General features: G+C 70.0%; 57 protein-coding genes, 1 tRNA gene and 1 pseudogene (1 of these 59 only partly in view). 26 read left to right on the top strand and 33 right to left on the bottom strand.

Annotation, left to right across the window (positions count from 1 at the left end; translation table 11 throughout):
- Together ACFV3R_RS11030 and ACFV3R_RS11025 are read right to left on the bottom strand one after the other, a co-directional pair.
- Positions 1 to 103, bottom strand: the 5' portion of a protein-coding gene (locus tag ACFV3R_RS11030; protein WP_385579071.1) for a hypothetical protein. It extends 347 nt beyond the left edge of the window; the window shows 103 of its 450 coding nt (coding positions 1-103); the start codon lies at positions 101 to 103; its stop codon lies off the left edge, out of view.
- Between the two features lie 230 nt (positions 104 to 333).
- A complete protein-coding gene (locus ACFV3R_RS11025; protein ID WP_385579068.1) occupies positions 334 to 1,140 on the bottom strand; it encodes a hypothetical protein in 807 nt (268 codons plus the stop codon).
- 469 nt (positions 1,141 to 1,609) lie between these two features.
- Between ACFV3R_RS11025 and ACFV3R_RS11020 the strand changes: the two genes are divergently transcribed.
- Positions 1,610 to 2,254, top strand: coding sequence for a hypothetical protein (locus ACFV3R_RS11020; RefSeq protein ID WP_385579065.1), 645 nt, complete (start codon positions 1,610 to 1,612; stop codon positions 2,252 to 2,254).
- Positions 2,255 to 2,342: 88 nt separating this feature from the next.
- Here the strand turns inward: ACFV3R_RS11020 and ACFV3R_RS11015 are convergent, their stop codons facing one another.
- Genes ACFV3R_RS11015 through ACFV3R_RS11000 form a run of 4 tightly spaced genes read right to left on the bottom strand, consistent with a single transcriptional unit; the run spans position 2,343 to position 7,872 of the window.
- Positions 2,343 to 2,510: a hypothetical protein gene (locus ACFV3R_RS11015; RefSeq protein ID WP_385579062.1), complete on the bottom strand. Its 168-nt coding sequence runs from the start codon at positions 2,508 to 2,510 to the stop codon at positions 2,343 to 2,345.
- A gap of 38 nt (positions 2,511 to 2,548) precedes the next feature.
- Complete coding sequence (locus ACFV3R_RS11010; protein ID WP_385579060.1) at positions 2,549 to 2,851, bottom strand: hypothetical protein; 303 nt, start codon at positions 2,849 to 2,851, stop codon at positions 2,549 to 2,551.
- A 48-nt stretch (positions 2,852 to 2,899) separates the two neighbouring features.
- Positions 2,900 to 4,090: a hypothetical protein gene (locus tag ACFV3R_RS11005; RefSeq protein WP_385579058.1), complete on the bottom strand. Its 1,191-nt coding sequence runs from the start codon at positions 4,088 to 4,090 to the stop codon at positions 2,900 to 2,902.
- 23 nt (positions 4,091 to 4,113) lie between these two features.
- Positions 4,114 to 7,872, bottom strand: a complete 3,759-nt coding sequence (locus ACFV3R_RS11000) for an SNF2-related protein (protein ID WP_385579056.1) — start codon at positions 7,870 to 7,872, stop codon at positions 4,114 to 4,116.
- A gap of 385 nt (positions 7,873 to 8,257) precedes the next feature.
- Here ACFV3R_RS11000 and ACFV3R_RS10995 point away from each other — a divergent pair, with 385 nt between their 5' ends.
- From ACFV3R_RS10995 to ACFV3R_RS10980, 4 genes are all read left to right on the top strand, one after another.
- The gene (locus ACFV3R_RS10995; RefSeq protein ID WP_385579053.1) at positions 8,258 to 8,647 is read left to right on the top strand and encodes a hypothetical protein; all 390 of its coding nucleotides are present in this window, start codon (positions 8,258 to 8,260) and stop codon (positions 8,645 to 8,647) included.
- 97 nt (positions 8,648 to 8,744) lie between these two features.
- On the top strand, positions 8,745 to 9,377 hold the full coding sequence (locus tag ACFV3R_RS10990) for a GNAT family N-acetyltransferase (RefSeq protein WP_385579050.1): 633 nt from the start codon (positions 8,745 to 8,747) through the stop codon (positions 9,375 to 9,377).
- A gap of 109 nt (positions 9,378 to 9,486) precedes the next feature.
- Complete coding sequence (locus tag ACFV3R_RS10985; RefSeq protein WP_385579047.1) at positions 9,487 to 9,675, top strand: hypothetical protein; 189 nt, start codon at positions 9,487 to 9,489, stop codon at positions 9,673 to 9,675.
- Between the two features lie 93 nt (positions 9,676 to 9,768).
- A complete protein-coding gene (locus ACFV3R_RS10980) occupies positions 9,769 to 10,401 on the top strand; it encodes a hypothetical protein (protein WP_385579044.1) in 633 nt (210 codons plus the stop codon).
- A gap of 190 nt (positions 10,402 to 10,591) precedes the next feature.
- Here the strand turns inward: ACFV3R_RS10980 and ACFV3R_RS10975 are convergent, their stop codons facing one another.
- Positions 10,592 to 12,664, bottom strand: coding sequence for a hypothetical protein (locus ACFV3R_RS10975; RefSeq protein ID WP_385579040.1), 2,073 nt, complete (start codon positions 12,662 to 12,664; stop codon positions 10,592 to 10,594).
- Positions 12,665 to 12,913: 249 nt separating this feature from the next.
- Between ACFV3R_RS10975 and ACFV3R_RS10970 the strand changes: the two genes are divergently transcribed.
- Positions 12,914 to 13,648 (top strand): hypothetical protein, encoded by a 735-nt coding sequence (locus ACFV3R_RS10970; RefSeq protein WP_385579037.1) that lies wholly within the window; start codon positions 12,914 to 12,916, stop codon positions 13,646 to 13,648.
- A gap of 47 nt (positions 13,649 to 13,695) precedes the next feature.
- Here ACFV3R_RS10970 and ACFV3R_RS10965 read toward each other — a convergent pair whose 3' ends face one another.
- From ACFV3R_RS10965 to hemC, 3 genes are all read right to left on the bottom strand, one after another.
- A complete protein-coding gene (locus tag ACFV3R_RS10965) occupies positions 13,696 to 14,130 on the bottom strand; it encodes an NUDIX domain-containing protein (protein WP_385579035.1) in 435 nt (144 codons plus the stop codon).
- 68 nt (positions 14,131 to 14,198) lie between these two features.
- Positions 14,199 to 15,734, bottom strand: coding sequence for a protein kinase (locus ACFV3R_RS10960; RefSeq protein WP_385579031.1), 1,536 nt, complete (start codon positions 15,732 to 15,734; stop codon positions 14,199 to 14,201).
- A 195-nt stretch (positions 15,735 to 15,929) separates the two neighbouring features.
- On the bottom strand, positions 15,930 to 16,856 hold the full coding sequence (hemC, locus tag ACFV3R_RS10955; protein ID WP_385579028.1) for a hydroxymethylbilane synthase: 927 nt from the start codon (positions 16,854 to 16,856) through the stop codon (positions 15,930 to 15,932).
- Between the two features lie 122 nt (positions 16,857 to 16,978).
- Here hemC and ACFV3R_RS10950 point away from each other — a divergent pair, with 122 nt between their 5' ends.
- Entirely contained in the window at positions 16,979 to 17,479 is a 501-nt protein-coding gene (locus tag ACFV3R_RS10950; protein WP_385579025.1) for a hypothetical protein, read from the top strand.
- A gap of 96 nt (positions 17,480 to 17,575) precedes the next feature.
- Positions 17,576 to 17,995, top strand: a complete 420-nt coding sequence (locus ACFV3R_RS10945) for a hypothetical protein (protein WP_385579022.1) — start codon at positions 17,576 to 17,578, stop codon at positions 17,993 to 17,995.
- A 471-nt stretch (positions 17,996 to 18,466) separates the two neighbouring features.
- On the opposite strand, the gene ACFV3R_RS10940 is transcribed toward ACFV3R_RS10945, so the two are convergent.
- From ACFV3R_RS10940 to ACFV3R_RS10930, 3 genes are all read right to left on the bottom strand, one after another.
- A tRNA-Met gene (locus ACFV3R_RS10940) sits at positions 18,467 to 18,540 on the bottom strand.
- A 57-nt stretch (positions 18,541 to 18,597) separates the two neighbouring features.
- Entirely contained in the window at positions 18,598 to 18,801 is a 204-nt protein-coding gene (locus tag ACFV3R_RS10935; RefSeq protein WP_385579019.1) for a cold-shock protein, read from the bottom strand.
- A 148-nt stretch (positions 18,802 to 18,949) separates the two neighbouring features.
- Positions 18,950 to 19,231: an HU family DNA-binding protein gene (locus ACFV3R_RS10930; RefSeq protein ID WP_385579015.1), complete on the bottom strand. Its 282-nt coding sequence runs from the start codon at positions 19,229 to 19,231 to the stop codon at positions 18,950 to 18,952.
- 157 nt (positions 19,232 to 19,388) lie between these two features.
- Between ACFV3R_RS10930 and ACFV3R_RS10925 the strand changes: the two genes are divergently transcribed.
- Positions 19,389 to 19,868, top strand: a complete 480-nt coding sequence (locus ACFV3R_RS10925) for a hypothetical protein (RefSeq protein ID WP_385579012.1) — start codon at positions 19,389 to 19,391, stop codon at positions 19,866 to 19,868.
- Positions 19,869 to 19,930: 62 nt separating this feature from the next.
- Here the strand turns inward: ACFV3R_RS10925 and ACFV3R_RS10920 are convergent, their stop codons facing one another.
- From ACFV3R_RS10920 to tap, 7 genes are all read right to left on the bottom strand, one after another.
- Positions 19,931 to 20,608 carry an HAD family hydrolase gene (locus ACFV3R_RS10920; protein WP_385579009.1) on the bottom strand — a complete coding sequence of 226 codons (678 nt, stop codon included), beginning with the start codon at positions 20,606 to 20,608 and terminating at the stop codon, positions 19,931 to 19,933.
- Positions 20,609 to 20,660: 52 nt separating this feature from the next.
- Positions 20,661 to 21,344 (bottom strand): isochorismatase family protein, encoded by a 684-nt coding sequence (locus ACFV3R_RS10915; RefSeq protein WP_385579006.1) that lies wholly within the window; start codon positions 21,342 to 21,344, stop codon positions 20,661 to 20,663.
- A 13-nt stretch (positions 21,345 to 21,357) separates the two neighbouring features.
- A complete protein-coding gene (locus tag ACFV3R_RS10910) occupies positions 21,358 to 21,936 on the bottom strand; it encodes a restriction endonuclease (protein WP_385579003.1) in 579 nt (192 codons plus the stop codon).
- Between the two features lie 129 nt (positions 21,937 to 22,065).
- Positions 22,066 to 22,428 carry a hypothetical protein gene (locus ACFV3R_RS10905; RefSeq protein ID WP_385579000.1) on the bottom strand — a complete coding sequence of 121 codons (363 nt, stop codon included), beginning with the start codon at positions 22,426 to 22,428 and terminating at the stop codon, positions 22,066 to 22,068.
- An 85-nt stretch (positions 22,429 to 22,513) separates the two neighbouring features.
- Positions 22,514 to 24,928, bottom strand: a complete 2,415-nt coding sequence (locus ACFV3R_RS10900) for a Helicase associated domain protein (RefSeq protein ID WP_385578997.1) — start codon at positions 24,926 to 24,928, stop codon at positions 22,514 to 22,516.
- Positions 24,929 to 24,972: 44 nt separating this feature from the next.
- Positions 24,973 to 25,551 (bottom strand): telomere-protecting terminal protein Tpg, encoded by a 579-nt coding sequence (gene tpg / locus ACFV3R_RS10895; protein ID WP_385578994.1) that lies wholly within the window; start codon positions 25,549 to 25,551, stop codon positions 24,973 to 24,975.
- A gap of 23 nt (positions 25,552 to 25,574) precedes the next feature.
- The gene (gene tap / locus ACFV3R_RS10890) at positions 25,575 to 28,106 is read right to left on the bottom strand and encodes a telomere-associated protein Tap (RefSeq protein WP_385578991.1); all 2,532 of its coding nucleotides are present in this window, start codon (positions 28,104 to 28,106) and stop codon (positions 25,575 to 25,577) included.
- 163 nt (positions 28,107 to 28,269) lie between these two features.
- Between tap and ACFV3R_RS10885 the strand changes: the two genes are divergently transcribed.
- The 4 genes from ACFV3R_RS10885 (at position 28,270) to ACFV3R_RS10870 (ending at position 30,643) form a co-directional block, all read left to right on the top strand.
- The gene (locus ACFV3R_RS10885; RefSeq protein WP_385578989.1) at positions 28,270 to 28,902 is read left to right on the top strand and encodes a hypothetical protein; all 633 of its coding nucleotides are present in this window, start codon (positions 28,270 to 28,272) and stop codon (positions 28,900 to 28,902) included.
- Positions 28,903 to 28,933: 31 nt separating this feature from the next.
- On the top strand, positions 28,934 to 29,392 hold the full coding sequence (locus tag ACFV3R_RS10880; RefSeq protein ID WP_385578986.1) for a hypothetical protein: 459 nt from the start codon (positions 28,934 to 28,936) through the stop codon (positions 29,390 to 29,392).
- A gap of 71 nt (positions 29,393 to 29,463) precedes the next feature.
- A complete protein-coding gene (locus ACFV3R_RS10875) occupies positions 29,464 to 30,105 on the top strand; it encodes a hypothetical protein (protein ID WP_385578983.1) in 642 nt (213 codons plus the stop codon).
- Between the two features lie 181 nt (positions 30,106 to 30,286).
- Complete coding sequence (locus ACFV3R_RS10870; protein WP_385578980.1) at positions 30,287 to 30,643, top strand: hypothetical protein; 357 nt, start codon at positions 30,287 to 30,289, stop codon at positions 30,641 to 30,643.
- A 30-nt stretch (positions 30,644 to 30,673) separates the two neighbouring features.
- Here the strand turns inward: ACFV3R_RS10870 and ACFV3R_RS10865 are convergent, their stop codons facing one another.
- Together ACFV3R_RS10865 and ACFV3R_RS10860 are read right to left on the bottom strand one after the other, a co-directional pair.
- On the bottom strand, positions 30,674 to 31,258 hold the full coding sequence (locus ACFV3R_RS10865) for a hypothetical protein (RefSeq protein ID WP_385578977.1): 585 nt from the start codon (positions 31,256 to 31,258) through the stop codon (positions 30,674 to 30,676).
- A gap of 196 nt (positions 31,259 to 31,454) precedes the next feature.
- Entirely contained in the window at positions 31,455 to 32,159 is a 705-nt protein-coding gene (locus ACFV3R_RS10860) for a hypothetical protein (RefSeq protein ID WP_385578974.1), read from the bottom strand.
- 546 nt (positions 32,160 to 32,705) lie between these two features.
- Between ACFV3R_RS10860 and ACFV3R_RS10855 the strand changes: the two genes are divergently transcribed.
- Entirely contained in the window at positions 32,706 to 35,105 is a 2,400-nt protein-coding gene (locus ACFV3R_RS10855; RefSeq protein WP_385578971.1) for an N-6 DNA methylase, read from the top strand.
- A 97-nt stretch (positions 35,106 to 35,202) separates the two neighbouring features.
- Here ACFV3R_RS10855 and ACFV3R_RS10850 read toward each other — a convergent pair whose 3' ends face one another.
- A complete protein-coding gene (locus ACFV3R_RS10850; protein ID WP_385578968.1) occupies positions 35,203 to 36,006 on the bottom strand; it encodes a hypothetical protein in 804 nt (267 codons plus the stop codon).
- A 478-nt stretch (positions 36,007 to 36,484) separates the two neighbouring features.
- On the opposite strand from ACFV3R_RS10850, the gene ACFV3R_RS10845 reads away from it, so the two are divergent.
- From ACFV3R_RS10845 to ACFV3R_RS10805, 9 genes are all read left to right on the top strand, one after another.
- Positions 36,485 to 36,988, top strand: coding sequence for a hypothetical protein (locus ACFV3R_RS10845; protein WP_385578965.1), 504 nt, complete (start codon positions 36,485 to 36,487; stop codon positions 36,986 to 36,988).
- 46 nt (positions 36,989 to 37,034) lie between these two features.
- A complete protein-coding gene (locus ACFV3R_RS10840; protein WP_385578962.1) occupies positions 37,035 to 37,295 on the top strand; it encodes a hypothetical protein in 261 nt (86 codons plus the stop codon).
- An 86-nt stretch (positions 37,296 to 37,381) separates the two neighbouring features.
- Positions 37,382 to 37,807: a hypothetical protein gene (locus ACFV3R_RS10835; RefSeq protein WP_385578958.1), complete on the top strand. Its 426-nt coding sequence runs from the start codon at positions 37,382 to 37,384 to the stop codon at positions 37,805 to 37,807.
- Between the two features lie 52 nt (positions 37,808 to 37,859).
- A complete protein-coding gene (locus ACFV3R_RS10830) occupies positions 37,860 to 38,336 on the top strand; it encodes a hypothetical protein (RefSeq protein WP_385578955.1) in 477 nt (158 codons plus the stop codon).
- Positions 38,337 to 38,428: 92 nt separating this feature from the next.
- On the top strand, positions 38,429 to 38,872 hold the full coding sequence (locus tag ACFV3R_RS10825) for a hypothetical protein (RefSeq protein ID WP_385578952.1): 444 nt from the start codon (positions 38,429 to 38,431) through the stop codon (positions 38,870 to 38,872).
- A gap of 76 nt (positions 38,873 to 38,948) precedes the next feature.
- Positions 38,949 to 39,608, top strand: coding sequence for a hypothetical protein (locus ACFV3R_RS10820; RefSeq protein ID WP_385578949.1), 660 nt, complete (start codon positions 38,949 to 38,951; stop codon positions 39,606 to 39,608).
- A gap of 53 nt (positions 39,609 to 39,661) precedes the next feature.
- Entirely contained in the window at positions 39,662 to 40,198 is a 537-nt protein-coding gene (locus tag ACFV3R_RS10815; protein WP_385578946.1) for a hypothetical protein, read from the top strand.
- A 49-nt stretch (positions 40,199 to 40,247) separates the two neighbouring features.
- Positions 40,248 to 40,520, top strand: coding sequence for a hypothetical protein (locus ACFV3R_RS10810; RefSeq protein WP_385578943.1), 273 nt, complete (start codon positions 40,248 to 40,250; stop codon positions 40,518 to 40,520).
- Positions 40,517 to 41,251 carry a hypothetical protein gene (locus ACFV3R_RS10805; RefSeq protein WP_385578940.1) on the top strand — a complete coding sequence of 245 codons (735 nt, stop codon included), beginning with the start codon at positions 40,517 to 40,519 and terminating at the stop codon, positions 41,249 to 41,251. Before ACFV3R_RS10810 ends, ACFV3R_RS10805 begins: the two co-directional genes overlap by 4 nt.
- Before the next feature lie 119 nt (positions 41,252 to 41,370).
- Here ACFV3R_RS10805 and ACFV3R_RS10800 read toward each other — a convergent pair whose 3' ends face one another.
- From ACFV3R_RS10800 to ACFV3R_RS10785, 4 genes are all read right to left on the bottom strand, one after another.
- On the bottom strand, positions 41,371 to 42,120 hold the full coding sequence (locus ACFV3R_RS10800; RefSeq protein WP_385578937.1) for a GntR family transcriptional regulator: 750 nt from the start codon (positions 42,118 to 42,120) through the stop codon (positions 41,371 to 41,373).
- A gap of 283 nt (positions 42,121 to 42,403) precedes the next feature.
- Complete coding sequence (locus tag ACFV3R_RS10795; protein WP_385578934.1) at positions 42,404 to 43,300, bottom strand: hypothetical protein; 897 nt, start codon at positions 43,298 to 43,300, stop codon at positions 42,404 to 42,406.
- A 224-nt stretch (positions 43,301 to 43,524) separates the two neighbouring features.
- Entirely contained in the window at positions 43,525 to 44,016 is a 492-nt protein-coding gene (locus ACFV3R_RS10790) for a hypothetical protein (protein WP_385578931.1), read from the bottom strand.
- 141 nt (positions 44,017 to 44,157) lie between these two features.
- Positions 44,158 to 44,988 (bottom strand): SDR family oxidoreductase, encoded by an 831-nt coding sequence (locus ACFV3R_RS10785; RefSeq protein ID WP_385578928.1) that lies wholly within the window; start codon positions 44,986 to 44,988, stop codon positions 44,158 to 44,160.
- A gap of 282 nt (positions 44,989 to 45,270) precedes the next feature.
- Here ACFV3R_RS10785 and ACFV3R_RS10780 point away from each other — a divergent pair, with 282 nt between their 5' ends.
- A complete protein-coding gene (locus ACFV3R_RS10780) occupies positions 45,271 to 46,080 on the top strand; it encodes an SAM-dependent methyltransferase (RefSeq protein WP_385579151.1) in 810 nt (269 codons plus the stop codon).
- Between the two features lie 195 nt (positions 46,081 to 46,275).
- On the opposite strand, the gene ACFV3R_RS10775 is transcribed toward ACFV3R_RS10780, so the two are convergent.
- The 6 genes from ACFV3R_RS10775 to ACFV3R_RS10750 form a co-directional block, all read right to left on the bottom strand.
- Complete coding sequence (locus ACFV3R_RS10775; protein WP_385578924.1) at positions 46,276 to 46,908, bottom strand: hypothetical protein; 633 nt, start codon at positions 46,906 to 46,908, stop codon at positions 46,276 to 46,278.
- 32 nt (positions 46,909 to 46,940) lie between these two features.
- On the bottom strand, positions 46,941 to 47,552 hold the full coding sequence (locus ACFV3R_RS10770; RefSeq protein WP_385578921.1) for a hypothetical protein: 612 nt from the start codon (positions 47,550 to 47,552) through the stop codon (positions 46,941 to 46,943).
- A 147-nt stretch (positions 47,553 to 47,699) separates the two neighbouring features.
- The gene (locus ACFV3R_RS10765; protein WP_385578918.1) at positions 47,700 to 48,257 is read right to left on the bottom strand and encodes a hypothetical protein; all 558 of its coding nucleotides are present in this window, start codon (positions 48,255 to 48,257) and stop codon (positions 47,700 to 47,702) included.
- 295 nt (positions 48,258 to 48,552) lie between these two features.
- On the bottom strand, positions 48,553 to 48,786 hold the full coding sequence (locus tag ACFV3R_RS10760; RefSeq protein ID WP_385578915.1) for a hypothetical protein: 234 nt from the start codon (positions 48,784 to 48,786) through the stop codon (positions 48,553 to 48,555).
- A gap of 700 nt (positions 48,787 to 49,486) precedes the next feature.
- On the bottom strand, positions 49,487 to 50,536 hold the full coding sequence (locus tag ACFV3R_RS10755; protein ID WP_385578912.1) for a hypothetical protein: 1,050 nt from the start codon (positions 50,534 to 50,536) through the stop codon (positions 49,487 to 49,489).
- A 952-nt stretch (positions 50,537 to 51,488) separates the two neighbouring features.
- Positions 51,489 to 51,863 carry a hypothetical protein gene (locus tag ACFV3R_RS10750; RefSeq protein ID WP_385578909.1) on the bottom strand — a complete coding sequence of 125 codons (375 nt, stop codon included), beginning with the start codon at positions 51,861 to 51,863 and terminating at the stop codon, positions 51,489 to 51,491.
- Positions 51,864 to 53,785: 1,922 nt separating this feature from the next.
- Here ACFV3R_RS10750 and ACFV3R_RS10745 point away from each other — a divergent pair.
- Positions 53,786 to 54,856: a ParA family protein gene (locus tag ACFV3R_RS10745; protein WP_385578906.1), complete on the top strand. Its 1,071-nt coding sequence runs from the start codon at positions 53,786 to 53,788 to the stop codon at positions 54,854 to 54,856.
- Positions 54,853 to 55,160: pseudogene (locus tag ACFV3R_RS10740) on the top strand (hypothetical protein); the annotation flags it as partial. The gene ACFV3R_RS10745 and the pseudogene ACFV3R_RS10740, both read left to right, overlap by 4 nt.

Genomic DNA, 55,160 nt, shown 5'->3' with positions numbered 1-55,160 from the left:
CGCCGTCCGTCCACGCCGCGTACAGGCGCACCGAGCCGTCGGGCTGGGGGACGTCGGTCCGCACCAGGACCTCCGGGCCCTCCGCGCTGAGCGCGTCTTCCACAACGGCGCGCTCGACTGGGCGGCGGTCCCCAGTAAGCACAGGCCCGGACGGCACGGTGGCGGGCGGGACCGTGAGAACCGGCACGGACAACTCCACTTCACTGGCAGGCGGGATGACGAAACAGGCGCCGCACATGTTCAACGGCAGCTCAGGCGACAGGTCACGGCCCTCCTGCACGCACAGCACGTCGGCTCGACTGCCTGGGGCGATTCCGGCCGGCGCGCCGCTCTTCAGCGACGATGACGCCAGTACTGATGCGCTCTCAAGACTTCGTACCCCCACGCGGACCGCTGCTGCGTCGGGGTGTGCCCGGTGGACAGGCCGAGTTGCTCAGCGATCGCCGGGAAACGGGGATGCATCTGCCGGTCCCCGACGGTGACGAGGGCTGCGAGCAGCGGCTCGTCATCGCGGCGCTCCTCATCGACCAGCCACAGAACAACACTCTCGTCGTCGCGATGTAGACGGGGCAGGCCCGGAAGGCGCTTTCGAATCGTAGGCCAGGTGGTCGTGGCACCGGCCTGTGCGACCTGCTCCAGATGAGACCGCAGCTGAGTGGCGATCTCCCACAGCGCCCCGGATTCCAGCAGCGCCGGCTCCGGCCCCGGCGCGGACCGCCGGGAGACGACGGGCGCAGGGCCGGTCCGCGTTGCTGGCGGCCGTCGCGGACCAGGACACGACGGCGTTGACTGCTGCGGCACCTTGTCCGAAGACCACACCACTGCCGGGCGCACCGGCGCCGGCTCGGCCACCGGACGCGGTCGGCGCACCGTACGCGGCTCCTGCTCCGACACCGGCTGAGTCGACCGATCCGCGGCCTGCCGGCGCTCTTCTTCCTGCCAGCGACGAGACGAGAGGATCTCCTTGTACTCCGCCAGCCGAGCGCGCTGCTGCCGCGTCTCGCTCGGCGGCGCCTGCGCGGCCTGCTGCCAGGCCAGGGCATAGAGGTCAGCTGCCCGGGCCACGGCGAGCTTGTCGACCGCCCTCCCCAGCTCCGTCAGGGTGTGGTTCAAGTCGCGCCGAATCGTGGCGATTTCCATGGCGGACCGCACCGGACGCCCTGTAGTACGGCGCCGGAAATCGGTCTGCCAAGACGATCCGCCACTGAGCCGTACGCGCCCGCTGGACAACTATCGTTCCCTCCCCCGGTGGACCCCAACAGCCGTTTGACGCAGCGACGTTGCGATGCAATAGATTCCCGCAACCGCACCCGCCCAAGCGCACCATCCGCATGCCTGCCGTTCGATACTGCGCGCTCGTCACACGCGGCTTCAAGCAGGCGCCGCCAGGAGGTCACCACTGGTCGGCGTTGTAGCAGTGCCCGCCGCGCTAAAGTGTGCGCGGCGGTGCCCGCGCGGCGCCGCGCTTCCCCCTTTGCGGGATGGCACGCCCACGGCATCGGTGGGCCGGGCCCGGCACGGCTGCCGGGGTGAGGATCTCAACGCGCTCAAGCCCCCTGCCGACGGCAGCGGGGCTGCAGTTGACGCCTACCCACCGGGGAGCCACGGCATGAACAAGACCTTCACCAAACGGCTCGCGGACGGCCGGACCGCGCATGTCGTCCCCTTCATCACTGCCTTCGGGGACGTCTCCTATGACGCCGTCGACAGTGACGGCCGGAAGATCGTCAGCGGCTGGCTACAGGAGGCCGCGGAGCGCGGCGTCTCACCGGAGCGGCGCCCGGACGGCTGCACCCACCTGATCGGAGGCTGCCCACCACTGTGGTTCACCGGTGAGGAGGCTGCAGCATTGGCCGCCCTCGGCGAAGAGGCGAAAGCGGCCTTCGATGCCTCCGAGCAGGGACGCCAGCTCGCGGCCTGGCGGCACCAGCTCGAGGTCGACCGGAAAACAGCCGCCGCCCGGACGTCGATCCTGCGCTCCAGTGAGGGAGAGGCCTTGGTGCGGCAGCGTGAGGGACTCAAGGCGGCCGTGCAAGCCCGGCTCGACGCCGATGAAGACCAGCGAGCTCGCGCCCACGACGACGAGGGCGGGGACCCTGGGTCGTACTACCGCGTCCAGCAGCCGCAGAACGACGCCGCCTACGAAGAAGCCCTCGCGGCGCTGGAGGCATTCGATGCCGCCCATCCGGAGATCGCTGCGGCGCTGCGCGAGGAGCGGGAAGCCTCCCTGCAGCGCTTCCTGGACACCGATTGACCGCCGCCCGGTTCGGGGGCGGGACGCGTCGGCGGCGGGGTGCACGCCTCGCCTCGCCGCGGGGGCTGGTTAGTTGCCGGGCGGCGGTTCAGGTTTCGGGAGTGTCGTAGGGCCCGGGCTGGTCGGCCGGCGGGGCGAGGCGCTCTACCAGGACGAGCAGTACCAGCACGGCGACGGCCCCGAGGAGGATGGCAGACCATCCGATGGTCCACGACGTGCTGGTGGTACGGATCACGGTGGGTGTGAGCACCGCCATGACGGCGACCGTGCCGCAGGGAAGGATCCACGGCCGCCTCATGGCCGGGCCTCCAGCACCGCGTGGTCGAACTGGTGCCCGTCGTGGGTGTGGTTACCCGGGTGATGAGGATGGTCCCGCCACTGAGCGGCCATGCCCATAAGCTCCTGGAGAAGCCGTTCGGCTGTGCCGCTGTCGTGGGCACGTACGGCTGTGGCGAAGTCCTTTTCCAGTTCGTGGGCGGCGGTCCAATCGTCCACGTATGCATCGCGGCCGTGCGGGTATTGCTCGCGCCTCCGGTCCTCGAGACGGTCCACGATGAACTGGTAGACGCGTACGCCGGTCTGTGCATCCAGGGGCATGCGGTGGGTCTTTCGGAGTCGGGACGACCTGGTTGGCTGTCTGTCGGGCTATCGCCTGAGCGGTCGTGCGGCGCGGGCGCGCCGCGCTGCGCGGTATGCCTCGGCGGGATCGTCGCAGGCTCCGGGTGCGGGACGCCACTCGCCGGTGCGCCAGTGTGTGAAGGGGTACCACCGGCCGTCGGGGCCGGGGCGGATCTGTACTCCGGCGGTCGTGTCGGTGAGTGTGTCGCTGTCGATGTCGATCGTCCCGAGGCCCACAGCTCGGGAGGCGTAGACGGTCTCTCGTGCCCGTTCGAGGTCGTCCGTGGCGACCGGGGCGGCGGCGAGGGTGGCATGAGCGCCGGCCGGGCCGCCGTGACGGTATCCGATCATCATCGTCCGCAGGGCGGCCTCGGTGTGTCCGGTCGTCTCCGCGACATGGGGCAGTCGTCTGACACCGTCGGGGGTGGCCAGGATGCGCACGGTGTCAGCGAGTGCGTCGTGGGGCTGTTCCGCGGTGCCGGTGAGCAGGGCGCGGGCGCGGTCGGCGGCGTCCTTCGTCATCCATTCCAGGTCGTGTGCCGAGGGGCAGGGTGCGGGCGGGTCGTCCAGGCTGGCGGTGAGCGGGTCCACGGCATCCAACTCGGGATCGGGAGCCGGTGGGCGGGGGCGGCGGTGGGCTGCCAGGGCGAAGAGCTGGTCGGCGCGTACGGTTCCGTCCGTGCTTGGGGGGAGGGGGCCGGGTCCGGTGTCGGCCACGCTGTCGCGCACGAGGGCGGCGAGTTCTCGGGCGGTCATGCCGCGGGCGGCCAGCAGCAGCGACGCGGCGGTGGCGAGGCGTTCGGCCACGGCGTGGCCGAGGGCGGCGCTGTGGTCACAGACCCTACCGGTGTGGCCGGTGGGGCAGGAGCAGGAGAAGGTGATCTCCTCGGGGCGCGGGACGATGGCCATGCCGCCGGCGAGTCCGGGGTCGGCGACGGCGGCGGGGACACGATTGGCGATGAGGTCGGCGACGGCCTGGGGGATCTGTGTGAGCCGGCCGACCAGGATCTCCCACTGAGCTGTGGTGAGCTCGGGCAGCAGCAGCGCGGCCTTGTGGGTGGCCTTCTTCGCTGCGACGGCGGCAGCGAGTCGGCCGGGGGCGGCGTAGATCTGGCCGACCGCGCCTTGGCGGTGAAGGTTGAGCCCCTTGTTGTAGGAGCCGGATCCGTCGACGGCCAGGTGGAAGTGCTGCTTCCAGGCGGCGACGAGGGGTGCCATGCTGCGGGAGCTTGCGGAGCCGGTCATCGGGTCCCCAGGGTGACGAGAGCGGCGAGCTCGGTGTCGTCGAGGTCGGCGAGGGCGCCTTCGCCGGCGGTGAGGACGGCGTCGGTCAACGCGCGTTTGCGGGCCAGGAGTTCGGCGATGTGGTCTTCCACCGTGCCTTCGGTGATCAGGTGGTGGACCTGGACGGTGCGGCGCTGGCCGATGCGGTGGGCGCGGTCGGTGGCCTGGTCCTCGACGGCCGGGTTCCAGGGGCGGTCGTAGTGGACCACGTGCTCGGCTCGGGTCAGGTTGAGTCCGGTGCCGGCGGCCTTGACGGACAGGATGAACAGCGGGGCGGGGTCGGGGTCGTTCTGGAAGGCGTCGACGAGGTCCTGGCGCCGGGTGGGTGGGGTGCCGCCGTGGAGGAAGTAGGCGGAGCGCCCGCGGGCGTGCAGGTGGTGCTCGAGGATGCGGCCCATCTGGACGTAGCCGGTGAAGATCAGGGCTGCCTCGCCGCGGTCGGCCAGCGTGGGCAGGAGCTCGTCCAGGGCGGACAGCTTGCCCGAGCGACGGGCGAGGTCGCCCGGATCGGCGCCGTCGAGAGGCTCTTTGAGGTAAAGGGTCGGGGTGTTGCAGATCTGGCGCAGGGCCTGCAGAAGCTGGAGGACCAGTCCGCGGCGCTCGATGCCGGTGCTGGCGGCGATCTTGTCCAGGGTGGCGCGGACGGTTGCCTCGTACAGTCCGGTCTGCTCGTCGGTGAGGGCGACGATGCGGTGGTGGTGCACCTTGCCGGGCAGCTCGGGGACGATGCCCGGGTCGGACTTGCGCCGGCGCAGCATGAACGGCCCGATGAGCCGGGTCAGTCGTGCGGCAGCCGGTGAGGCGGGGTCCTTCTCGACGGCGGCGTAGCGCGCGCGGAAAGCGGTGCGGGTACCGAAGAGGTGGGGGTTGGTCCAGTCGAGGATCGCCCACAGTTCGGTGAGGTTGTTCTCCGCGGGTGTTCCGGTGACCGCCAGCCGGGCGTGGGCGGGCAGTTCGCGCAGGGCCTTGGCGGTGGCGGCGGCGGGGTTCTTGATGTGCTGGGCTTCGTCGGCGACGACCAGGCCCCACTTCACGGCGGCCAGCGCGGAGGTATCGCGGCGGGCTGTGCCGTAGGTGGTGATGACGATGGTGTGATGGTCGAGGCGGTCGGTGGCGAGAGTGCGGTCGGCTCCGTGGTAGCGCACGACGGTCGTGTCGGGGGCGAAGCGGGTGATCTCCCTGTGCCAGTTGGTCACCAGGGACGCCGGGCACACGACGAGGGTCGGTCCGGGTGCGGTGGTCTCAGCGCGGTGCAGGTGCAAGGCGATGGTCGTCAGTGTCTTGCCGAGGCCCATGTCGTCGGCCAGGAGCGCGCCGAAGCCGAGGCCGAGGGTGTGTGTCAGCCAGGACAGGGCGCGTTCCTGGTAGTGGCGCAGCGTCGCCTTCAGGCCGGCAGGAGGAGCGACCGGCTGGGGTGTTTCCGTGGCCTGGCGGAGTGCGTCGACGAGTGCGGCGAGGGCGCCGGCAGGTTGGGCGTCGAGGGTTTCGCCGTTGAGGGTCAGGGTGCCGGACAGGGCGGCCGTGAGGGCGTCGAGGGATGGCAGGGGTGGCAGGGCCCGGGCGCGGGCGCGCCGTTGGGTGTCGGGGTCGATCAGTAGCCAGCGGCCGCGGAGCTGGATCAGTGGCCAGGCGGCCTCGGCGAGGGTGGTCATCTCGTCGTCGGTGAGCGGGTCGCCGTCGAGGTTGATGTGCCAGCGGCAGTCCACCAGCCGCTCAAGGGCGAGAAGGCCGCTGCCGGGTTGCGGCGCCTCCAGATCGTCGTGGGTACCGAGGACGGCCGTGGCGGACAGGGCGCCGGTCAGGTGGGCGGGCCAGGACAGGGTGATGCCGAGTTCTTCGAGCGGGGCCGCGGCGCCGCGGTGGAGTTCGGCCAGGTCCTTCGCGCTCAAGGTGATGCCGTTGGGGAGGTCCTGCGTGGCGAGGGCTTCGAGCGGGGGACAGACGCGGGCGGCGCGGCGCAGTGCGCGGCGTACGCCGGGCAGGAGCGCCGGTGTGAGATCGGGGTGAGGGGACTGGCCGTTCCAGACGCTGATCGCGGAGACGCTGCCGTCCGCGTTGTCGGCATCGGCGGCCAGGTGCAGGGTGGCCGGCGCGAGGGGGGCGCCGGTGGCGGTGTCGGGCTGTTTGATGCGCACGATCAGGCCGGGCGTGGGGTGCGGGTCGACGGAGTCCTCGATCGCGTCCGCCCACTTCCACAGCTGCGGCTGGGGGCCCGAGTCCGGGTGGGCGGGTCCGCTGTAGGGGCCGGGGCCGAGAACGGTGGCGGCGCCGGGAGTGCGCAGCATGGTTTCGGCAACGGCGTCGAGCAGGCTCCACACGGCCGCCTCGGGGGCGCCGACGCGCAGCGGTGTGGTGCCGGCGAGGAGGCAGTGGCCTTCGGGGGCCAGCTGGGCGGCGGCCGCGGTGACGGCGTCGCGCAGCGTTTCGGTGACCGGTCCCACGCGCCAGCAGTCCTCACCGGAGGCGGTCAGGGCGGGGTGGACGCGTTGCTGGGCCACGCAGTGCAGGGCGAGGCGCAGGGCGTGGCGCCAGCTGGTCACCGAGGCGTGCTCGCCCTCGCTTGGGGTGAGCAGGATCGGCAGGGTGAGACCGAGCGGGGCGGCGAGGCCGGTCGTTGTGGCGCGGCGCGGCATGATGCCGCCGGGCTCGGCCAGGACGAGGTCGCGGGTGAGGGCCTGAAGGGGCGGGGCCGGCTTCTCGGCCTCGGCGAGGGGGGCTCCGTCGGGCCGGTAGAAGAGCCAGGCGGTGCGGGCGGGGTGGCGGGAGGGGAGCAGAGTCAGGGCCGTCCCCTCGGCGAGGAGCTGTTGCAGGACGCCTTGGGCGGCAAACAGCTCGCCCGCTGTAGCAGGCGGAGCGGGTGGCGCCTCCTTCGTTCGGGGCAGTCCGGTCGCCGAGACGATCGCCTCTGGCAGGGCTGGAACGACCGAGGGCTCGGGGGCGCAGGACGCGGGGGGTGGAGCGAGGTCGGCGGCGAGGGATTGCTGTAGAAGGTCAAGAAGTCGTTCGGCGGCGGCAGTTCGCGCGCCTTGCTTACTCGTCCCCTCCCCTGTCGCCTCAAGCGGTTGGCCGCGGTGGAGCGCGGTGACCGTTGCGGTGAAGGACGAGTCAGCCCCGGTGACGCGGAACACCGGCTTCGTGCAGTGCCCGGCCTGGGCGAACTCGTTGATGACCGAGATGGGACTACGGCCCAGGGCAGGCTCCACGGCGGCTGCCGGAGCCTGGAACAGCACTTCGGGACCGGAGCCGTCTGGCCACGGCGCGGCGGTCTCCGTGAGCGGGTCGGGCAGATCGGCGAGCGCGGCGATGAGCGTCGTCATGGCCTGCTGCCGCGCGCCCTTGCGGGTGCGGGAGCGCTGGGCGCTGCCGGTGACGGTCTGCTGGTCGATGGTGAGCGTGGCCTGCGCGAGGAAGTTGAGCGGATGCCCGGTGTCGTGGCCTTCACGGACCGTCGCCGAGGGCAGCCGCAGCACCTGGGCGTGCATGGAGATGATGCTGGGGGCCAGGGCCGGGCTGGCACCCACGGCCGCAAGTGCCGCCCGGCGCACTGCGGACCACGGGTCCGTGTCGGAGGTTTCCATCAGCAGCATCCGCAGGTCCGGAACGTCCAGTCGGCCGCGCGCGAGTCGGCGGCCGGCCTCGGCTGCCACTGCGCCGGCGGACGGGAAAGCGCCCGAGATTGCCTGTTGCAGGACGCGGCGGAAGGCCTCGGCGCTCATCGCGCCCAACGGTGTCCCGTGGGTGGACTCTGCGGAGCGGGAGGACGGGATTGCTGCTTGTCCGGGCGTGCGGGCGGCCGCTGCGGGCGTGAGGACGGGCTGCAGGCGGTCGATGGACAAAGAGCACTCCCCCCAGTAGCCGGCTGCCGTTGAGACCGCCTCCATTGTGACCTGCGGGGGCGCCAGCCTGGCGCCGGGACACAGATTCTTCTCCGCTATGGCTGAGGGCTCCCCCCGACCCGTGCGTTGCATCTTCGTGTTTCACCATGTATCTTAGTTATATCGCGCCGGGCAGTTCGGCGCTCTCCCTTCTTCTGCTGTGGCCACAGCTCATACATCCGGTCACCGGCCGCCGCTTCGGCGCCCGCAGCTTCCGAGGACTGCCATGCACCCGTACCCGATGCTGTTCCGCTTCACCGCGAGCGGTCCCACGCCTCAAAGGGCCTTCGCGGCCTACGCCGCGAAGGACAGCGAGCAGCCCGCCGACCCGTTCGCTCCCCGCGCTGACCTGACGAAGGTCACGGCCGTCACCGTCGTCGGCGACCGGGCGCCGCTGCGCGCCGTCGAGGCGGGCTACTTCAACGCCTCCTACGACCCGGCCGTCGGCGCCGACGGCGCGCCGCTGAGTGAGGACGACGCCGAGTGGCTGGCCGACCGTCTCATCGAGGAGGACGCGCCGTGCGTCCGCCCCGGCACCGCCGGAGCGCTGCTGCTGGCCGACGCTCCTGAGCCGAGCTGGCTCTTCTTCGGCTGGAGCGTCCGGGCCGCCGACTAGCCCGCGCACCGCTCCTCCTCTCCCTCTCCGTCTTCTCCACCGGCCGGATTCCCGCGCTCATCCGGCCGCGATGCGCAAAGGACTCACCGTGCACGTCTTGTCCTCTCCCGTCGCCGATACCGATATCCGGATCCGCACCGCGACGTCTGCTGACGGCGACACCGTCGTCGAGCTGGCCTCGCTGGTTGATCTTCACGTGCCTTCCGAGGCGGTGCCTGCCGCCCTCGCGCCGATGCGGTTCGCTCTGACCGCGACCGACGACGGCCCGCTGTCCCACCGGGAGAATCACTTTCTGATCGCCGAGGACCGCGAGGGCTGTCCGGTGGGAGCCATCGTCTGCGGACCGCCGAACTGGATCGCCAAACCGGGTCGCGCCCCCGGCTTGGTACGGCGTCGCCTCGTGCGCCGTCTGTCGACCGTCCACGCGCTGGCCGTGCGACCCGACCACCGGGGGCTGGGCATCGGCCGGGCGCTCCTTCAGCAGGCCGAAGAGACTTTCCAGGAGGCTGGATACGCGGCGCTGACGCTGCGCCACGAGCACGAGTTGACCCGGTTCTACCAGCGGCTCGGCTACACCAGCTCCAGCCGACTGTCGCTGGCGCTACCCACGGGCGAACTGCTCACGCTCGTGGACCGGGGCTGGAAGCACGCCTTCAAGGTCCTCTCCCCCTCCGTCTCGACCACCACCGTGCAGGGCCTGCCCACCCTCACCGGCGTTCTGCCCGACTGACCGGCCTCCCGGGCCGCGCCGGGACGTTCCGGCCCGGGGGACACCGTTCCGGGGCGCCCGCCGAGCTCCGGCGGGCGCCCTACCTGTCTCCCGACCCAAGGAGGTCGTCGTGGCGCGCATGCTCGCCAAGTCCACCCGGTGGTACGCCGGGCACGAGTGCCGCTTCGCCGGGCGCGGCTGCACCTGCTACCTCTTCCACGGCGCGGTGACCCACCGCCGCCAGCACGGCAAGCTGCGTGCTCTGCAGCGCCGTCGGGCGCGCGCAGCCGAGGCCCGCGCCTGGAAGACCGGCGCCTGATGAGGCCCGCCGGCCCGCACCAGGACGGGGCGGCTCCGCCAGACGCCGGCGTTCTGGTCGTGCCCGCCGCCAGGACAGCCATGATCCACCCGCTTGGAAGGACTGCAGATGCCCTGTTCACCGACTCAACGCCACGCCCACCGGCTCTTCGAGCAGCTCCCGTCGCTGCCGGAGGACATGCACGGAAACGACGGCCGGGAGCGAGCACGGCACGCCTTCGTCGTCCGCACCCTGAACAGGCTTCGCACCGGCGGCGCGGTCACCGGCGACCGTGCGGAGGACTGGCGGCGGGTGGCGCGACAACTCGGGATGCTGTGGCAGATGGGGCGCGACAGGGACTACCGACTGACGGTGGCCGGGCTGCAACTGATCGCGCTGGAGGCGGAGCCCCTTGAGCCGGCTCCTGCAGGGCCGGTTCGCGGCGCGGGCCCGCACGGCGGGGATCTGATCTTCGCCTGGCATGCCGCGGAGGGCGATTGGATCTCGGTTCCCGGGAAGGTGGCGGGACCGTTGGTGGAGACGTCGATGGGAATGCCGGACCTGGAAGGGGTGGCCGGGACCGTGCTCCTGATCGACCAGCGCCATCGGTTTCGCCCGGGCGGGCCGCCGGATGCCGACGTGCTGATCGACGCGGCAGAGCGCATCGAGCGTCTAGATGCAGAGGTGGAGCGAGCGCGGGCGAGTCAGCAGTGGGAGAGGGATTGCCGGGAGCAGCGCGGCCGCTGAAGCTCCAGCCAGCCCTGCTGGACGCAGGGCTCTCGGCCGGTCCCGGCTCGGTCCTGTCGCTGGGCAGGACCGAGCGGCACCACGGCGTACGCGTGACACCTGACGCGCCGCCTTGTGCGGGGTAACGGCCCGGTCGGGCATCGGACGTCACCGGCGTTCGGCGCGCTGTGGCGTCGTGCTCGATGCGGGTTCACGACGGCTGGTCGAGGTGGTGCTCGTACCAGGCGGTCAGCTGGTCGGGGTCTTGCGGGATGGACCTGACCAGACGCAGCAGCGGTTCGCGGACCGGGCGAACGTCCTGGCAAGCCAGGGCGGCCAGGTCGGTGGTGCGCAGGGCGGCGACGCCGGCGAGGTGCCGCTCTTCGAAGGTCCGTACTCCGGGGAGGCTGTCGGCGGCGGTGAGGTAGCGGGTGACGAAGGGGTCGAGGGCTGTCCGGTGTGCGGCCAGGTGGCGGAGGTAGGGGGTGCTGTCGACGGAGGCGGTGTTGGCCTCTTCTTCGTGGTGGGGGGAGGGCAGGGCGAACCAGTCGCTGACGTGGGCGGTGAGGGAGCCGAGGTAGTCGTAGGGGTCGCCGGGGGCGGTGGAGTCGGTCTGCCAGTGTCCGTCGGTGGCCCCCTGGGAGGAGTCGGCGCGGTGGCGCAGCTGGCCGAGGATGCTGGCAAGGGCGGTGAAGCCGAGGACGTAGTCGGCTCCGGCGATAACGCTGCGGATCGTGGGGTCGGACGGGACGGGGGCGGGCAGCACGAGGCGCTGCTTGCGGTGTTCGCGCTGGAAGGGCAGGCAGACGGAGGCTTCGATCGCGGCGTGCTCGGCGAGCAGGACGGCGGCGGGCTGCGAGGGGGCGGCCTCGCGTTCCCATTCAACGGAGTCGCCCTCGTGGACGAGTTCGGTCAGGCCGAGGTCTTCGAGGCGTACGCGGTAGACGCCGGTGCTGCTGGCGGTGAGTTCCACGATCCCCTTGCGGCCGGGCAGTGGCTGGGTCGAGCGGAGCGTGGTGAGCAGTGATTCCTGGCTCCAGGAGGGGCGGGTGCGGGGGCGGGTGGCCGCGGCGAGGGCCCAGTCGAGGAGGTGGACGAGTTCGTCCTGGCCAGCACTGATCAGACGGGCGTTGTCCGGTGCTCCGCCGAGCGCGCGGTCACCGATGCGGATGAGGTCCGCGTCGGGCAGAGCGGTGACCTCTTCGGCGCCGGGCGGGATGCACGGATCGGCTCCGTGGACGGAGCCCTCCGGGTAGGTGCGGCAGCTGCCGGCCCAGCCGCCCGCGTCGTACAGGCCGGCGTGTGCAGGGTCGGCGAGGATCCGGGCGGCGACGGCCAGGGCGTGCTCGGCGGCCTGTACGAGGACGGGGTCGGGACGGTTGCCCGCCAGGTGGCACAGGGCGAGGGCGGCTCGCCCGTCGGTGAGATGGGGCGGGACGGTGGCGGGTTCGACGGTGGTGACGAGGTCGAGGACGGCGGTGTACGGGTCGGCCGGGCCCTGGGCCGGAATCCGGCCGGTGGGCCACAGGGCCAGGGGCAGGGAGCGAGAGGCCCACAGCGGCAGGACCGTGGGGGTGGCCTCGCACGCCTCGATGAGGTGGAGATCGCCGAGGTATCGGGTCGTGAACAGGTGGACGTGGCCGTTGCGGGCGAGCGCGTCGACCAGGCGGATGCGGCGCAGGGTGGCGGAGAGATGATCGGCGATGTGGGCCAGCTCCGCCGCCTGGGCGGCGGAGCGGTCGGCCTCGTCCACGACCGTGGGGATCCCGTACGGCATCAGGCCAGCGAGGTTGTCGGTGCGCGCGGCGAGCGCCGCGCGCCAAGTGATCTCGTCGGTCCCGTCCAGCACGAGCGTCATCCCGGGCAGCATCAGGGCGGTGCCCTCGCGGTGTGGTGCCCAGCGCAGTCCCGCCACGCCCTGGCCGTCCGGCCGGTAGGCGAGAGCGTCGATCCAGCGGGGCAGCTGGGAGGGGGCGATGCGCACGACCAGCTCCTCCTCGCGAGGGGTGAGGCTGCGGATGCCGAAGGGGCCGCCGACCAGCGTGGCGCGGTGCCGGCCGTAGGCGTGCATGAGGGCGTGGAAGATGCGGGCCTCGCCGCGGGCCTGCCCGGCGGTTGCGGTGGGGATCAGCCGCGCGCGGTCGGCGAGGTGGTCCAGTTCGGCGGCCGCGGTCTCGTCGGTCTCGCCGGTGGCCATCTGGCGCAGCGCGGTCGGGTCGAGGGCCGCGTCAGTGCGAAGGCCCCACTGTTGGCGGGGGGTGTAGGGCGTCAGGGTGAGGTTCACGTGCTGCTCCCGAGGTGGTGTGCGCTTTCGTCTGCTACAGGTGCGGAGGCGGCGCACGGTGTGACAGCGGGGGTGCACGAGTTTTCGACGGGTGTGGGCGGAGTGCTGCAGACGGCGGCTGACCTGTGACGGCGACGTTCGATCGGTCGTCATCAACTCGCACGACGAGTTCTTGCTGCTCCCGCACATTCGGGTGGCTGTTCGGCAAGGGCCCGCGGGTGGAGGCGCCCGCGGCGGATACTCGCGACCATGACGATGAGTGTGGGCCTGGATCCGAAAACGCAGAAGGCGGCCCTGGAGGGTGTGATGCCGTGGCTGGCGCCGGCCGGCGTGGCAGCGGAAGCACTGGCGAAGCTGGACCGGCCGCTGATGGCCTGGATGCAGGACCCTGAGTTCCACATGTTCGATTCGGCGGCGCACTACGCCGAGTACGAGGACGAGCCGGGCGGCCTGTCCAAGCTGGAGCGGAAGATCGCACAGCTTCCGCCTCGCCCGGAGTGGGCCATGGAGCGGGTCTGGACACCGGACGAAGAGACCGATGAGAAGTACGACGCCGCGTACGAGAAGGGATGCGTGACGATCGCGGGCCGCCGGCTGCACCCGCGCGATCTCGATGCCTACACCACCATCGCCTACGAGCTGGCCGACCTGGCAGACCAGGACGACGAGTTCGACCCCAACGATGTGGAGAGCCCGGCCAATCTCGTCCGCGGCGACCTGGAGGCCGGACTCGCCTGGGCTGCCGCCGGGGTCTGCGTGCTGCAGCAGTCGCTTCCCTACCCCTTCAAGGATGTGCTGCCCTACGGAGAGGTGGACAACCGGCCCGCCCACCGCGCGGTGTACGCCTACGCGAATCTGCTGCAGCTCAAGCACCCTCGCAAGGCGGCGGCATGGTTCACGGCGATGGTTTACCTCAATCCCATGGACAACATGGGCGCCCGCTTCCAGGCTCCGGGAGGGCCATCCGGCGATCTGCCGTTCTGACGAGACACGTCGGCTGCATCCTGCGGTGGGCCATGACGGGACGGGGATCAGTCGTAAAGGCGTCCCAGCAAAGCACCCTGGCCGGACTGGAGAACGTGGGCGGCCTCGAGCGGGATCCAGAAGCACTCGAACCGGGTGGGCTCCTGCTCACCGTCGTGCTCCTCCTGACTGGCCCACCGCTCGGGTGTGGGCTCGGCCAGCTCCAGGTGGAAGACGTGGCGGTGCTGGACCTCGAACCGGTACGGGCTGATGTCGTACTCGGTCTCACCGAGCTTCCGCACGATCTTGAAGTTCTTCAGGCCGGTCTCTTCGCCCGCCTCCCGCAGTGCTGCAGCCTCCGCGGTCTCGCCCGCGCGGATGGTGCCGGCCGGGACCTGGATGCCGACCTCCTCGTAGCTGTAGTCGGTGTGCCGGAAGACCAGCAGCTTGCCCTCGCGTACGACGTAGCACAGCACCTTGTCCTTGGTGACCTTCGCAGGCACGGGAACTACCCCTCTTGATGTCGTTGGAGCTGGAGACGATCGAATCGATCAAGCGGTCCGAGCGCCCTTCATGCCCGGCTAACGGCGGTCTTGGCATTGACGGCACAGCGGGCTGCGGCGGTCGTGTCGATGCTCGGCTCCAGCTGCGCCATCTGGTGTGCGAGCTCAGAGGTTCTACGGGACGTGACCAGCGCGGTGATCAGTGCCGTGGCCGGCCAGAGCACGAGGCCGACGGCCAGCATCGCGGGCGTCGAGAAGCCCGCGTGGTCGGCGGCGAGCAGCAGGGCAGCCGTGTGAAGGGCCCCGGCGCTCGAGGCGAGTTCGGCTGAGCGGGTGGGACGGTTCAGCACGTGCTGGACCGCACGGCTCACGGTGATGGTGCAGGCCACGAGGACGGGGCCGCCCAGGAAGGCGATGGTCACCGCAGCCCACCACATGCTCGGCTGTGCGACCAGGAGCCCGACGGAGAGTCCGAGAGCGATCAGGAGCATGGTGAACAGGCCGACGGTGCTGATCCGCAGTTCTCCCGGTCGGGCCGGCTGCGGCGCATCGAGGAGGTGCAGGGCGCTCAGGAGCAGGCCGGCGAGCGTGCCGAGGGCGGCCGGCCACGGGGACGGCATCGGGGTGGTCCAGGCGAGTTCGCTGGTGATCGCGGCGCCGGTCACCGCGCCGGCCCACCACCCGGTGACGCGCGGCGCGCTGCTGCTGCGGGGCGCCGCGTCCACGACGGTGGGGACCGGCGGGTGGGGCCGGGCGATGGTCGGCGCGCTGGCATCGGCGACCAGGGCGGCGTGCAGACGGGCGAGCCGCGCCAGGACCTGGGCGGCGGTCGGGCGGCGGCCAGGGTCCTTGTCCAAGAGCTCCAGGACCAGGTGCTCGAGCTCGCGGGGCAGGCCGGGGCGCAGGGTGGACAGGGGGGCGGGAGCGGCGTGGACGTGCTGGTGGAGGACGTTCCAGCCGGTTCCGTCGAAGGGGGTGGTGCCGGTGAGGAGTTCGTGGAGCAGGCAGCCCAGTGAGTACATGTCGCTGGGCGCGCCCAGGGTCTTGTCGCCGCGGGCCTGTTCGGGCGACATGTAGGCGGGGGTGCCGATGGCGGCGCCGGTGACGGTCAGGGTGTGCCGGCGGGTGTCGGGGAGGCGGGCGATGCCGAAGTCGCACAGCATCGCCGCGCCGTCCTGGTCGATCAGGACGTTGGACGGCTTGATGTCCCGGTGGACGATCCCGGCTTGGTGGGCGGCATCAAGGGCCTGGCTGATCTGATCGGCCCAGATCAGGACGTCCGCGACGGGGAGCGGCCCGGTGATCCGGGTGCTCAGGGCCTGACCGTCGACGAGGTCCATGGCGAGGAACAGGACGCGGCGGCCGTCGAGGTCGGCGGTGCCGTGGTCGCGCACGGCGACCACGTGCGGATGGGACAGGCGTGCAGCGACGCCGGCCTCCCGGCGGAAGGCGGCCTCACGTACGGGGTCGCCGTCCAGGGTGATGGTCTTGAGGGCGACTTCGTGGCCTTCGTGGAGGTCCTCGGTGCGCCACACCTCGCCCATGCCTCCGCTGCCGAGGGTGTCCACCACCCGGTAGCGGCCTGCCACTGTCGTGCCGCGCATTGTTCCTCCAGCCCTGCGTTCCGGCTCCACGCCCGGGCCCTGTGCCCGCGGCACTGCGGGCGCTCGCGCCGGCAGTGCCGCGGAGCATACGTAAACGCCTTGAGGAGGCCCCGGCCGTGCAGGCGCCGGCCGCCTGTGCGCTTCCGTGGTGGGCGATCCGGGCCGACGGCGTCCTGCCCCAGGACCCGGCCGCTCTCAGGTACGGCGGGATGCGGCGAGGACCTCGTTCGCGCCGCGGCTGATGAGGTCCTCGGCGACGGCGGCCCCCACGTCCTCCGGGACGCGTCCGGTCCGGTCGGAGTCGAGCACGTTGGAGCCGTCCGGGGCGTACACCCGGGCGGCGAGGCGGATATCGCCCCGCGCGTCGACGGTCGCATGCCCAGCGATGGGTGCATGGCAGTGCCCAGCGAGGGCGCGCAGCAGCGTGCGTTCCGCGGTCGCCGCCTGGGTGGCGGCTTCGTCGGTGAGCGGGGTCACGATCGCCAGGGTCGCCTGGTCGGCTTCCCGGGCCTGCATGGCCAGTTGGCCGGCGCCGAGGGCAGGCATCAGCCGGTGCATGTCCAGGATTTCCGTGGCCGCTGCCTCGCGGCCGATCCGGCGCAGGCCGGCTCGGGCGAGGATCACGGCGTCGACCACCTCGCCGTCTTCGGCCAAGGCGAGCCTGGTGTCGGCGTTCCCTCGTACGGGGACCAGGGCCAGGTGCGAGTGGGAGGCGGTCAGTTGGGCGATCCGGCGCGGCGCCGAGGTGCCGATGCGGGTGCCGGGCGGGAGATCGTCCAGCTTGTGCCCGTCGCGGTGGACGAGGACGTCGTGGACGTCGTCGCGTCGCGGGTACAGGCACACCATGCCGTCGGGTTCGGGCGCATCGCCGGGCATGTCCTTCGAGCAGTGCAGCGCGAGGTCCGCACGGCCGTCGAGGACCGCCCGCGTCACCGCGCTGGTGAACACGGCCTTGCCGCCGACCTCGGCCAGGGGGCCGGTCCAGCGGTCACCCGTCGTGGTGATCGGCACAAACTCCGGGGTGACGTCCGGGCGGGTCCGGGTGATCTCCCCCATCAGCCACGTGACCTGAGCGGTGGCCATGATCGAGGCCCTGCTCGCAATCCTGATGCGCTGCGTCATATTCGAGGACCCTAGGGCCGATGGCCGTGTGCTCATACCGACAGCGCGTCTGCTTGTCGGGGTGAGATTCTCGATGCGGGAGAATGCGGACGCCATCGACAGCACGAGAAACGGGGGGTCCGGTGAGCCGACGACCACGCAAGGCTGTGATGCTGGAGCCGGTGGTGAACGGGCTGCGGCCGACAATCAACGAGCTCGCCGAGGAGGAGGCCAACGGCTCGGACAGGTTCGCGCTCCAGTGCCCGAAGTGCGGGGAGGTCGGGCGGTATCGCTTCGCCCTGCTCGCGAGGCGGGCCTTCGAGGAACATGCCGACGAGGTCCACCCGATCGTGGCCAGTCCGCTGGACCAGATCCGCACCCTCGTCGACCTGGCCGAGTCCGTGCCAGGGACCTGGGAGTGCGAACTGGGCTCGGAGACCTACCGGGTGCACGAACACGGCCCCGGCCAATACGAACTCGAGGTGTCTAGTCGAGGTGTCGTGATCGACGCCGAGCTCGGCACGCTGGACGATGCCCGGATCGTCCTCGGAGGTCACGCCAGGGTGGTGAGTTCAGCCCTGGCGACCGCCGCCGCCGTTCAACTGCGCCACGGCGCTCCGGCTTGTGCTGTTCCCCTGGAGTGACGTCGTCAGGGCCCCCGTCGCAGGGGCACACGGGCGCCTGGCGCTCGAGGCCGGAACCAGACCTGGCCCGTTCTCCGCGCCCGTATGCTCCAGGTCATGACACAGGACGACATGCTCGCGGCAGTGGCCTATCTTGAGGCGGTTTGGGACAGCAAGCACGACGCCACCGCGGTCCTGGCCAGCCGCGACGAGGGGGAAAAGCCCATCCTGGACGTCGTGCTCGATCTGGCCGAGCACGTGGGCCAGCTCGGGACGCAACAGCGTCTGGGGATCCACGAGGGGCTCACCGCCGAGCAGATCGAAGCGGCGAAGAAGCGCATCGAGGAAGATCGCGAGACGCAGTTGTCCATCTTGCTGGTGGAAACGCTCCGCACCTGGTCTTTGACCGCGCGGGGTGAGGCCCGAGGCCAGCTGTGCCTGGCCGCTATCGGGTTCATGGCCACCATTTTCAAGGCCACCGACGATGAGGTTCCACAGATGCTTGCCATCCTCCGCAAGGGCGCTCTGGCCGGCTGACTGCCGCGCAGGGTGCTGGGCCATCGCGACAGTCCTGGCACTCAATGAGCAATTATGAAGCAACCCACACAGAGGCGAGTCAAACCACTGAGGACAAGACTTTCGCGAGCCTACGTTGCAGCCTCCTTGCGAGACTGACATGAGACTATCCTAAAGACTTACCCGAAGCCCTGACCTGCACAGATGCACCGAAGTGTCTTGTGAAACGTGATGGCTAATACCTCACAGAATGCCAGAATATCCACCGGCGTCAATGCCTCAATTGTGAATTCTCATTCGGGCCAGTGACTTACCTTTAGAGTCACCCCCGACCTTCCGCAGGCAGGCTGTGGAGTGAAGCCGCCGGACACTCAGGTGGAGGAGCCTCTGTAAAGCGGGGTCAATACCCGAAGCCGCAACCCTCGCCCGTGCCGCCGATCGGGACAGGGAAGAGCGAAGGGACCCGGCTGTGTGCCGGGTCCCTTCGTTTCGTAGCGGGGACAGGATTTGAACCTGCGACCTCTGGGTTATGAGCCCAGCGAGCTACCGAGCTGCTCCACCCCGCGTCGGTGGTGCCACTCTACACAGAGTCGCCGACGGAGGGTGCACGCGTGCCCGGGGTGTCAGCTGCGGACGATGTTCTCGGCCTGGGGGCCCTTCTGGCCCTGAGTGATGTCGAAGGTGACCTTCTCGCCCTCGGTCAGCTCCCGGTAGCCGTTGCCGGCGATGGCGGAGAAGTGGGCGAAGACATCGGGGCCACCATCGTCCTGGGAGATGAAGCCGTAGCCCTTCTCGGAGTTGAACCACTTCACGGTGCCGCTGGCCATGCTGCGTCCTTCGCTGTCGCCGAGGGTGCTCGGCTGAGGTATCTGGGAGGCCGCTGCCTGACGGCGGCGGCCCGGGATCCGTTCTACCCCGGAGCACGGCCCGGAATCCAGATCTTCCGCCCGCTGCCCGTGTCGGACAGCGTTGGGCTCACTTGCCCTTGGCGGCGTCCTTCAGCTTGGAGCCGGCCGAGACCTTCACGCTGTGACCGGCCGGGATGTTGATCGGCTCGCCGGTCTGGGGGTTGCGGGCGGTGCGAGCGGCACGGTGTGTGCGCTCGAAGGTCAGGAAGCCGGGGATGGTGACCTTCTCGTCGCCCTTGGCGACGACGTCGCCGACGGTCTCGGCGAGCGCGGCCAGCACGGCGTCGGCGTCCTTGCGCGTCACCTCGGCGCGGTCGGCCAGCGCGGCCACCAGCTCACTGCGGTTCATGGTCGTACTCTCCCAATCTGTGGATCCCCCTGACCATGCGACCTGGCCAAGGGCACGTCTGGACATCCTGCCACTGCCCTCTGACAGTGCCGTGCCGACGACGTCGTACCGCGGGCTCGGCAGTGGCCGACTCGAACGAAGTGGCATTATCGGAGCAATGCTCAGAAAGCTCCGTCGCCGGTTCGCCTCGCCCTCTTCGTCCATCGCCCACGCGGCGCCGACCGCATCAGTTCAGGCGGAGCCGGAGGTCGCCGTGGCCGACGCCCTGGTGGCGAGGCGCGGCAAGCGGATCCGGACCGGGCTGAAGGAGCTGGGCCTGGATCTGCGCCACCTCGGCCCCGAACCGTCCTGGCTTGCGGCAGCCGTAGCGGGAAACCGCATCCCACTGGGTCCCGACGAGCGAGCCGAGCTGAACGCCTACCTGGGCACCACCTCGACAGCTCCTTGCGCCTCCGACGCCGCATGCGACAGGACCATCCAGCAGTTGGAAGCCTTCGGTGTTCTGCGGGACATGCGCAAGGAAGGCATCAACGCGAGATTGTGCGGCGGGCACATGGCTGCCTCGCAGCTGCGCAGGATCCGCGGGGAGGTCCTGGCGTTCGAAAGTGCACGGAGCCGACAGTCCGCGGAATTCTGACGGCTTCATTCGAGGAGCGTGTCGGCGTCCGTCGGCTGCATCCACGGCGGTGGGGCGATGGATCAGTGACGAGCCGTCGGCAGGTTCAACAACTGGGCCAGGTGCGCGAGGGTGGTGTCGTGGCCGTCGGCGTGCACAGTGGTGATTCCGAGTTCGGCGGCCGGGGCGAGATTGTCGTGGCGGTCGTCGACGAACACGCAGGCGGAGCCGGGCAGCCCGAGTCGGTCCAGGACGGTCCGGTAGATCGCCGGGTCGGGTTTGGCGATGCCTTCGTGTTCGGAGATGACGGTGACGTCGAACAGGTCCCACACCCCGAGCTGCCGGTAGGGGTCGTACGGATCGAGTCCGAAGGAGTTCGACAGCAGGGCCAGGGCGCAGCCGGCCTGCCGCGCGGCCCGGGCCAGGGTGATCATCCCCATGGCAGGGCGGACGGCGGCCCAGGCCTGGCCCATCAAGTTCTGGTGGTCAGCGATGCCGAGGAGCGCGGCGGTGCGGCGGTTCCACTCGGTCTGCGTCATCCGCCCGCTCTCCAGGGCCTTGTACAGCTCGCGGCCCTCGGGGTGGTCCTCCAGGGTGGTCTCCCACGCTGACTCCGCCAGTCCCTGAGCTTGGCACCAGGTCCGGTGGGCGCTGTCCACTCCGTCGGTGAGTACTCCCGCGAAGTCGAGAATCAGTCCCTGGAACGGGAGGTCCCTGTCGGTCACGCCTGTCTTCCTCCCCCACGTCGTGGTTGTGCCCATCCGCCCCCCTCTGCCCGGCGCTGGCCGACTTGCCGGGGGCGCTGGCGGGGTCTCACTGCGCTGGCGTTGCATCGATCAGGCCGAGGACCTCTGCTGTGGGGCGTACGTCGCCGAAGGAGCGGTAGATCGTGGCGAGCGTGGCGTTGTGGTCCTGGTCGCGGCCGGTCGCGTTGGCGTCGGCGACCATCACCACCCGGTAGCCGAGGGTGAATGCGTCGCGGGCCGAGGACTCGCAGCACACCTGGGTGACCGTGCCTGTGATCAGGACGGTGTCGATGCCGCGTTCCTGGAGGAGGTCCGGGAGCGGGCAGCGGCCGGGGAAGAAGGCGCTCGGCGCGCTCTTCTCCACGAAGATGTCGTCCGGGGCGGTGGTGAAGCCCGGCCACAGCCGGCCGGGGAGCGGTCCGGTGCCGCCGGAGTTGCGGAACATCTCGGCGGCCTCGGGGCCGTGGAACTCATCGCCGGCCGGGGTGCGTTCGGTGCGCGCGGGCAGGACCCAGGCGACGGTCCCGCCGGCCGCCCGCAGCCGGTCGGCGAGCTGCTGGATGTTCGGGGCGATGCCGCGGGCGTAGGGGTTGGCGTCGACGAAGAACGGCACCATGTCGATGACGACCAGGGCGGTGCGGGCGGGCGTGAGGCGCGGGTAGGCGAAGCGGCGGCCGCGGCGCTCCTGCTGGCGCCGGTACTCGCGCTCCTCGATGCGCCAGGCGTGGATGCGGGTCTCGGTGTCCTGCACGGCGGGGTCCTCGTCAGTCGTGGTCGGGGCTGAGCTTGCGGTTGGTGCCGGACCGGCCGATGTCGAGTTCCACCAGGGAGCTGAGGGTGGTGCCGCTGTTCCAGAAGCCGAGCAGGTCGACGTCGATGAGGCACAGTCCGTGCCGCGCGGCGAAGTCCCGGGCCGGACGGGTGAAGACGCAGGACGCCACGAACACCGGTACGTCGGCGCCGTGTTCGGCGCGTGCGGTGCCGTTGAATGTTTGGATGTCGCGGCTTCCCACCGAGCGGTGCTTGGCGAACCGCTTGCATTGCACGACGATCTTCCGGCCATCGGGCAGGTAGCCGATCACGTCGGCGCCGAGGTCGCCCGAGCCGCCCACGCGCTCCACCTTGGTACAGCCGTCGCGGCGGCACAGCTCGGCGACGTACTCCTCGAAGGCGCGGTCGTCCATAGCCCACACCGCCGCCAAGGAGCGCCGGGCTTGGAGCTGCGCGTCCTCGGCGAGCCGCTGCTTTTCCGCCCGCGCCTCGCGCCGCCCGGCGCGTACGAGCCCCGTGACGACGACGGCGAGTAGGGCCGCGGCTAACGCCGCCAACAGCACCGTGCCCATCCTGTGCTCCCTCCCCTGGTGGCTACGCCGCCTTCTCTCTCCCCCATCCGGGCCCCGTCTATCCGCTGGACGCAGGCGGACCCCGACGCCGACGGGAGCTGCGGAAGCGGACATTGCCCCCGTACTTCTCTATGCGGCTGTGAGCACCGAGGGGAGACCGGCAGTCTCGATGGCCGGCAGCAGGTGCCGCAGGTGCTCGATGCCGCGGGGCGTGAGGGGAACCGTTGTCTCCACGGCCTCCTGCTCGAAGTACGGGTGTCGGCCGAGCGCGCGGGTGTGGGTGATCGTGATCCGCTCTTCTTCCACGCTGATCACGGCGGGGTACACCGTCTCGTCCAAGTCGTCTCGGTCGAGGAACCAGCTGGTGTCGGTGGTGGCCCAGTCCGAGTACGTCGATACCCCGATGTCGTGTCTCCAGGCGGGCCGGGCAACGAGGAGAACGTTCAGGGCGATGTGAGCAGCTGGGAGCACCCGTGGTGCCGGAGAGGTCATGGCGTGAGTGTGGCTGGTCACCGTGGCGGGTTCAGGGCGCCACACCGTTCAGGCGGTCCCAGCCGGTGGGAGCGGGTTGGGTCCGTCAGCTCTCGGGATCCCCGGCTCCTGGCGTGGGAGCAGGCGCGTCTTGGTGCGCGTGCCGGGTCAGTCCTGCTGCGGTGACGGCCTGGAGATGCTGGTCGGGCAGGGAGTCCCAGCGCTTGCGGAGGTTGTTGACCCACTGGCCGACCTTGAACTCTGCGCCGTCGAGGACGACGGTGTCGCGCTGGCGGATGCGGAGGTGGCCTTCGCGGGCGCGGAAGGCTTCGACGGCCGCGAGGCCCTTCTCGAGCTGGCGCTGCTGGCGGGCGGCGCGGCCGGTGAGCGGCGGCGGCTCGTCGGCGGGCGGTTCGATGAGGGTGATGCCGAGCTCGCGGACGAGTTGGATCTGTTCGGGGTGGAGTTCGGCGAACTCGGTGCTCTGGGTGCGCACCCACTCGCCGAGGGGCTCGTCGTCGTCGGTGAGGAAGTCGGCGGGCAGGTCGTCGAGGGTGATGCTGGCTTCGGCGTAGGTGCGGGCGGTGTAGTAGAGGCGCTGCCAGGTGATCGACCAGAGGGGGTTCCAGTACGGGTCGAGTTCGGCGAGCGCGATGTCGGTGGGATCGGGCTCCAGTCCCTTGTCGGCGCGTTCCCGGGCGGCGCGTCGGCGGTTGGTGAGCCACCGGCCGAACGCGAAGTCCCCGATCATCTCGCTGGTGGCGACGGCGAGGTGGCCGTGGGTGCTGGCCCAGTTGCGGGCGTGGAGCAGACCCCGTTCGGCAGCCTGGGCGTGGAGGTTCCAGATCATGCCGATGTTCTCGAGGGCCCTGATCTGGGAGCGCTTGAGGGTGCCGGCCGCGTATGCCTTGCGCATGCGGTTGATCCAGCGGCCGAGGGCGAAGCCGTTCTCGTCGTCGTACAGCTGGGGGACGTCGAGGTGGCCCTGGTGGTCGTAGTAGGCGGTGGCGGCTTCCAGTCCGCGACGGAAGGACGCTTCGCGGGGGTGGAGGACGCGCAGCTTGAAGGCCTGGGCGATGGTGTCCGGGGGGAAGGGCCGGTCGAAGACGACGTCGAGGGGGACACCTTCCTCGTCTTCGTCCTCGGGTTCCGGGTTGGAGGGCTGCTGAGGGACGGCGAGCCGGTCGGCAATGCGGTCGTCGTGGGCGCGAAGGGCCTGCAGGACACGCCAGAGCGGCTTGTACAGGTTGGATCCCAGGAGATCGTCGGCGTCCTCGCCGGGTGCGACGTACACGGGGACGATCAAGGTGGCCTTCTTGCCCTGGCCGGGCTTTTGCCGCAGGGCGCGGCCGACGGCCTGGACGGTGTCGACGATCGATTCCTTGGGGTCGGCGAAGACCACGGTGTCGATCGAGGGGATGTTGACGCCTTCGCCGAGGAGGCGTGCGTTGGCGATCACGGTGCGGTGGGCGGGCGCCAGGTCCTGGCCAGGGCGGCCGTCGAAGCAGTCCAGGAGGTATCGGCGCCAGGTGGGGTCCTGGGTGCCGTCGAGGGCGGCCGCCCACAGTTCGCCCGGGTCGGGGCAGCCGGTCCCTGTCTCGTCGAGGGCGTAGAGACGTCTCGCGGCTTCGGGGAGGGATGCGGCGAAGTCGTGGGCGTCGGCGATGCGGTGGTGGAAGGAGACGACGCGGCGCAGGTCGAGTTCGGCCATGGCGCGCAGGACCGCGATCTGGAGGGCGGCCTGGCGCAGCTCGGCCTCGGTGGCCCGGTCGGAGATGCCGAGGCGGGTGCGGATGGTGGCCTCGTTCACCTCCATCACGACGACGCGGTAGTCGGCGAGCAGGTCCATGTCGATGGCCTCGGCGAGCGGGAGGCGGTAGCAGGTCTCCCCGTAGAGGGCGGGATCGTCCATGGAGGCGACGAGGGAGGCGTCCTCGTCGTCGGCGGGTTCACCGGCGGACCAGATCCTTGGTGTGGCGGTGAGGTAGAGGCGCTTGTGCGCGGGCACCAGCTCGTCGTCGTGGACGGCTGCCCAGCGTTTGCCGAGGTGGCCGCTGGTGCGGTGGGCTTCGTCGACGGCGATCAGCGACCACGGCGGCAGGGCGTAGTCACGGTGGGCTTGCCGGACCCGGGGCAGGGAGTGGTAGGTGGCGAAGACGGTGAGGCCGGGGTTCTGGTGGACCGCGGCGGTCAGTGCGTACGGGTTAGTGGTGAATGCGACGGATTCGCTGGTGGTGTTGGGGCGCTTGGAGCACAGGGCGAGGACGGGGCCGGTCATGCCGGCGGTGCGCCAGTCGTCGATGGTCTGGGCGAGGAGTTCCAGGGTGGGCAGCAGCACCAGGCGGGTGCCCTGGGGGGCGACGCGGGCCGCGGTGCGCGCGGCGACGTAGGTCTTGCCGGTGCCGCAGGCCATCACGATGGAAGTCCGGGCGGTGTGGCGCAGCGCGGTGAGGGCGGCGTGGACGGCCTGGGACTGGTGCTTGAACAGCCGCACTTTCGGGGGCGGGGCGGTGGTGGTCACGGACACGTGGTGGTCGGCCTTTCAGCCCGGTGGTGGGCCATGGGTCAGCCCAACTGGAAGCGGATGTGGTCGATCGTGGTCAGCTCGACCTGCTGGAGGGTCTGGGCACGGGTGCCGCCGTCGGTGAAGTAGTCGTCGCGCAGCCCGTCGGCGACGATCTGGGCGAGTTCGTCTTCGCTGGCGCCGGCCTGCTTGGCCTCGTAGAGGGCGCGCGCGGTGTCCGCGTCCAGGCGGCGGGACAGGCGCCGGTAGCGGGGGTCGTTGGTGGTGCCGCGCGGGGAGGTGAAGCCGAACTTTCCGCGGACGTCGACCTTGATGCCGGCGGTGGTGATGGCGGCCTGGAGCTTCTTCGCCTTGACGATCGGCTGCCAGAGCTTCTTCACCTCCGCCTCGATGACGGCGGCGGTCTCCGGCTTGGTCGTCTTGATCTGGTCGTCGCGATAGCGCTCGACGGTGCGCTGGCTCTTGCCGATCTTCTCGGCGACCGCGCGGGCCGCTTCGGCGCGGCTGACGCCCTTTTCCTGCTTGAGCAGGAAGCGGATCCGCGCACCGAGGGTCTTGGGGATCGGCTGGGAGTAGGCCGTCTCGGCGGCCTCCTCCAGGCGGTCTTCGATCAGTCCCACGATCAGTCAGTCTCTTTCGGGTCTCAGGCCACGCGGACGAGCGAGGCGTCCTTGATCTCGTTGGCGATGTTCACCTCGGCGGCGAGCAGGTCCAGCGCCCAGGTCATGGTCTGGGAGCCCTGGGGCTTGACGGAGCCGGGGTTGACGCCGAGGCGGAAGCCACCGCGGATCGGCTGGCCGTCGGGGCCGAGCAGGACGGGCAGCGGGGACAGGCCGTCGGTCGCGTAGACGACGCAGTCGTTGTTGACGGCGAGCGGCCAGCGGTCGGCGATGTCGGCGAGGTTGCGCATCTTGCGGTGCATGTTGGTGCGCGCCTTCGACAGGACGGCAGCGCGGATGTCGGGCCGCCAGGTCACGCGCTTGAGCGCAGGCCACGGGTCGCCGAAGACGTGGCCGACGCCGAGGTTGGGGCGCTGGCGGAGCTTGCCGATGCCCGACTTCGCGGTGGCCTTGATCGCGTTGACCAGGGTGACCAGGGCCGGGTCGCCGCCCTTGTAGGTGGCCATGGCGGCGATGAACGCCTCGTCGTCGAGGTCGGCGGTGACGCCGAGATCGTTCATCGCGTGCAGGTAGGCGGCGCGCAGTCTCTCGTACCAGAGCTGGAGGTAGGGGCTGTGGGTGGTACGGACCCAGGCTTCGATCGGGCGGACCTCGGCGCCGAGTTCGACCGCGTAGGCGACGGTGGGGGTGGCGTACCAGGCGGGGCCTTCGGGGCGCTGGCCGCTGGAGGTGAAGGGGTTGGGCAGGCGGGGGTCGAGCTCGATGTGGGAGAGGTCCAGGTACCAGGAGCCGGGCAGGTCGGGGTCGAAGTCGGGGTTGTGGGGCCGGTGGATGGCCGGTCCGGTGCCGACGTGGAGGCGGCGGCAGGCCGCGAGGAAGGCGACCGACACGTCGAGGGCGACGACGTGGGTGCGGGCCCGCTCGTCGTCGGTGACCAGGTCGATGGGCCGGATCCAGATGCAGGCTTCCTCGTCGAGGGCCTCGCTGGCGGGCCGGGACCCTTCCTCGGGGTAGTCGGCCGCCACGAGGGGGTGCTCTTCGGGGGCCTCGCACGGCGCCGGGTCGACGACGGTGTGCAGGGTGTCGGGCACCTTGGCCGACACGTACTTGTTCTCCTCCTCGCTCCAGACGGCCTTGGTGGGCGGGCGCAGCGCGGTCATGAGCTCTTCGGCGGTGACGGCGACGGTGCCGCGGGGGGTGATCACCATGCGGGCGAAGGTGCCCAGGAGCCGGGCGAGTTCGGGCGCGGGGAGGTCTCCGGCCGTCCCCCAGGCCCGGGTCTCCAGGGCGCGCCAGGGCAGAAGGGCGAGCTGGACGCAGTGGCGCTTGCCGTCGAGGCGTTTGAAGATCCGTGGCCAGGGGCCGAAGCCGGACTTGGTCAGCTCCCAGCCGGCGCGCGTGAGGTTCTTGACGACCTTGTGGTCGGCGGGCAGGCGGAGGTCTTCCTGGTCCTCCAGATGGACCGGCAGGCCGAAGTGCTCCACTGCCGCGGTGGTGAGGACGATGAGCGGGTCCTGGTCGAAGCCGTTGTCGTGGAGCTTGGCCGCGCCGAGGCGGATCTTCTTCTTGTCCAGGGACCAGGCGGCCAGGGCCTGGAGGGTTCTGGCGGGGCACGGCACGGTGCGGCCGTCGACGAGGTGCGCGGTCAGCGCGCCGTCGGTGATGTCGAGGACGGCGAGCGGGCCGTCGGCGTGCTCGGGTGCCGCCGGCTTCTCGGCCGGCTTCCGCGCGGCTCTGCGCCGGGAGGACGACGGTGCGGCGGCGGGGCGGCGGGAGGGGGTTGCCGGGCGGGCGGGCGCGGCTGCCGCCACCGGCTCCGGTTCACCAGCCACCGGTTCGGCGGCCGGAGGCGGCGGAGGGGCGATCGTCTGGCCGGACGCGGCCGGCGCGGAGAGCGGTTCAGCGAGAGCGGGGGCAGAGTCGGAAAGTCGTTCGTCCGCAGCTGCGGGCGCCAGGGCGGCGGCCAGGTGGCTGCCGCATCGCGGCATGCCCATGCGGGAGTGGACTTCCAGGTAGACGTGGCGGGGCTGGCCGTCGACGAGGAAGGTGGTGGGCCCCCCGCACCGGAGGCAGGGGCGGGTGATGCCCTCGGGCAGTTCGGTCCAGGAGCCGGGGGCGTCGAACGCGGCGGCGGACTCGGGGGCGGCCGCCGGCACGGGGAGCGGATCCCAGTTCAGGTCGGGCGGGTCCTCGATGTCGAAGCCGAGCTGGAGGGGCTGCTCCTCGCCCGCGTCGGCCGGCGCAGGACTCGCGGCAGCGGCTACCGGTACGGGCGCGGGCGGGGCCGGGACGGTATCTGCCGCGCGGGCAAGTTCGGCGGAGAAGTAGGCCAGGATCCGTGCGTACAGCTGGCCCTTGGCGCCACGGGGCGCGCGGGGCGGTTCCTTCTCCCAGGTCCACACAGTCTCGCGTGACACCTCCAGCGCCGTGCCGAGCTGGGTTTTGGTCCACCCGAACGCCTCACGAAGCCGGGCGCGCTCCGCCGGGGGCGGCAGTGGCGGCACGGGCCCGTCCATGGGGATCCGTGCGAGCACCGCCTCCACGGAGTCGAGCATCGTCTACCTCCAGTCACCGAATCTAACGCGAATCTAACGTATCCGATGGGAGGCTGTCAATTCTTGATCGTGTTTCACGATGTAATATGACTGTTCCGCATTCGAGTTTCACAATGTAATGTGCTGGCTCTGGTTGTCCGACCGTCCCCTGGGAGGGGTCTCCTTGTCCAAGTCCGACTTCATCAACGCAGCGGCCGAGCGTGTTCGGGACGATGCGCCGCTCGGCTCTCGCACTCGCGGCGAGATCGCACGGTTCATGGCGCACGCCGCCGACGACGACGGACACATCCCGGAGGAGCCCGAGGCCCGCCGCGCTGCCGTGCGGATCGCCGAAGCCCTCGAACAGGACCGCGACCAGGCGCAGAAGGCCGGCCGCACGGCCTGGTCGCGCCTGAACGATCTCCACCGGCAGCAACGCGATGCGGCCGCTCTCGTGGCCAAGGACCTGGTCGAGGCGCTGCAGGCCCTCTATCCGGCGGCGCTTGCCCTGGTCCTGGCCGAGAAGCACGGTGCGTTCGTCTCCGCGCGTCTGGTCGGGGCCCGCGGCTGCACGGTGCGCGAGTTCGGGCTGGACACCGCGCCCCTTCCGCAGTTGCCCGCCCGTCTGCGGGAACGCTGGCCCGAGGGGGCCCTCGCGCGTGTGAAGGAACTGGACGACGTCATCGCCACACTGTGGGCGTGCGGGATCGGCTTCGACGACCTGCCCGCCGATCTCCGCGGTGGCGCGGACGACACGCACTACGTGCCCGCGCTCCTCCTGACCGCTGACCAGGGCTGTGAATGCGGCTGTGACTGACCACTCCCCCGCCTCCCCGGAAGGCCGGCCCATGCCCTCGCGTTCCGCCGGTGCCCCGGGCAGCATCCACCTGGATCCGGCCGCCGAGTCCCCTTCGCTGCTCGGGAGCGTCGACCGCGACGGTGCCGGTGAGCCGGTCTTCCTTTTGATCACTCCCAACCGCATCGAGGTGCACACGCTGGCCTGGTTCAGCGATCACTGGTCGCGTGAAGCCGGATACAGCAGGGCCCGCCGGCGGCACCGTCTGTCCTTCCGGATCCTGCCGCCCGGCTCGATCCACCCCCAGGTCTTCAGCGTCCACGACGAGTGCCATCACGGCTACGCCTACGCCGAAGGACGCCGGTTCCTGAACTGCACCGCCACGATCACGACGGTCCCCGAGCACCCCGCAGACTCGCCGCAGCACTACCGCTTCCGCTTCTGGCAGCACGACCCAGCTGCGGACGAGCCACCCGTCGAGGACATCGAGACCTACCCCCTGCCCAGCTAAAGGCCGACCCGGCCCGGACGGCGCGCGGCGCCGCCGTCTCCCCCGCTACGACCGCAAGGAGCCAGACGACCATGCCCTTCCCGCCCCGCCCCGACCTTCCGGCAGAGCCAGGCGATCCGGCCGCGCCAGGATCGCGGATCCTGGTGGAGGACGGCGACATCCTCATGCGCCGGGGCCTTGAGGACTACGCCCGGTCCGCGCACGTCCACGTGATCGAGTCCGCCAAGGAACTGGAGGACTTCCGGCACGGCGCGGGCACCGGCGCCCTGGACAGAGCCGAGGCCAGCGCCGACCGGGCCATCACCACCTTCGCGGCACGCACCGGCGAGCCGGACCCCGCCTGCTGGCACGCCGCCGTTGTGTACATGGTGGAACTGCGGGCCTCACGCTACAGCCGCACCCGTGCGGCCGTCTTCGACCCCTCCCCGCGCTCTCCATCGCTGTTCACACCAGGCAGCCCTATGAGGATCGAGTCGATCAGCCGCGAAGCCCACGAGCGCATCCTGTCCGCCGGGAGGTCGCTGGAGCGGGCAAGGCGCGGCAGCGACACGATGGACATCGCCCGGGCCCAGCACGCGGTCCATGACGCTGCCCGGCTCCTGGCCGACCAACTGCCGGGGCTGTCCGTGCCGTTGTGGATCCTCATCGGCCGCTACTGCGCAGAGACCGAGGCCGAGAACCTCCGAACGGTCGGCCAGACCGGCACTGGCTGAGGCCCTGCAGGGGCGAGGGCGCCGACGGCGGCGCCCAACCGCTGCTGGCTTCCAGCATGGTGAATGGCCCGCCGGTCCTGTGCTGCGCCCTGCCCCGCAAGCGGGATGGCTCACTCGGGTGCCCACGCGGAATGATGACCGCCCTGGGCAGGAGCCGCCCTGACCGAAGGAGCTGGAGCAGATGCTTGTGCCCACCGACGCGGAGCTGGGAGAGCTCGCGGCCCAGGTGCGGTTCGATCTGGAGAGTGCGGGTTCCGCGCCGGTACCGGCCGATCGGCACGACGAGGAGGACGGCGGCGTGCTCGTCTACATCGATCAGCATCAGGTGCACGTCGCCTGGAGCACACACGACCGGCTGGACGAGGCGGCCACGGACATGAAGGACGCCGACCGGGAGACGGAGGACGTCGTCCGGCGCTACGAGACCACGCGCGCCACGATGCACCTCGCGCTGGGCAGCATCCTGAACGCTTTCGGCTATCACACCCGGCCCCAGGCCATGGGCTTCGGCCACGTGGTCGTTCCGATCCCGGGGTAAACCTCGGCTCTGTCGGGAGAAGGGCCGCTCCTAGGAGAGGAACACAACGCCGAGCTGCACGGGGCGGCCACATGGAAGGTGTCCCACGCCGTCGACCCCGCTGTCCGTACGCCAGGTCCTGAGCCGGTCGAGTCCGTCGCCTGCGGCCGCGGCGACGGACTCGAGTGCGCTGCTCGATCCCACCGTCGTCAGCAGGCGCACCGTGAAGGCGCCGCCGTGGTCCTCCACCCACAGCTCCGCCTCGGGCAACAGCTCGTGATTCAGCCCGTGCGCCCAGGGCGTCAAGGACCGCAGCAGGTCCGCCGTGGCCCGGGTCGAGGTCTCACGGCCGGCTGTGCCGCCGCCGTCGACGGGGGGAGCGACGGCGGCGACGAGGACCAGGGATGCGCCGAGGTCGGCGGTCAACGACGAGGTCCCTCCGTACGGCGAGGTGTACAGGTCGGCACCTGTCGCCTCCGCGAGCTGCGCCAGGCTCGCCGAGGCTGCCGGCTCCGTGCCGCAGACCTCTGCCTGGACATCTTGCGAACTCAGGCACAGCCGCAGGGGTTCCAGCGGCTCGCAGGCATCCAGCAGCCGGGCGACCGCGGCCGTGGTGCTCGCCAGAGAGAGTGACATGCGCGCCATTGTCCCCAGCTCCCACGCCGCCCGCTCCCGGCAGGAACATCTTGCTCTCCTCCTCCCCCCCGGGTCTCGGGACGGACAACAACTGCTCGGAACGTCGGCGCCGTGCAGCCGTCGGCAGGCAAGGGGACGAAGGCGGGATACTGCCTGCGCCGGTGCGGCGCGAGGCAGTAGGTCCCGTCCTCGCGTGTCAGGCAGCCGGGCGGGCGGCGAGCTCGGCGGCAGTACGCGCGAAGCGAGCGGCCTCCTGCAGGGTGAACATGCAGTCGGCGTCGGTGGCTTCGTCCTCGTCGGGGATTCGGGCAGCGTCTCTCATCGTGCGCAGGGCCGCCGCGGCGACGACCGCGGCCGGGGCGGTCGTGGTGTAGATCCGCTCCCACATCCTCGGCGCGGTGAGCCATCCGCCGGCTCGCACGCCGTAGATCGCGGGATTGCAGATGTGGCTGGCGCCGACGAGCCTGTCCAGGACGTCTGCGGCCGCGCGCAGCAACTCCGCGCCTGCCTCCTGATCGGCGGCCATCTCCAGCACCGTGTACACGATCTGGACGAGCGGCGCGTCGTGCACCCTGACCTCGTCAGCGGCGTGCCGGTCCAGGGCGGCACGCAGTCGCGTACGGGCGGCAAGGCCGTCGGGCGCCCGCAGCAGGGCGTGCTTCAGTTCGCGGTCTTTCAGCGCCCAGGCCACCGCCTCGTCCACCAGGAGGGCGGCCTTCTCCCCATCGGCGCCGAGGTCGGCGCGCAGGTGGGCGGCGAGCCGGCGGGCGGGCTCGACGTGGACCGGCTCCTTGCGAACGCCGCGCTGACTGCGCAGCAGCTTGGTGTACTTGCCCGTGCGGCCCATGGCCTTCTGCACGGCGCGGGCGCGCTGGGCGGCGCGGGACTGGTTGCGTGGCATGACGTCTTCTCCCCGGGCACCCCGCGCCTGCCCGCAGCTGTGCGAGCGGGTGTCGCGGGCCCGGGTGGGGACCTTGGCCGTCTGAGCTGTCCCGGCGCGGGCGGGGATGCAGCGGCGGCGGTCGGCGGTGCGCGTCCTGCCGGTCGGCATCGTAGCGGATAGCCGCGCGCCCTGCCGGGTCCCGCAGTTGCTCGCCGGAGCCGCCGGGACCCATTGCGGTGGTCGCGACGATCAGCGGCCAGTCAGCGGGAGTTGGGGCCGGCGGGCGCCGGACGGGTGGGTGCTCGGCGCAACCACGAGCGTTTCATGTTCTACATCCTCTGTGTATTATGATTTCGCCGAGTTCCGGAAGGGCAGGCCCCTCGCTTCATCTCCCACGCGTCCTGGGCGCTGACGCTGCTCGCGCCTGCTCCGGCCGTGCGTGCGGACAAGCACATGCTCATCCGCGCACGGCCGCCGACGGGCCGCCGTCCTGCCCTGGCGCTCGCTCCGTGCCCGGTCGTCCTGGCCGGGCACGACTGATCCCCGTTGTTTGAGGAATGCGCTGTGCCTTTGTCCCTTGCCCAGCTGGAGCGGCACCTGTTGGCCGCCGCCGAGGTGCTGCGCGGCTCGCTGAGCCCGCACGAGTACCAGGACTTTCTGCTGCCGCTGGTGTTTCTGAAGCACGCCAGCGACGAGTTCGGTGCCGCCCGGAAGCGGCTGTCAGCCGCTGCGGCGGCACAGGGCAGCAGCTCCGAACAGGCGGCGGTCATCGCCGACTCCCCCGAGGCCCACGCCCGGGCCGGGAGCTTGTACATCCCGCCGCTGGCCCGCTGGGAGCGGGTCGCGGCCGCCACCGAGCACATCGTGGAGAGCCGCCTGTCTCCCGCGCTTCAGGCCATGGCGGCTGCTCATCCCCCGCTGGCCGACGCGTTCGCGTACTTGGACTTCACACGGCTCGGCGCTCGTCAGCCCGGTCAGGCCGACCGGCTGCTGCGGGCCCTCATCGACCGCCTCTCGTCCGCCCCCTTGCACAGGGCAGCTCTGGCGTACCCGGATGTGCTCGGCGCCGCCTATGAGACTCTCCTGGGCAGGTTCGCCTCGGCGGCGACCGGCGGTGAGTTCTACACCCCGGCGTCGGTGGTCCGGCTGATGACGGAGCTGGCCCGGCCGGCCGCCGACGCCCGCGTCTACGACCCGTGCGTGGGCTCCGCAGGGATGCTCATCCAGGTCGCCCAGCACGTGGCCGAGCACACCGGTGATGCCGGCAAGCTCACGCTCGCCGGCCAGGACGCCAATGCCCGGGCCACCGCGATGGCGGCACTGAACCTGATGATGCACGGCGTGCGGAACTTCGACCTCCGCACCGGGGACACCCTGGCCGACCCTCAGCACGGCAGCAGCTTCGAACTGGTGCTGAGCAACCCGCCGTTCTCCATGGACTACTCCCGGTCCTCCCTCGCCGATGCCGGCGAACGCATGCCGTACGGGATGGCTCCCGAGAAGGGGCGGGCTGACTGGATGTTCGTGCAGCACATGCTGCACGCCGTCCGCGACCGCGGCGGCAGCGTCTTCACCGTGCTGCCCCACGGGGCGCTGTTCCGCGACCGTGCCGAAGCGGAGATCCGCGGCGCTCTCCTGGACGCCGACGTGATCGAGGCGGTCATCGGCCTGCCGGCCGGCCTGTTCACGAACACCGGGGTCCCCACCTGCATCCTGGTCCTGCGCTCTCCGGGCACGAAACGTCCCGAGCTGCGCGGCAAGGTGCTGTTCATCAACGCCGACCGGGAGTTCCGAGCCGAGCGCACCCGCAACGTGATGCTGGCCGAGCACGTCGCGAAGGTGGCCGCCGCCTTCCACGCGGCCGTCGACGTTCCCGGCTTCGCCCGGGCCGTGGGCCGCCGGGAACTGGCGGACAACGGAGACAACCTCAACATCAGGCGGTACGTCGACAACACACCGGCACCGGAGCCGCAGGACGTCCGCGCGCACCTGTTCGGCGGGATGCCACGCGCCGAGATCGCCGCCCACCAGGGTCTGCTGGATGCGTACGGACTGGCGGTGACGGATCTGTTCGCCGAGCGGGAGCCGGTGGACTCGGACTACGTCGACTTCCTCCCGCCAGGCGAGCGGCCCGACGCCGGCCGGCTCGACCTCCTGGCCACGCCCCGCGAGTCCGCCTTCCGCGACGCCCTTGCCGCCTGGTGGCAGCAGTCTGCAGGCACCCTCGACGGGCTCGTCGGCGGCCGGGCCGCAGCCGGACATGTCGGCGTCGTCCGCGAGGAGATGCGCGCCTTGCTGCTGGAGCGCCTCGGCCCAGTCGGGCCGCTGGACCGCGACGCGGTAGCCGGCGCCTTCGACGCCTGGTGGGACGCCTCGCGCCACGACATCTCCTGCCTGGCGCACCACGGGTGGGCGGGGGTGGTCGACGCGTGGCTGCAGGATGTCCACAGCCGGCTGGAGCCGGAGACGGATGCCCGGACCGGCAAGGTCCGCCGTCCGTCCGCCGCCGAGCGGCGCGCCGTGTACCAGCAGCCCGTGGTGACTGGCCTGTTGCCGGGATTCGCCGCTGAGCTGCGTGCGGCCGACGACGCCCTGACGGCAGTGACCGGCTTGGGCCGCGGGGACGTCAAGACGGCGGTACGGACGGCCCGTCTGCACGTGGAGCAGCTGGAGGCGGAGGTCTGCCCGCCGGCGGACGTATTGCCGGGCGGGTCCCGTCTGGACCGGGCGCGGGCCGCGCTGGGCGCGCGCGGCGGTGAGCGTCAGCTCGTCCGCGAGATCCTGCACGCCCGGCTCCGGGACGAGGTCGAGCAGCGGCTGCGCACGCGCCGAGGACAGCTTCAGGACCGCTACCGGACGTGGGAGGAGAAATACGCTGAGTCCCTCGCCGACATCAGGGCCGCATCGGATGCCGCCGGTGCCAGAATGTGGCGGCATCTGCGCGAGATGGGATACGCGGACTGACGCCGCCCCGGCCCCGCCCGCAGCCGGGCAGGCAGCGCCGATGTTCCGGTCAGGAGCTGGCTGCTGTCCCGGCGCGGGCATCCGAGGGTACGGCCCGCTACCGGGTCCGTCCGGCGGTACTGACTCCGAGCACCAGGCGCCGCAGGTCCCTGGCGGCGAACTCGACCGCCAGCCGGTCCCAGTCCTGGTAGACCGCACGCCCATGCGTGCGGTCCAGGAACAGGCGCAGTCCCGCCCGGAGTTCTTCGGGCACACCGTCGAACCGGGCCGGAGCTTCGGCGGGCACCGGCTCCGCCGAGCCGGACGGCCTGTGGGCGGTCGCGGCGATGGCGCGGCGGCGCTCGGCGGCCATCCCCTGCTCGACCGCCTCGTACAGGGCGGCCCTGGTGGCGGGATCGTCCTGGGCGTGGTCCAGCTCCAGGCGCAGGGCGCTGATCAGGTGCACCGCCAGGTCGTTCACGCTCAGGTCGTCGAGGTCGGCGAGCAAGGGCGGCTCGCCCTCGGCCTCGCAGGCATGCCGGGTCCAGGCGAGGATGTGGTACCAGCGCCAGTGGATCGTCACGGCGGGCTCGATGCCCCACCGGTCGGGGCCGCCCGGATGGCGGGGGCCGGCGTGCGGGTTGACCCATCCGCAGCGCTGTGTGCAGGCGGCCTTCAGGTCGGGGTTGCCGGCGTTGAGTTCGTAGGGGTCGACGCGCTCACCGGCCCGTGGGGCATCGGTGCGTACGACGCAGAAGGCGTGCAGGTCGCCGCCGTCCTCCGGTCCGCTGAGGGTCGTCGTCGGCTGGGGCGTGTCGCGTGCGGCAAGGAGTCGAGCCCGCGCTTGTGTGTAGGGGATGCCTTCTTTCTCGGCCAGCCGGGAGGCCCGGGACTTGAGGTCGTTGCTGCCGCGCTTTGTCACGATGACTCCGATCGGCGGTCCCCACGCGATCCGCCGCTGGGTCGGTGACCGGGCAGGGCAGAACCACGCGGGCCCTCGCCGAGCGCGTTCGCCCGGTGTCGGAACACCTTCTTCCGACGAGCCTTCGACCAAGGCCGGACGACGCTGCGTGGGAGCCGGGTCCAGCGGTCTGGGCGCGTGCACGTCCTGCGCCACCGGAAACGTAGCGCACCCGTCGTACGTCCGGTAGACGGCCAAGATCGCGCGCCTGGCGCGCACGGCCGCGCCCGTGTCCAGGGCTCAGGACCGGTCGCTGTCGCGGCGGCAGTTCCCGGATAGCCAGAGCGTTGCACATTCTAGTTTCGGGATGTATTGTAGTTGTCATCGAGGGCGGGCCGCCCGGTCAACGGGCCGGAGGCCCCGCAGCCCTTCTCCCATCACAGCTTCCTGGCGCTGCCCGTGCTCACCCACGCGCGCCATCTTCTCGAAAGGGATGTCCATGTCCGAGAGCGATGTCCAACGCGTCATAGGCCGGCTCGTCGAGCAGGCCGACGAGCGCTCAGCCCAGGTGATCTACGACCTCGCCTGTAGGGCCGGGTACCTGTGGTGCTGCGGCAACACCGGCTGCCGCGCCCACAATCCCCGGGGCCGGCGGTACTGCGAGGGCTGCGGCTGGGGCCCCAAGGGCCGGCCGGTGGGTGACATCACGCCCAGCCTGTACGCCGTGCCTGACCGGAAGTGGCGGGCGCTGCGCCGTGCGGTCGCTGCGCATTTCGAGCAGCTCGGCACGCCGATGCCGGACGCGGTGGTCTTCGACTACTTCGGCGGTCCCGGTTGGCGGGGTGCCGAGGTCCGCGCGATGTACGGCGGCCGGTGCAAGGAGATCGCCGACGGCTTTCGTGACCGCGACGCCTATGAGGACATTGCGGCCGCTCTGGACGGCCTGACCCGCTTCGAGAAGCCCGCCTTCGGCGAGCACATGCGTCTCGTCCTGGCCTCCTGACCACTGCCGCCCACTCCCCGCACTGCCCGGAAAGGAGTCGCCTGACATGGCTGTCCTGCTCATCGGCCGGTGGGACGACGAGACCACGCTCACCATCATCGAGTCCCACCAGGTCCCAGACGGCGACCAGAACGCCATCGACCGGCTGTTCCGTGAGGCGCTGGAGTCCGGAACCGGTGACTGGGCGTGCGCCTACGACGTGGACCGGCATCGCGACGCCGTGCAGCGCGCCTCCGAGGAGACCGCGCAACCCGCCGGTGCCGGCATCGAGGACGACGTCGAGCACTTCGAGCCCGTCACCTACTGATCACCGCCCGCGCGGGACCGGCCACCGGCATCCCGCGCCGCGAGCCCGGTCCTGCCTCCCGCAACACCGCCCCGAGGAGGGCTCATATGCGCGGCATCGACATGCCCGTCACCCCCGAAGCGATCCGGAGCCGCTTCCTCGCCTACCACACCGCCTGGATGATCCGAGCCGAGGCCGAACGCGGCACCGGCGACCCGGAGATCCATGAACTCGCCGCGCTTCTGATCCGCGTCGAGCACGGCGAGGGCCGTCCCGAGGTGAGGGTGCGCTGCTCCTCCGACACCGGCACCGGCCACCTGAAGACCGCCGTCATCACCGCCGGACTGCGCATCGCCAACGATCACCTGCCCGCCCACTCCCCCATCACCTACGGCCCCAGCCGCAGCCTCGACGGCCGGCTGAAGGCCCACGAGTGGATCAAGCGACGGATCTGGCGCAAGGACCCCGCGCGCTCCCAACTCGTCGTCGACCCGCGCGTGCCCATCCGCTGGGAGAGCGTCCCCCGGCCATAACCCGCCGTCCGCCCGATTCTCTTCGGCCCTTCTCTCCGCAGGAGTTCACGTCATGAGCGACCGCCCCGGCCCGGCCCACGCCACTGGCTTGGTACTCACCACCAGCTCGGTGCTCACCACCGAATCGATCATCGACCCCCTCCTCGACGCCCTGACCGAGGAGCAGCTCGACGAGCTGGCCAGACGCATCAGCACTCGCCGCTTCGCTCGGGTCGAGACCCGGCTCCTGGCCGCGCTGCGCGCGGACAGTGCCCTGCTGCACCGTGACGGGCTCACCGACCATGCCGAGCCGGTCACCCTGGTCACCTTCAGCACGCACGACAACGACTACGACCCCGTGTGCTGGGACCTCAACGCTGTCGCCCGGCACGAGTCGGGGGCGAAGACGCCGGTCGACTACGGCGGCACCGATGTCGAGGGCGTACTGCGCGACTACTCCAGCTTCACCTGTCCCGTCGCGGGATCGCGGCTGGTGGTGGACCTCAACACCGGCCAGTTCACCGTCCGGGGTGCGTGGGAGCCCGGGTGAACCCCGGCTCTGCCCGCGCGGGGCGCGCGCCGCCGAGCCACGCCCCCATCCCCTTCCTCCTCTGCTTCCCCACTTCCGCAAGGACTTTCCTGATGAGTGACCGACTCGAATGGGCCCACGCCTCCAGCGGGGCTGAACTGCTCTTTCCTGGCGAGGACATCGACGGGGCGGTGGTCGAGCCCGGCGAGATCGCCGTCGCCGTGTGGACCGGCAGCAACGGCATCGCCCTCCACGGCCCGCGAGAGGCCGTGCGCGACCGGCTGCTCCAGCTGGCCCTCGCCGTCCACGAGGCGCCCCCGGTCCCCTTCGCCGACGCGTGCATCCCGGAGCGGACCGACCCCCGCCGCTGGCGGCCGACCCCGCTCCCCCGCCCACTGGCACCCGGTCCCGCCGGACCGGCCCTGTGCGGAGGCGTCGACCGCCCGGCCGCCGCCGATCCCCGGCTGGCCACCTGCCCTGACTGCATCGAGATGTGGAACAGCGACACCCCCCTCACCCGGCTCAGTCTGGCCCACGCCGTCCCCGCCCCGTCCTGATATCTCCGGCCCCTCCTGTCCCACAACCACAGGACCCGTCCGATACGGGTCCGGCTCCGCACCCCGAGGATCACAGATGACCACCCCGAACGCCCGCACGGCCGCAGCCGAAGCGCTCCTGGACGCACTCACCTCCGAGGCGTCCCAGTGGGCCGGCGACGACGCCGGTGACCGGCAGCTGCTCGACGCCGTCGACGCGGCGGCCCCCGGTGACAAGCTCGCGCTGCTGCAGTCCTCCAGCCTCGTCCCCTCCCGCCTGTCCCACGCGATCGGAGAGGCCCTGACGGTCTTGGACCCCGCCACCTACGCTCCCCCGGCAGGCACCCGCCGACGGGCGGAGGTGGCCTTCCTCGCCCTGGCCACCGTGATGGTCCGCGCCACCGGGACAAGCGTGGACGATGCCCGTGAGCGCGTGGAGGCCGCCACCGGCGAGGAGATCGCCCCGGACGTTCCCCGTGCGGACGGCGTCCACGTCAGCGCCCTGACCATCGAGCCGGGCACCGTCCGCCTAGACCAGCTCGGCGACGTTCCCGTCGCCGCCCCCGACGACCCGCACGGCGGTGCGCCCGCCGCGCTGCTGCCGCCCGCGATCCGCGCCGGCATCACCGACGTCGTCGACTACTGCTGGGCCAGCGAGGAGCGCGACTTCGCCGACCAGGACGGCGACGGCCGCGCCCGGCACATCTTCACCGCACTGCGCCTGCTCCGGTCCTACCTCGGCACACCGGCTGCGTAGCCGCCGGCCCCCTGTCGCGCGTTCCCGCCCTTGTCACTGAAAGGCCCCCTGGAATGGCCCTGACCGACCACAACGACGTCTTCTTCGGCTCGACCGACGACGCCTGGACCTTCGCCCTCCTGAACACGCCGGTCCCGGCCGGCCCCGGCATCCTCACCTCGGCCGGCTTCAGCCCGCGCGAGCACCTCGGACGCACCGTCTATCTGCTCGCCCCCGGAACGCCGGGCACGGCCGCCCGGACCGGCGACGCGATCGATCAGCTCCTCCCCCACACCCTGGACATCGTCGAGCTGGCCTGGACCTGCCACCACCGGCCGTCCGGGGCCGGCGCACCCGACGCCCACATCACGGTCTGCGGCACTGCGGTGACCGCCGCCACGACCGCACCCCGCGCCCGCGCCGTGCTGATCCAGGCCGGTTTCACCGCGTGCGGCAACGGGACGCTGCGCCTTGCCGACGGAATGGACGAGGACGAGGCGGTCGGCCGGATGGTGCGCGCCGAGGCGCACCTCCTCGTCGAGGGCCTTCAGGTCCGCGTCGACCTCGGCATCGCCAGCCCGGAGGCCCTTCCCCCCGCGCCGCGCCGCTGACCGCGGCCTGGCCCCTCCCTTTCCCGACCTGCCCTTTCTGGAGCATCACGTGTCCGACCCCTACCTCCTGTGCGTCCGCGACGCCTCGGTCACCGTCGTCGACGCCAGCCCCGAGGACGACACCCCCAGCGACGTCTACGAGATCGCGGTCTTCGGCGTCAGCGTCCTCATCCGCCGCCGCGCCCGGTGGGGCGCCGCCACCGACGTGCCCTACGTCCACATCGAGGACCAGAACGACGGCCCCGGCCTGCTGCTGGTCGAAGTGAACAACACGGGCGAGCACGAGCACCCCCGCCCCGCCACCCACGGAGTGATCGCATGAACTACGCCGCCGCCCGCCAGGTGATCGACCCGGACGCCGACTACGTCGTCCACGTCCGTAGCGACACCGGCTGGACCGCTCCCGCCGATCCCGGCCATCGTCAACTCCCCGGCCTGGACGTCCTGCTGGCGGCCCGACGGGTCCTGCGGGCCGACCCTGCCGGCACTGCCTGGTGCACGTCGGCCGAGGCGCTGCACCTGCGGTCCGGCGACGGCCGGCTGTGGCTGCGCTTCGTGCTCGCCGCTGTCGCCGAGACCGACCTGTGCCCACGCCCCGGCTGCGCGGAATTCCTTCCCGACTCCGGCCGCTGCGCCTGCGCGGGCCAGCCCGCACCCGATGACCGTGCCCCGGCCGGGCTGTGGCGGGTGCTCGGGCTGGCCGACTCCGCCATGGTGCCCCTCACGAGCAGCGATCTGACCAGGACGGATCTGGTGGTTCTGGCACGTGCCTGCCACCTCCTGGCCCAGCAGCATCACGCGGCGTCGGCCCGTACGCCGCTTCCGGCGGCGGCGCGACCGCTGCTGGAGCGCCTGGCCCTGGTCCTGGACGACCTTGACGAAGGCCGTCCGCACGCCGTGGACGTCGATGTCGCCTTCCGGCGCCATGAGTTGCTCACGCTCGCCGACGCCGCTCTGGCCCTCTACCGCGCCCATGGGGATGTCGACGATGTCCTGGGCCGTCCTTCGGTGCTGCTGCTCGCTCACCTCGCTTATGCGAGCGGCCCGCACTGATCGACTGGGCGCGTGGGTGCGGGCTGCGATGACCGCCGGTGCCCGACGCGCCCCTCCGGTGCTCTGTCCCGGCCCGGACGACCGGAACGGAGACCCGGAAGTGGTCCAGGCGTCGACGCTCACGGCCGCAACGCATCAATACCCGGCGCTGGCCGGGCCACGCAGTCGGGCTCCGTGACGGCCGGCTGGGTGGCCACCCGGCGCCGGAGCTGCGCGAGTTCGGCGTACAGCTCATCGAGCGCGGTGTCCGTGATGGTGGACACGGTGTGGCGCAGGCCCGCTTCTGGTTCCTCGTTTGCGGCACTCGCTCGCGAGTCGTCCTTGCTCCAGGCGACGACGTTGCTCCGGCCGACGGCGTGAATGAGTCCTTCGTCGCGCAGGATCTGCAGGGCCCTGCGGACGGTCATGGACGCCACCCCGTAGCGCCTTTCCAGGTCAACCCCCGAAGGCATCTTCGCGCCCGGGGCGAGTTCGCCCGCCGTGATCTGCTCACGGAGGTCGAAGGCAATCTGTTGGTACCGCGTCAGGCCGGACGTCGTGCCGAGGGGACCGGCGGCGGTCGCAGAGGCGGACTCCTGCTCAAGCCGAACGGAAGTACCGGGGCCCTGGGGGACGGACGCCTCGTCCGTCAGCACGCGAATCACGCTGTGCACGGTCTCGCCGGCAATGCCGAAGAGCTGTTGGATGGTGCGAGCAGAAGGCAGCAGGCCCCCCGTGATGTCCTGGTGAAGCCGGGCCGCGATGAGCCGGACGGGTGGAATGAGGCTGCGAGCCTGCGAGATGTCACCGATCCAAGACGGCGCGGGTCGCCGCCGGCTTGCCCCTGCAGCTGTACTCCGCGTCGGTGCCGATGTTTCTGACGTCGACATGAGTGGCATGGTCCCTCCTTCATCGTCGTGTTCGTCTGCTACAGGTGCCGAACGGCGCCCTCGTGTGACAGGTGGCGGTGCGCCATCTCGCGGACGTCGGGGGCACGGGCCGCTCGGGCCGGCGTACCGCCCCTTGCCACGCGACCGCGCCCGCTTCCTGCCGCGGGCTGGCAACCTCGCCGCCACAGGCCGTGCGCACCGCGCTGCTCCTCGCGGCGGAGGGGGCGCCGCGGCCGGACTCGCTGCGGCACGCCGGTCGTGGTCGCGGCCACACGAGCGCAGGTCACGGCGCAGAGTCAGTGGGCGGAGCGGGGGTCCACGTGCTGGCTTCACGGGCCACGATGATCAGTGCTCGTTCCCGGACCAGGTCGTCGTGGACGCCGGGGTCGCCGGGCGGCAGCAGTTCCAGCGCGCGGTCGATGGTGGCCAGGGCCTCGCCGAAACACCGCATCTCCCGCAGGACGCTGGCTTCCCTGAACAGTGCCACCGGGTCGGTGCGGCGGTGGAACGGCGGCCGGGAGAGGATGCCCAGCATGTGCTGGTGGCGCTGGGGCAGCCCGTCGCCGAGCCACAGGCCGTGCAGCAGCGTGTGGAGCACCTTCACGTCGTCGCCGGCCTTGGCCAGGACTTCGTCCATCACCTGGAGTCCCTGCGGCTTGGACTGGCCGAGCAGCGCGAACGCGTACAGCGCGCGGGTGAAGACGTCCCAGGGTCCGCGGTGGGTACGCAGCAGTTCCTCCAGGGCGACACGGCGGAAGTCGTAGCGCAGTGCGAGGCCCAGGAGGTGGATGCGGGTTCGGACGGTGATCTCGTCGGCGCCGCGGTCGGTGCTGGCAGGGATCTGCTCGCTCAGGCGGCGGCCGTCGCGGCGGGCCTGCCAGGCCACGTCAGAGAGGAAGGCGGCCGATTCCTGCCAGCTGGTCTGGGTGACGCGCATCCAGTGCTCGGCTCGCGCGGAGAACACCGTGTCGGGGGCGTCGCCGACGTCGACCTGGGCCAGCACCAGCACCCCCGGGCGCAGCTGCGGAATGTGCGCGGCCTCCTCGAGCAGGGGCCTTATGCCGGGCTCGCGCAGCAGTTGACGTGCCTGGGTGAGCCGGGCGGGCGGTGCGGCCGGCGGTTGCCGGACGAAGGCGAGGACGTCGGCGGGCAGGGTGGGCGTGGTCGCAACAACGGTCATCGAGACGCTCCTGGATCGCGTGCGGTGGCTGGCGAGAGGGGATGCGCCCCTTCTCACCGGCTACAGGTGCGCGTCTGGGCTGCGGTGTGACACCCACGGCGGATTTCTCGCTCAGAGCGCCACCACTGCACCGACCCGACGATCCATGGGTCCGCTGCCTCGGGGGCCGTGGAGCGGGTCTCACGTCAGGGTCGGCGGGGGCCTGTTCGTCTCGACGGCCGGCATCAGGTGCGATCGGGCGGGTTTCGTCGGAACGCCGCCGCCTCCAGGCAGTGTGCCCAGTTCGCGAGCCCGTTCTCGATACGTGCGAGCGCGGGGTAGGAGGTGTGCTGGAGTATCAGGGTGGCCTGGTTCAACTCGCCGGTGGCGACGGCCTCGGCGGTCTTCTGCCAGGAGTTCTGGAACTCCCCCTCCATTGCTGCGTCGAAGTCATGCTCCGGCAGCCCGGCCGTCAGGTCATCCGGCATTTTCAGCAGCGCCCGGGACAATAGCGCGTCCAGAGCGCGCTCGCTCTCGCTCAGGGACTTGGCGGTACCGGTCGCCTCCGGAACCTCCTCGACGGGTATGGAGATGCCCGCCGCTATGGCTTCGTCCATGGCATCGAGCACGTCGGCGATGTCGGGGAGATCTTCGGCGAGGTAGCGGATGCGCCCCAGGGCGCGGGCCATGGCCGGCAGCAGAATCTCTGCGCGCTCGTGCTCTGGGTGGGAAGGCACACGGGCTCCGTCGGATCAGCTCGGTGTTGCGGACAAGTAGTGAGCACCATAAGCAGGTTGAGCGGCTGGTGGTTCACAGGATGCGGTCGCACCGGACCGCCGAGCGCCGCTTTCGAGCCACGGCGACGCGGCGGTCGGCGCTCAGGTGCTTGCGGCGAGGAAGTCGTGGGCTCCGCGGAGCGTGGTACGCAGCTTGCGTTGGGTGGCGCGGCTGTCGAGGCGGACTTCGAGGGCTCCGGGAAGTGCCGTGTCGGCCCGCAGGCCCCGGGCCAGTCGGGTGGGATCGAGCCCGTCGCGTTGGGCGATGAGGAGGCCGAGTTCGTGCCGGGTGACAGCGTCGGCGCCGGCGAGGTGGTGCACGCCGTGCGCGTCGGTGGCGGCGAGTTCCAGCAGGGCGGCGGCGAGATCGGCAACGTGGACGGGGCAGCGGATGTCGTCGGTGAACAGCGCTCCCTCCCGGCGGCCGGCCGCGAGGTCGTGGACCACGCGTACGTGTGCGGACTCGATGCCGCCGATGATGAGCGAGGTGCGGGCGACGACGGCGTCGGGGGCGAGGTAGCGGACGCTGGTCTCGGCCGCTGCTTTCGCGGCGCCGTAGGGGGTGATCGGGTCGGGGCGGCAGGTCTCGTCGTACGGGCCGCCGCGGGTACCGGAGAAGACGGCGTCGCTGCTGACGTGGACCAAGCGGCAGCCATGCTTCGCCGCGGCCAGTGCCAGGCGTGCGGGGCCCTCCGCCGTGACCTCCCAGTCGGCGTCGCCGCTGGTCGTGTTGATGATGACGCCCGGGTCGGTCTCGGCGACCACTGCGTCGAGACGGTCGGGGTCGCGCAGATCCAGGGCGTGCCAGGCCGTGCCGGGGAGGGAGCCCGGTCGGGTCGCGTAGGTGGCGGCGGTCGCGTGGCCGTCTGCCGTCGCCTGGCGCACCAACTCGGCGCCGAGGAATCCGCTGCCGCCGACAATCAGGACCTTCATGTCGCGTAACCGTAGACGATGGGCCCATGGTGCGGAGGCACCTGCGGATGCCCGCACGTGGCCGCAGGCCGAGGGAGGCTTGGCCGAAAAGGTGCACGAAACTGGTGCCCTTGCGCCGGGCGGTGTCGAGCTTGCCTCCGGCCTGCAATTGCAGGACCCCTCCTCTTCACGTCCGGCCGTTGACCAGCGTGTATGCCGGGATGTCGCCAGAGTGAGCACCGCGAGGTGTGCCAAGCTGCCTACGGTGACCGCACGTCAGCGGGAGGAGAATGACCTGTGAGTATGCAGTCCGACTCGGCACTGGGCCAGGACAGGGCGCACAGCGCGCGGATGTACGACTACCTCCTCGGTGGGAAGAGCAACTACATGGTGGACCGCGAAGCGGCCGAGACCGTCATGCGCTTGTTTCCCGCGGCCGAGACCGCAGCCCGCGCCAACCGGGCCTTCATGCACCGCTCTGTACGCTGCCTCGCCCGGTTGGGAGTGCGCCAGTACATCGATATAGGCACCGGCATGCCGATGTCACCCAACCTGCACGAGGTCGCCCAGAGCGCCGCGCCGGAGTGCCGGGTTGTCTACGTGGACAACGACCCGATCGTGCTCGTCTACGGCGACTCCCTCCTCGACGGCACGGCCAAGGGCAAGACCTGCTGCGTTCAGGCCGACATCACCGATCCGGCTGCTCTCATCGACACGGTCAGAAGCGAGGGCATCCTCGACTTCGAGGAGCCGGTCGCGCTGAGCCTGCACGCCCTGCTGGAGTACGTCACCGGCGACGAGCCCTACCGCATCGTGCGCCGCCTCATGCAGGCAATGCCCTCGGGTTCGCACCTGAGTCTGTCGCATGTCACCGGGGACTTCGCGCCGGACGCGATGAAGGCCGTCGTCGACGTCTACGCGCAAGCCGGGACCCCTGTCCAGGTACGCACTCGGGCGGAGGTGTCGCGCTTCTTCCACGGACTCGACCTCATTGATCCAGGACTCGCTGTGGCGCACCGGTGGCGCCCTGAACCTGCGAGCGGCCCGGGCCTGGTCACGGACAGGCAGGTCGCCGTGTATGCCGGGGTAGCTCGAAAGTCTTCGGCTCTATGAGCTGCACCCGTCTCTTTCACGTCTGCGTTCCCGCAGTTCCGTGGCGACGTTCGTTCCAGAGCCGGTGAAACCAACGCTCTGAGCTGGTGAAATCGTCTTCTGTGCAAGGCCCGGCCGAGAGGCGTACCTCCCGAGGAGGCAGCGGTATCCGGGAAGGGGCCGGGGCACGGCCTGGTGGCGTCCGCCGGATCGGGGCTACACCGTCGAGGGGTCGTCCAGGTCCCGGCTGGTGAACGCCTTCGCGGTCGAACCGGCGGCTTGGAGACGGTCACGCGACGCGGCTGCACGTGGTGCGAGCCTCCCGTCGGGGTCGGCCTCGCAGATCGTTTCGGCGGCCGAGCGCAGCAGCCAGACGGCCTGGGCGCCGCGGCCGTGCCGCAGTTCTTCCTCGGCGCAGTCCACCGCGGTCTTGGCCCACTCGGCGGCCCCGGACCCCTCGTCGCGGACCGCGGCGGCCAGCGGGCGCAGGACATGCAGTTCCCTCTCCGCGACCGGCTGCATCAGCACGTGCTTGCGGCACTCGCGCACGACGGTCGCCGTCGCGGACGCGAGCAGCGCCGTCATGACGATGCCGAACACCGTGGTGATGATCCAGGAGTTGCTCGCGAGGCCGTTGCCGCCCAGTTCCTCGCGCATCGCCTGTTCCACCCGGGGCAGCCCGAGGGCCGCGGCCGCGAACACCGCCCACATCGCGGCGAGCGCGGCCGCGCGCCGGCCGATCTGGGTCGGCCGGACCCGGAAGGCGAAGGGGAGCAGCAACTGGACCGCGCCGAGGACGGGAGGCAGCACGACCAGCAGATCCCACACGGCGTACCGGCCGCTGATCACCTAAGTCCCCCTCTGGTGCCGGACACCCTGGGTCACACGTGCCACTTCAGGGGCTCCTTGTAGAAGCCCTGAGAATAGGTGACGTCGGTGATCTTCGTGTCCACGGGCAGCAGGTAGGGCTCGCACACTGTGCGCTGCTCCCCCGGCTTCCAGATATCGTCCGTGCCCAGCTCGGTGCGGCCGTTGTTGCCCAGGCAGTCCTTCGGCCGGCTGCTCAGATCGCCCATCAGCAGCAGCAGCTTCTGGGCCGGGCTCCCGTTGGCCTCCGCACCGACATCGCTCATCACGAGAGTGTCCTTGGCCGCTTTGCTGCCGACGTTCTTCGCCTTCACGTAGACCCAAGCGACCTTCTTCGCCTTGTACTTGCCCGGGTCATCGAGCTCCTTGAGGTCGTCGTGGGTGCCCTCGACGACCTTCACCGGAGTGATCTGGAACTTCGAGGCCGCCTGTCCCAGCTCCTGTACCGGGCCGGGCTGGCCGAGAACCAGCTGCTTCGGCGAGGCCGAGGCGCTGCTCTGGGAGACGCCCTTCGCCGTGGCGCCGGCGCCGGCTCCGCACGCGGTCACGGTGCAGACAGCTGCCGTCACCGCGGCCGCCGGCAACAGGTACAGACGACGGGTCGGCGCAGGCTGCGGGTTATGCATGAAGAAGCCCCTCAGATCGTGTGTGCCCGGGCACGGCCGGGGCACGGGGATTGCATTGGTGACGCGGAGGCGGCCACGTCGGCATCCGGTGCGGGCGGACCGGGCGCGGCCAGGTCGAGAGCCGGGCTCCGGGCCCTGGCACAGCTATCAGGAGGAGACCTCGTTGATGATGTTGGCCAGCACCCAGATCGCCCAGGCCAGCGGCACCAGCGCCACCAGTGAGGAGGCCCTCCGCAGGACCTCCTTGCCGGGACGCGCCCCATAGCCGGGAACGCGCCCCGTCGGGTCGGACAGCTTGTTCACCCGTCCCAGCGCGACCCGGTTGGCGATCAGCGTGCCCGGGGTGAACAGGACCAGGCTCAACGGGGACCACCAGCCCTGCCAGAGCGTGCCCGCAGTCTGCTCCCGGTAGACCGCCGTGCCGCAGTCACGGCAGAACGGTCCGTCGATCCGGTTGAACCTCATCAGGAACAGCAGCCCCTGATGGCGGCGGAACGTGGCCATCGCCGCGGGCGCTCCCCCGCACACCCGGCACACCGCCTGCACGGCGGTCGGCGCCGGGAAACCGGCGCCCGCGCCGGCACCGGGCGGCATCTGCCAGCCGCCCGAGGGCGTGCCGCCGCTCCCCTGCTGCGGCGGCACGCTTCCCGGCGGATACCGCAGGCCCGGATGACTGGGGTGAGCAGGCGAGGGCGGGACGGTCATACAGCAAGATCCTTGATCGGTGCGGGCGCGCCGGCCCGGCTACGCGGGATGGGAGAACGGGGACAACAGCCAGGCCCTGTCCCCCGTCGGCACAGGGCGCCGCAGGTCCAGGCGGAAGGCTTCGACGGTGTTCTCGGCGGAGCGGAACACCGCAGGCACAGCGGCAGGCCGACGTCGCGCCGGGACATCGACCACGGCTCGCTGCCGTAGAGCAAGGGGACGTTGCTGCACGAAGGACACCTCCATCACCACGACCGGCCCACCGGCCAGGCACCTGCGAACACGCCGAGAACGACTACTTCTTGGGGATCGGCGGGGTCGGCGCCGGGTTCGTGCCGTACGGGTTCGCGCACTTGTAGAACACGTACCCCCGCACCTTCTTGCCGTCCGACTTCCGCGTCACCGTGCCACGGGTGTACCACGTCTTCTCAGCCCGCTTGTACGCAAACTGGTCATACGCGATCTTGTCGCCCTTGTACGCCACCCCCACCGCGGTCGCGTTCTTCGCCGGCGACTTCCTCACCTTCACCGCCGAGCAGCTGATCTTCCCGTGCCCCGTGTCCGCGGCCTGCGCACCAGGCGCCAGCAACACACCCGACACGACCAACGACGCACCCAGAGCACCAACCGCAGCAAGACGGCCAGCACGCGCACCTATCGGCATGAATCTCAACCCGTTTCTCATCGACAACACGGGAGCAACCCCCACCACCGACCTCGATCACGAAGTCCGAGAAGACCCCGGCGGTGCCGAGGGTTACCAATCAGGCCAGGCGCACCTGCGGGTCCACGGCGTCGCAACCAACACGAACCCCACCGACCCAACAGCACACCTGCCCGCTGGCAATCCGATCACCTTGCTCCCCCCTCAGCCAGGACCACCTTTTTCCGGAAGTTGATTTTCCGCAATATTGCAGTCACCGATAGCAGACACCTGCTTTGAGCTTGTTCCAATTTCAATCCCTCTTTCACTCCCCCCGCCCCGCGGGGCTACTGGAGGGGTTGAGGTTGGAACACTTCTGCTGCGAGCACTCGGCTTTTCAGGGAAGCCCACACCCACTCTCGTGCCGGAGATCCACTTCTGTAAGAAGCATGAGTGATCAGAGGCAGCAAATGTGTCTCCTAGAGAGCCACAGGTCCTTAAAAAACGGCATGCCAATGAGCCCGCAGACCTAGGGTCATACAGGCACCTATGGGTGGACGATTGAGCTAAGGAAGAGATGCAGTTTTTACGTCGACTGATGATTGCGATGACGCAATCGTTGAGTCCAAGCCCAAAGGATCCGCTTTGGCACGGATTGCTCTACCCAACCGGGAAGGTTTGGCGGTGAGTCATTCCCCTTCTTGGCGTGTTCCCGAAAACATTTGAATGCTGAACTCCACAGGCTTCGTAGCGTGCTCCGCGCCTGACGTTTGGCAAGGAGCCTCTGAACCTGTTGCTCACGCTTCCCTGACGTGCCCAGTTCAACTGCCAGAAGCTCTTGGTCTACGTGCTGACGTGTCCACAATCGTGCTCTACGCACGGCGAGCCCGTGGCGTTCGAGCTTCAGTAGGCGAAGTCGAGCGGCAGTGTGAGAGATGTTGAGGGCCGCGGCCACGGCCTCGACCGGCTGGGGAGTCAAGTCGTCGAGCGCGCGCCACGCCAACATGGCTGGCTTGCCGATGGCGTTCCAGCGCGCGACATCGCTACCGAGGTCATCTTCAGCGTCGAGGTCGTGAGGCATGCCCGTGCTGGGGTCGATGGGATCTGGCACCTTAGTGGGCAGCTGTTGAGACTGGATTCTGAAGCGTTCTGGAATGAGGAGCCGATACCGCGTGGCTGTCGATGCAGTATGCGTCTCAATCACCCGCAACCAGCCGCGAGTATGAATCCGCTTAACTGACTCGCGAGCTGTTGCTTCGCACACTCCCGACGCAACAGCAATTACCGCAAGGCCTGCAGAGAAATCGACTCCTCCTTGTGCGTAGGCAAGCCGAGCGATTGCCTCACAGACAGCCTTGTCTGTGCCCCCGGAGGTGCCGCGCCAGGTGTCGCAATCCAGAGCAGAATTCCAGCGCACAACTCGCTCTAGGGCCTCCGTTCGACTAACGATTCGCGGTTCAGACCAGGAACCTTGACGCGCCAATGCCAACGACCAGAGACGTTCTACTTCGGCGTCTTGCCATGCAGTCTTTTTGGCGCGAAACGTCTCGCCCAGCGCATTTTGCGGATCAAGTAGAGCCGTGCGAATGAAGTCGTGGCCACGTCCGGAGGAGACGGCTGCCAGGGCGAAAGCCATCCGACCATTGGACGCGCTCTCGTAGCCTCCAGCGGCATGCCCTTCGCGGAGTACCCGCTCCATGCGACGAGAGAGCGGCGTGACCCCCAACGCCCTGGCGAGGCTGAGCACTTGGGACCTGCCAGGCGAGGCGGCCTTGAGTACTGCGTAGGCTTCCTCGAGCGTGCAGGACAAGGTTGAGGGCGCACCTGAACGATGTGGGGCCAACGGCGGACGGACACCGCGCGTGCGGATGTCCAGGCCGGCCTCTCGGCACTGACGCTCGATTGCGTCGCGAACTGAGGGCGCTGTTGATCCGAGAACCAAGATCAGGTGCTTGTGCCCTGGTCGGCCCGAGTGCACGAGCAGGCTGTCGATTTTGGAGGCGGACGCAGCCCACCGTAGACGATCAAACGCCGTCTGACGTAGGTGGGCATCGTGGGATGGAATGCCCGCGAGGTCCAGGTCGACCACCAGGAAGCGGCGATCTGGTCGCACGGCGAATGCGGTGCCGCTCGCAGCGAGAGTCTCGAGGTCGGCCCAGCCTGCTGACGTGTTGTCCGGGTTGATCTTGAATCCGCGGTGGCTACCAGACAGAGCAGTCGCGAAAGCGAGGACCCAGGCCGGCGATGCCGAGTGATCTTGGGTTGGCTGGAATCTGACGTTTTGTGGGTGCTTGAGTGTGACGCTGTCGGCGTCCGCTAGTGAAATCGAGGTCGGCACGGTTAAGCTGACTCCTGGAGCTATGAGGGCGTACTGAACTGACCGCTCGGCCGGACTGGCGAGTCACGGTGGCCGGCGGTTGTGAGGACGGTGTCGTCTCTAGGTGGCTCCTTTCTGGGGGGGTGTCCCCCCTGTGGGTGTAGGGGCGGGCCTCGGGAGGGCCCGCCCCAGCCAGTTGTAGGTCTGCCGTTCGGTGCAGAGGACAATGCCGCCGCAGCTTCGGGAGGGGCTGCAGCTGGCCGCTTGATCCCTACGCGGCGGCTATCAGGACTTCCAGGTCGAAGGCTTCAGGCTCGCGCTGCTTGAACTCGGTCACCCATGCACCGATCCCCAGCACGCGGAAATCCCTTAGACCTGCCGTTGCATCGAGCCGCTCCCCCGGTGTGTGAGTGAGTCGGATGAAGTCGCCGGCGACCACAACGTCCGTTGCCTCGGTGACCTTGCCACTCGTCAGGGCATCCCGGATCTCCTGGACGACCTTGCGATCGCGGTCAGCCTCCGGCTTCGAAGCTCGGGTCTGCAGCTGGGCAAGCGCTCGAGCAACGACCAGCTCTGCGCCGGTGTACTTGAGCGAGCGACGATCGCGCTGCAGGAACCCCTCGCTGACGAGCTTGCCGAGTGTCACCCCGTGCAGTCCGGTGAGTTCACTGACACGCGAACCCGACAAGAGGCGACGAGATGTGGGCCTACCCATCCGAACCCCCATAACGGTCGTGGCTTCCGACATGCCGAAAGCGCGCTTCAAGGCCGACGGCGGCGCGACCCTGCCCTACCTGGCCATGAACATACACGACGTGTTTGCAACTCAGCGACGAGGTCGCGCATCCGGTGTGTCTGTCTGACCGGCTACGGCGATGCCCCACGTGAAGGGCTACGTGGCGGAGATGGTGGCAAGAGAAGTGGTGCTGGCCTGCGCTGGAGTTGAGCAGCGGGGATGGGCGGCGGGCGCACTGGCGCAGGAGACAGTCTGTGCCCAGAAGGCTGCAGCCCAGCTGGGTACTCGCCCGCACAACGCGCGTCTGCTGTGCACGACGTGTACAGAGCACGAGTGTCTAACGACCGTCCGATTCTGGGGCATTGATCGGCCCATCTGCGTGGATGGGCCGGCTGTAGAGCCGAGGGCGAGCGGTTTCGGTTCCGTTCTTGGTGAAGAACACCCTCGCAGCCCGTCCGTGTGCCGTCCGCGTTGCTGCGTGACCCTCATCGGCCTCGCGCTGGAAACTCCGTCGAGCTTCAACCCCCAGAGCAGATCCGTCGTCACTGTCGCCTAGCGAGCAGGGCCGTGCGGTGCTGGTCAAGGCCAATAGTGGACACCCGCACCCTCAAATGCGTCCGCGATGCTGTGTTCGTCGCAGAGTCCGCCGCCTGATGCCCTGCGTTTGAATGCCGATTGGCTCACAAGAGCTGCTAGATCTGGAAGGAATACTTCGGCTCTTTTTTGGCCATTGATATTGAAATGCCCTGCCCAGAGGTTGTAATTATGACTGACTGTGAGTGGTCCAATGCTCAGATAATCTTGGGCAGATCGCTTAGCTCATTGGGCGCTTAAAGTGAGTCGAGGGCGCATTATTGGCTCACCAAGAGGCGGCAGTCAATCGAATATGGCTCGAAGTTGTGTGTAGATATATGTTCCAATTGGAGCTTCATTTACGGCTCTGTTGTGCAGCCATAACCGCACGAGTTAGACTGGTGTTACAGACATCGGCGAATCCAATAATCTAGCATTTTGCCTGGTGTTGAGCGTCCAATCTTGAGTGCGTCTAGCCGTATCTGTGCAGGTCAGAGCCTCGCATAAGTCCCTTGGATAGTCGCATGACAGTCTTATGCATAGCTGACAGGGTCGGCTAATGAACGTCTTGTGCATAGGTCTTGGATTCGTCTTTGCCCTAGGCTGAGACGCAGTTGTATGCGTAGGGTTCAAGCTGTCTCTAGCTTGGCTGGTTGATAGGGTCTATCACTAGCTCTAGATAGAGTCTGGTGCCTAGACCCCTTGGCAGGGCCTTTCCTGGGCCTGTGGCGTGTGCAACCTAACAGCCTGTCTGTCAGACCTTACTGCGAACTGTGCCCAGAACTCTGCGTTGACCTTATTTGCGGCCGGAATAAAGAGCTATACCAGGTCTGTTCTATGTGACCAGCTATAGCGCTAGCTAACGAACCAACGCTGGGGGAGTCGCGCTAACTAGCTGTTGTTCAGGGAATGGAATCGTCAGGCAGCCGTCTGTTCGGTCCGCTGACTAACCTCACGACAGGACATACGCCGGGTGGGGTCGGCGAACTAGCTGCCGAACGAACAGCAGGGCAGGCAGAGGGCGTATCCCGGGGTCGACCGACCGGCCCACCAATGGAGCGAGTTAGGGGTGGGGCAAGGAGTGCGGGCCGAGCACCAGCCACCAACCTGGCGTGTCGCCCCACAACGTGTCCGTCACTGGGGTATGCTCCCGTCCCGTCTCTGTGTCGGTGACACGAGCCGCTGGTTGAGCCGGATGAAAGCCCGTCAGAGGGCGCCTACCAGCGTCTATCTACTGTTCGGAGGGGAATCCACAACCGATGACTACGGCAGAGCTCGAGGCTCCAACCTTCTCTCTGGAGCCCTTCACGCCCGCGACCCCGCAGCATGTCTTGGATGACTTCGTTCGGTCACTCCGGCCGTACCTCGCCCGCGTCATCGCGGTCTTCAACGGCAAGGGCGGGCAAGGGAAGACGAGCATTGCCTCCCACATGGCTGGCCTTCTGGCCGAGGGCGAGGCGGCCAAGGCAGAGGAAGGTGGCGACGCCGGCCGCGTCCTCCTCGTGGAAGTTGACGCTCAGGGCAATAGCCACGAGGACCTAGGCATCAAGGGACACAAGGAGATGGATGAGGGTAAGTCCCTCGCTATCGCTCTTCAGTTCGGCGACCTGCCTAAGGTGATCCGGGATGTCCGCCCTCGGCTGGACGTGGTTCCGAGTGGCAGGCAGCTGGAACAGATCCCCTTCCAGATGGTCACAATGCAGAGCAAATACGGGCAAGCTGCGAACCTCAGCCTGGCAGTCATGCTTGCGAAGATGGCGCCGGAGTACCGCTGGATCATCGTTGACTGCCCGCCAGTGACCAAGGAACCGCAGATCCTGGCTCTGACCGCAGCGCGCTGGGTGTTGAGCCCGGTCTCCACGGGCGATGTGTCTTCGATTAACGGCTTGGGTGGTGTGTCGCACCGCTTCGACGACACTGCTCACCTCAACCCTGACCTCGAACTACTCGGAGCCGTCCTGTTCGGCTTTGCCCACCGCTACTACACCGACAGGAAGACGAAGGAACGCCGACCTGTCGGTCTCTGGGTGCAGACCCGGGAGCGACTTCAGAAGCTCTTGGCCGACGCGGACTCCGACGCGCCGGTGTTCAACAGCGTCATCCGCGACGCCGAGAACGTCGCTGTCAACTGCCGTGACCGCGGGCAGCTGGCATACGAGGTTGCTGAGGCCACCGACGGAATCAAGTGGTGGCAGAAGAAGAAGGGTGAGGTCGGCAAGGTTCTTCCGACGGAGCGGGCAGAAGAGGTCGGCCGCGACTACGAGGACCTTGTCGTTGAGGTTGTGGAGCGCATCCTCCAGGTGGAGGCGGAGGAGGCTCTGGCCGCATGACGGAGACAACACAGCAGGTGAGTGGCCCGGTAGCGCCGCCTAAGCCAGACGTAAGCGGCCTGGGTAGGCGTCGGCGTGGCAGCCGTGTTGCTGCCGCCAGCGCCGCTCCCGTTGCTCCTCCGGCTGTGCCGGCGACGTTCACCGCCCACCCGAATGGTGACGAGCGTCTCGCCGCCGAGGAAGCTGATCGGAAGAAGGCGGAGGAGGAGCGTCTCGCCGCCGAGGAAGCTGATCGGAAGAAGGCGGAGGAGGAGCGTCTCGCCGCCGAGGAAGCTGATCGGAAGAAGGCGGAGGAGGAGCGTAC

The sequence above is a fragment of the Streptomyces sp. NPDC059740 genome, assembly GCF_042733155.1.
Taxonomy (GTDB): Bacteria; Actinomycetota; Actinomycetes; order Streptomycetales; family Streptomycetaceae; genus Streptomyces.
This window is presented reverse-complemented; position numbering and strand designations above follow the sequence as displayed.

Bases quoted from the DNA above. Each gene is read 5' to 3' on its own strand.
- ACFV3R_RS11025 (WP_385579068.1), bottom strand. From the start codon at position 1,140: ATGGAAATCGCCACGATTCGGCGCGACTTGAACCACACCCTGACGGAG.
- ACFV3R_RS11020 (WP_385579065.1), top strand. From the start codon at position 1,610: ATGAACAAGACCTTCACCAAACGGCTCGCGGACGGCCGGACCGCGCAT.
- ACFV3R_RS11015 (WP_385579062.1), bottom strand. From the start codon at position 2,510: ATGGCGGTGCTCACACCCACCGTGATCCGTACCACCAGCACGTCGTGG.
- ACFV3R_RS11010 (WP_385579060.1), bottom strand. From the start codon at position 2,851: ATGCCCCTGGATGCACAGACCGGCGTACGCGTCTACCAGTTCATCGTG.
- ACFV3R_RS11005 (WP_385579058.1), bottom strand. From the start codon at position 4,090: ATGGCACCCCTCGTCGCCGCCTGGAAGCAGCACTTCCACCTGGCCGTC.
- ACFV3R_RS11000 (WP_385579056.1), bottom strand. From the start codon at position 7,872: ATGAGCGCCGAGGCCTTCCGCCGCGTCCTGCAACAGGCAATCTCGGGC.
- ACFV3R_RS10995 (WP_385579053.1), top strand. From the start codon at position 8,258: ATGCACCCGTACCCGATGCTGTTCCGCTTCACCGCGAGCGGTCCCACG.
- ACFV3R_RS10970 (WP_385579037.1), top strand. From the start codon at position 12,914: ATGACGATGAGTGTGGGCCTGGATCCGAAAACGCAGAAGGCGGCCCTG.
- ACFV3R_RS10960 (WP_385579031.1), bottom strand. From the start codon at position 15,734: ATGCGCGGCACGACAGTGGCAGGCCGCTACCGGGTGGTGGACACCCTC.
- hemC (WP_385579028.1), bottom strand. From the start codon at position 16,856: ATGACGCAGCGCATCAGGATTGCGAGCAGGGCCTCGATCATGGCCACC.
- ACFV3R_RS10945 (WP_385579022.1), top strand. From the start codon at position 17,576: ATGACACAGGACGACATGCTCGCGGCAGTGGCCTATCTTGAGGCGGTT.
- ACFV3R_RS10935 (WP_385579019.1), bottom strand. From the start codon at position 18,801: ATGGCCAGCGGCACCGTGAAGTGGTTCAACTCCGAGAAGGGCTACGGC.
- ACFV3R_RS10930 (WP_385579015.1), bottom strand. From the start codon at position 19,231: ATGAACCGCAGTGAGCTGGTGGCCGCGCTGGCCGACCGCGCCGAGGTG.
- ACFV3R_RS10925 (WP_385579012.1), top strand. From the start codon at position 19,389: ATGCTCAGAAAGCTCCGTCGCCGGTTCGCCTCGCCCTCTTCGTCCATC.
- ACFV3R_RS10920 (WP_385579009.1), bottom strand. From the start codon at position 20,608: ATGGGCACAACCACGACGTGGGGGAGGAAGACAGGCGTGACCGACAGG.
- ACFV3R_RS10910 (WP_385579003.1), bottom strand. From the start codon at position 21,936: ATGGGCACGGTGCTGTTGGCGGCGTTAGCCGCGGCCCTACTCGCCGTC.
- ACFV3R_RS10905 (WP_385579000.1), bottom strand. From the start codon at position 22,428: ATGACCTCTCCGGCACCACGGGTGCTCCCAGCTGCTCACATCGCCCTG.
- tap (WP_385578991.1), bottom strand. From the start codon at position 28,106: ATGCTCGACTCCGTGGAGGCGGTGCTCGCACGGATCCCCATGGACGGG.
- ACFV3R_RS10880 (WP_385578986.1), top strand. From the start codon at position 28,934: ATGCCCTCGCGTTCCGCCGGTGCCCCGGGCAGCATCCACCTGGATCCG.
- ACFV3R_RS10875 (WP_385578983.1), top strand. From the start codon at position 29,464: ATGCCCTTCCCGCCCCGCCCCGACCTTCCGGCAGAGCCAGGCGATCCG.
- ACFV3R_RS10870 (WP_385578980.1), top strand. From the start codon at position 30,287: ATGCTTGTGCCCACCGACGCGGAGCTGGGAGAGCTCGCGGCCCAGGTG.
- ACFV3R_RS10865 (WP_385578977.1), bottom strand. From the start codon at position 31,258: ATGTCACTCTCTCTGGCGAGCACCACGGCCGCGGTCGCCCGGCTGCTG.
- ACFV3R_RS10860 (WP_385578974.1), bottom strand. From the start codon at position 32,159: ATGCCACGCAACCAGTCCCGCGCCGCCCAGCGCGCCCGCGCCGTGCAG.
- ACFV3R_RS10845 (WP_385578965.1), top strand. From the start codon at position 36,485: ATGTCCGAGAGCGATGTCCAACGCGTCATAGGCCGGCTCGTCGAGCAG.
- ACFV3R_RS10840 (WP_385578962.1), top strand. From the start codon at position 37,035: ATGGCTGTCCTGCTCATCGGCCGGTGGGACGACGAGACCACGCTCACC.
- ACFV3R_RS10835 (WP_385578958.1), top strand. From the start codon at position 37,382: ATGCGCGGCATCGACATGCCCGTCACCCCCGAAGCGATCCGGAGCCGC.
- ACFV3R_RS10830 (WP_385578955.1), top strand. From the start codon at position 37,860: ATGAGCGACCGCCCCGGCCCGGCCCACGCCACTGGCTTGGTACTCACC.
- ACFV3R_RS10825 (WP_385578952.1), top strand. From the start codon at position 38,429: ATGAGTGACCGACTCGAATGGGCCCACGCCTCCAGCGGGGCTGAACTG.
- ACFV3R_RS10820 (WP_385578949.1), top strand. From the start codon at position 38,949: ATGACCACCCCGAACGCCCGCACGGCCGCAGCCGAAGCGCTCCTGGAC.
- ACFV3R_RS10815 (WP_385578946.1), top strand. From the start codon at position 39,662: ATGGCCCTGACCGACCACAACGACGTCTTCTTCGGCTCGACCGACGAC.
- ACFV3R_RS10805 (WP_385578940.1), top strand. From the start codon at position 40,517: ATGAACTACGCCGCCGCCCGCCAGGTGATCGACCCGGACGCCGACTAC.
- ACFV3R_RS10800 (WP_385578937.1), bottom strand. From the start codon at position 42,120: ATGTCGACGTCAGAAACATCGGCACCGACGCGGAGTACAGCTGCAGGG.
- ACFV3R_RS10795 (WP_385578934.1), bottom strand. From the start codon at position 43,300: ATGACCGTTGTTGCGACCACGCCCACCCTGCCCGCCGACGTCCTCGCC.
- ACFV3R_RS10785 (WP_385578928.1), bottom strand. From the start codon at position 44,988: ATGAAGGTCCTGATTGTCGGCGGCAGCGGATTCCTCGGCGCCGAGTTG.
- ACFV3R_RS10780 (WP_385579151.1), top strand. From the start codon at position 45,271: ATGCAGTCCGACTCGGCACTGGGCCAGGACAGGGCGCACAGCGCGCGG.
- ACFV3R_RS10770 (WP_385578921.1), bottom strand. From the start codon at position 47,552: ATGCATAACCCGCAGCCTGCGCCGACCCGTCGTCTGTACCTGTTGCCG.
- ACFV3R_RS10765 (WP_385578918.1), bottom strand. From the start codon at position 48,257: ATGACCGTCCCGCCCTCGCCTGCTCACCCCAGTCATCCGGGCCTGCGG.
- ACFV3R_RS10755 (WP_385578912.1), bottom strand. From the start codon at position 50,536: ATGGCTTTCGCCCTGGCAGCCGTCTCCTCCGGACGTGGCCACGACTTC.
- ACFV3R_RS10745 (WP_385578906.1), top strand. From the start codon at position 53,786: ATGACTACGGCAGAGCTCGAGGCTCCAACCTTCTCTCTGGAGCCCTTC.